The 57,671-nt window shown below is 66.5% G+C and carries 53 protein-coding genes, 2 tRNA genes and 1 riboswitch (1 of these 56 running past the window's edge); of the genes, 31 read left to right on the top strand and 24 right to left on the bottom strand.

Translation table 11 applies throughout. The annotated features are described in order from the left end of the window. The 3 genes from gltX to OG716_RS21340 all read left to right on the top strand — a co-directional run. Positions 1-5: the final stretch of a glutamate--tRNA ligase gene (gene gltX / locus OG716_RS21350; protein WP_405139252.1), read on the top strand. 1,468 nt of this gene lie to the left of the window's left edge; only the last 5 of its 1,473 coding nucleotides appear in the window; its start codon lies beyond the left edge, outside the window; the stop codon is at positions 3-5. A gap of 136 nt (positions 6-141) precedes the next feature. Beyond that, positions 142-213, top strand: a tRNA-Gln gene (locus OG716_RS21345). Between the two features lie 74 nt (positions 214-287). Continuing rightward, a tRNA-Glu gene (locus OG716_RS21340) sits at positions 288-360 on the top strand. 52 nt (positions 361-412) lie between these two features. Here the strand turns inward: OG716_RS21340 and OG716_RS21335 are convergent. Next, on the bottom strand, positions 413-913 hold the full coding sequence (locus OG716_RS21335; RefSeq protein ID WP_355123727.1) for a PPOX class F420-dependent oxidoreductase: 501 nt from the start codon (positions 911-913) through the stop codon (positions 413-415). A 191-nt stretch (positions 914-1,104) separates the two neighbouring features. Then, the gene (locus OG716_RS21330; protein WP_355123728.1) at positions 1,105-1,806 is read right to left on the bottom strand and encodes an IclR family transcriptional regulator; all 702 of its coding nucleotides are present in this window, start codon (positions 1,804-1,806) and stop codon (positions 1,105-1,107) included. 135 nt (positions 1,807-1,941) lie between these two features. Here OG716_RS21330 and leuC point away from each other — a divergent pair, with 135 nt between their 5' ends. The 3 genes from leuC to OG716_RS21315 all read left to right on the top strand — a co-directional run bounded on the left by leuC (position 1,942) and on the right by OG716_RS21315 (position 4,819). Beyond that, positions 1,942-3,366 (top strand): 3-isopropylmalate dehydratase large subunit, encoded by a 1,425-nt coding sequence (gene leuC / locus OG716_RS21325; protein WP_405139250.1) that lies wholly within the window; start codon positions 1,942-1,944, stop codon positions 3,364-3,366. A 40-nt stretch (positions 3,367-3,406) separates the two neighbouring features. Further along, positions 3,407-4,015 carry a 3-isopropylmalate dehydratase small subunit gene (leuD, locus tag OG716_RS21320; protein ID WP_327144724.1) on the top strand — a complete coding sequence of 203 codons (609 nt, stop codon included), beginning with the start codon at positions 3,407-3,409 and terminating at the stop codon, positions 4,013-4,015. A 156-nt stretch (positions 4,016-4,171) separates the two neighbouring features. Then, positions 4,172-4,819 carry an HU family DNA-binding protein gene (locus OG716_RS21315; protein WP_327144725.1) on the top strand — a complete coding sequence of 216 codons (648 nt, stop codon included), beginning with the start codon at positions 4,172-4,174 and terminating at the stop codon, positions 4,817-4,819. A gap of 255 nt (positions 4,820-5,074) precedes the next feature. Here the strand turns inward: OG716_RS21315 and OG716_RS21310 are convergent, their stop codons facing one another. The 3 genes from OG716_RS21310 to cofC form a co-directional block, all read right to left on the bottom strand. Then, positions 5,075-6,037, bottom strand: coding sequence for an NUDIX domain-containing protein (locus OG716_RS21310; protein WP_405139247.1), 963 nt, complete (start codon positions 6,035-6,037; stop codon positions 5,075-5,077). Beyond that, positions 6,034-8,229: an RNA degradosome polyphosphate kinase gene (locus tag OG716_RS21305; RefSeq protein WP_327144727.1), complete on the bottom strand. Its 2,196-nt coding sequence runs from the start codon at positions 8,227-8,229 to the stop codon at positions 6,034-6,036. Before OG716_RS21305 ends, OG716_RS21310 begins: the two co-directional genes overlap by 4 nt. 62 nt (positions 8,230-8,291) lie before the next feature. Further along, entirely contained in the window at positions 8,292-8,960 is a 669-nt protein-coding gene (gene cofC, locus OG716_RS21300; RefSeq protein ID WP_405139244.1) for a 2-phospho-L-lactate guanylyltransferase, read from the bottom strand. 423 nt (positions 8,961-9,383) lie between these two features. On the opposite strand from cofC, the gene OG716_RS21295 reads away from it, so the two are divergent. The 3 genes from OG716_RS21295 (at position 9,384) to OG716_RS21285 (ending at position 11,959) form a co-directional block, all read left to right on the top strand. After that, positions 9,384-10,379, top strand: a complete 996-nt coding sequence (locus OG716_RS21295) for an NAD(P)H-dependent glycerol-3-phosphate dehydrogenase (protein ID WP_405139242.1) — start codon at positions 9,384-9,386, stop codon at positions 10,377-10,379. Between the two features lie 43 nt (positions 10,380-10,422). Then, the gene (locus OG716_RS21290; RefSeq protein ID WP_405139240.1) at positions 10,423-11,523 is read left to right on the top strand and encodes a D-alanine--D-alanine ligase family protein; all 1,101 of its coding nucleotides are present in this window, start codon (positions 10,423-10,425) and stop codon (positions 11,521-11,523) included. Positions 11,524-11,662: 139 nt separating this feature from the next. Beyond that, a complete protein-coding gene (locus OG716_RS21285) occupies positions 11,663-11,959 on the top strand; it encodes a DUF6191 domain-containing protein (RefSeq protein ID WP_405139238.1) in 297 nt (98 codons plus the stop codon). An 81-nt stretch (positions 11,960-12,040) separates the two neighbouring features. Here OG716_RS21285 and OG716_RS21280 read toward each other — a convergent pair whose 3' ends face one another. Continuing rightward, complete coding sequence (locus OG716_RS21280) at positions 12,041-12,934, bottom strand: DUF3515 domain-containing protein (RefSeq protein ID WP_405139236.1); 894 nt, start codon at positions 12,932-12,934, stop codon at positions 12,041-12,043. A 201-nt stretch (positions 12,935-13,135) separates the two neighbouring features. On the opposite strand from OG716_RS21280, the gene OG716_RS21275 reads away from it, so the two are divergent. The 3 genes from OG716_RS21275 to OG716_RS21265 are packed head-to-tail and all read left to right on the top strand — an operon-like array spanning position 13,136 to position 15,071. Next, on the top strand, positions 13,136-14,047 hold the full coding sequence (locus tag OG716_RS21275; RefSeq protein ID WP_405139818.1) for a thiamine-phosphate kinase: 912 nt from the start codon (positions 13,136-13,138) through the stop codon (positions 14,045-14,047). 47 nt (positions 14,048-14,094) lie between these two features. Continuing rightward, the gene (locus OG716_RS21270; RefSeq protein ID WP_355123747.1) at positions 14,095-14,772 is read left to right on the top strand and encodes a uracil-DNA glycosylase; all 678 of its coding nucleotides are present in this window, start codon (positions 14,095-14,097) and stop codon (positions 14,770-14,772) included. 35 nt (positions 14,773-14,807) lie between these two features. Further along, entirely contained in the window at positions 14,808-15,071 is a 264-nt protein-coding gene (locus OG716_RS21265; RefSeq protein WP_355123749.1) for a hypothetical protein, read from the top strand. Position 15,072: 1 nt separating this feature from the next. Here the strand turns inward: OG716_RS21265 and OG716_RS21260 are convergent, their stop codons facing one another. Next, positions 15,073-15,570: a GNAT family N-acetyltransferase gene (locus OG716_RS21260; RefSeq protein ID WP_405139234.1), complete on the bottom strand. Its 498-nt coding sequence runs from the start codon at positions 15,568-15,570 to the stop codon at positions 15,073-15,075. 103 nt (positions 15,571-15,673) lie between these two features. Continuing rightward, complete coding sequence (rpmB, locus tag OG716_RS21255) at positions 15,674-15,862, bottom strand: 50S ribosomal protein L28 (protein WP_209889521.1); 189 nt, start codon at positions 15,860-15,862, stop codon at positions 15,674-15,676. Between the two features lie 307 nt (positions 15,863-16,169). Between rpmB and OG716_RS21250 the strand changes: the two genes are divergently transcribed. Together OG716_RS21250 and recG are read left to right on the top strand one after the other, a co-directional pair. Then, on the top strand, positions 16,170-18,167 hold the full coding sequence (locus tag OG716_RS21250) for a DAK2 domain-containing protein (RefSeq protein WP_405139232.1): 1,998 nt from the start codon (positions 16,170-16,172) through the stop codon (positions 18,165-18,167). Further along, complete coding sequence (gene recG, locus OG716_RS21245; protein WP_405139230.1) at positions 18,168-20,438, top strand: ATP-dependent DNA helicase RecG; 2,271 nt, start codon at positions 18,168-18,170, stop codon at positions 20,436-20,438. Positions 20,439-20,701: 263 nt separating this feature from the next. Here the strand turns inward: recG and OG716_RS21240 are convergent, their stop codons facing one another. Both OG716_RS21240 and OG716_RS21235 read right to left on the bottom strand, forming a co-directional pair. Next, complete coding sequence (locus OG716_RS21240) at positions 20,702-22,123, bottom strand: short-chain fatty acyl-CoA regulator family protein (protein ID WP_405139228.1); 1,422 nt, start codon at positions 22,121-22,123, stop codon at positions 20,702-20,704. Positions 22,124-22,339: 216 nt separating this feature from the next. Beyond that, complete coding sequence (locus OG716_RS21235; RefSeq protein ID WP_405139226.1) at positions 22,340-23,554, bottom strand: DUF445 family protein; 1,215 nt, start codon at positions 23,552-23,554, stop codon at positions 22,340-22,342. Between the two features lie 76 nt (positions 23,555-23,630). Here OG716_RS21235 and OG716_RS21230 point away from each other — a divergent pair, with 76 nt between their 5' ends. Then, complete coding sequence (locus tag OG716_RS21230) at positions 23,631-24,530, top strand: helix-turn-helix domain-containing protein (protein WP_405139224.1); 900 nt, start codon at positions 23,631-23,633, stop codon at positions 24,528-24,530. A 3-nt stretch (positions 24,531-24,533) separates the two neighbouring features. On the opposite strand, the gene OG716_RS21225 is transcribed toward OG716_RS21230, so the two are convergent. Together OG716_RS21225 and metE are read right to left on the bottom strand one after the other, a co-directional pair. Then, a complete protein-coding gene (locus tag OG716_RS21225; RefSeq protein ID WP_405139222.1) occupies positions 24,534-25,784 on the bottom strand; it encodes an MFS transporter in 1,251 nt (416 codons plus the stop codon). A 214-nt stretch (positions 25,785-25,998) separates the two neighbouring features. After that, positions 25,999-28,260, bottom strand: a complete 2,262-nt coding sequence (gene metE / locus OG716_RS21220; RefSeq protein WP_405139220.1) for a 5-methyltetrahydropteroyltriglutamate--homocysteine S-methyltransferase — start codon at positions 28,258-28,260, stop codon at positions 25,999-26,001. Between the two features lie 141 nt (positions 28,261-28,401). After that, a riboswitch (cobalamin riboswitch) is annotated at positions 28,402-28,597 on the bottom strand. Between the two features lie 327 nt (positions 28,598-28,924). On the opposite strand from metE, the gene OG716_RS21215 reads away from it, so the two are divergent. The 3 genes from OG716_RS21215 to coaD all read left to right on the top strand — a co-directional run bounded on the left by OG716_RS21215 (position 28,925) and on the right by coaD (position 33,610). Next, on the top strand, positions 28,925-32,329 hold the full coding sequence (locus OG716_RS21215; RefSeq protein ID WP_405139218.1) for a pyruvate carboxylase: 3,405 nt from the start codon (positions 28,925-28,927) through the stop codon (positions 32,327-32,329). Continuing rightward, positions 32,326-32,910, top strand: a complete 585-nt coding sequence (gene rsmD, locus OG716_RS21210) for a 16S rRNA (guanine(966)-N(2))-methyltransferase RsmD (protein ID WP_405139216.1) — start codon at positions 32,326-32,328, stop codon at positions 32,908-32,910. Before OG716_RS21215 ends, rsmD begins: the two co-directional genes overlap by 4 nt. A gap of 214 nt (positions 32,911-33,124) precedes the next feature. Continuing rightward, positions 33,125-33,610 carry a pantetheine-phosphate adenylyltransferase gene (gene coaD / locus OG716_RS21205; RefSeq protein WP_405139214.1) on the top strand — a complete coding sequence of 162 codons (486 nt, stop codon included), beginning with the start codon at positions 33,125-33,127 and terminating at the stop codon, positions 33,608-33,610. 214 nt (positions 33,611-33,824) lie between these two features. Here coaD and OG716_RS21200 read toward each other — a convergent pair whose 3' ends face one another. Together OG716_RS21200 and OG716_RS21195 are read right to left on the bottom strand one after the other, a co-directional pair. Further along, positions 33,825-34,787: a hypothetical protein gene (locus OG716_RS21200; protein ID WP_405139212.1), complete on the bottom strand. Its 963-nt coding sequence runs from the start codon at positions 34,785-34,787 to the stop codon at positions 33,825-33,827. 295 nt (positions 34,788-35,082) lie between these two features. Continuing rightward, positions 35,083-35,640: a GtrA family protein gene (locus OG716_RS21195; protein WP_405139210.1), complete on the bottom strand. Its 558-nt coding sequence runs from the start codon at positions 35,638-35,640 to the stop codon at positions 35,083-35,085. A gap of 226 nt (positions 35,641-35,866) precedes the next feature. Here OG716_RS21195 and OG716_RS21190 point away from each other — a divergent pair, with 226 nt between their 5' ends. The 6 genes from OG716_RS21190 to OG716_RS21165 all read left to right on the top strand — a co-directional run bounded on the left by OG716_RS21190 (position 35,867) and on the right by OG716_RS21165 (position 39,943). Further along, positions 35,867-36,613, top strand: coding sequence for a DivIVA domain-containing protein (locus OG716_RS21190; RefSeq protein ID WP_405139208.1), 747 nt, complete (start codon positions 35,867-35,869; stop codon positions 36,611-36,613). Positions 36,614-36,690: 77 nt separating this feature from the next. Further along, entirely contained in the window at positions 36,691-37,389 is a 699-nt protein-coding gene (locus tag OG716_RS21185) for a YceD family protein (protein WP_405139816.1), read from the top strand. A 2-nt stretch (positions 37,390-37,391) separates the two neighbouring features. After that, complete coding sequence (rpmF, locus tag OG716_RS21180) at positions 37,392-37,574, top strand: 50S ribosomal protein L32 (RefSeq protein ID WP_297611186.1); 183 nt, start codon at positions 37,392-37,394, stop codon at positions 37,572-37,574. Between the two features lie 19 nt (positions 37,575-37,593). Continuing rightward, complete coding sequence (gene rnc / locus OG716_RS21175; RefSeq protein ID WP_355123781.1) at positions 37,594-38,355, top strand: ribonuclease III; 762 nt, start codon at positions 37,594-37,596, stop codon at positions 38,353-38,355. A gap of 6 nt (positions 38,356-38,361) precedes the next feature. Next, positions 38,362-39,219 (top strand): bifunctional DNA-formamidopyrimidine glycosylase/DNA-(apurinic or apyrimidinic site) lyase, encoded by an 858-nt coding sequence (gene mutM, locus OG716_RS21170; protein ID WP_405139205.1) that lies wholly within the window; start codon positions 38,362-38,364, stop codon positions 39,217-39,219. A gap of 139 nt (positions 39,220-39,358) precedes the next feature. Further along, on the top strand, positions 39,359-39,943 hold the full coding sequence (locus tag OG716_RS21165) for a dihydrofolate reductase family protein (protein WP_355123785.1): 585 nt from the start codon (positions 39,359-39,361) through the stop codon (positions 39,941-39,943). Here OG716_RS21165 and OG716_RS21160 read toward each other — a convergent pair. From OG716_RS21160 to OG716_RS21135, 6 genes are all read right to left on the bottom strand, one after another. Then, positions 39,940-40,389 carry a DUF350 domain-containing protein gene (locus OG716_RS21160; protein WP_355123865.1) on the bottom strand — a complete coding sequence of 150 codons (450 nt, stop codon included), beginning with the start codon at positions 40,387-40,389 and terminating at the stop codon, positions 39,940-39,942. The two genes, OG716_RS21165 and OG716_RS21160, sit on opposite strands and share 4 nt — an antisense overlap. A 49-nt stretch (positions 40,390-40,438) precedes the next feature. After that, positions 40,439-41,605, bottom strand: coding sequence for a glutathionylspermidine synthase family protein (locus OG716_RS21155; RefSeq protein WP_405139203.1), 1,167 nt, complete (start codon positions 41,603-41,605; stop codon positions 40,439-40,441). Then, entirely contained in the window at positions 41,605-42,474 is an 870-nt protein-coding gene (locus tag OG716_RS21150) for a hypothetical protein (RefSeq protein WP_405139201.1), read from the bottom strand. The genes OG716_RS21155 and OG716_RS21150 overlap by 1 nt, the downstream gene beginning before the upstream one ends. A gap of 93 nt (positions 42,475-42,567) precedes the next feature. Beyond that, complete coding sequence (locus OG716_RS21145) at positions 42,568-42,849, bottom strand: acylphosphatase (RefSeq protein WP_355123791.1); 282 nt, start codon at positions 42,847-42,849, stop codon at positions 42,568-42,570. Next, on the bottom strand, positions 42,846-43,310 hold the full coding sequence (locus tag OG716_RS21140) for an OsmC family protein (RefSeq protein ID WP_327144755.1): 465 nt from the start codon (positions 43,308-43,310) through the stop codon (positions 42,846-42,848). The genes OG716_RS21145 and OG716_RS21140 overlap by 4 nt, the downstream gene beginning before the upstream one ends. A 59-nt stretch (positions 43,311-43,369) precedes the next feature. Next, complete coding sequence (locus tag OG716_RS21135) at positions 43,370-44,050, bottom strand: HAD family hydrolase (protein ID WP_405139198.1); 681 nt, start codon at positions 44,048-44,050, stop codon at positions 43,370-43,372. Between the two features lie 228 nt (positions 44,051-44,278). Between OG716_RS21135 and OG716_RS21130 the strand changes: the two genes are divergently transcribed. The 3 genes from OG716_RS21130 (at position 44,279) to OG716_RS21120 (ending at position 48,189) form a co-directional block, all read left to right on the top strand. Then, positions 44,279-45,793, top strand: a complete 1,515-nt coding sequence (locus tag OG716_RS21130; RefSeq protein WP_405139196.1) for a DUF222 domain-containing protein — start codon at positions 44,279-44,281, stop codon at positions 45,791-45,793. A gap of 41 nt (positions 45,794-45,834) precedes the next feature. Further along, the gene (locus OG716_RS21125) at positions 45,835-46,200 is read left to right on the top strand and encodes a hypothetical protein (RefSeq protein WP_405139194.1); all 366 of its coding nucleotides are present in this window, start codon (positions 45,835-45,837) and stop codon (positions 46,198-46,200) included. Positions 46,201-47,007: 807 nt separating this feature from the next. Next, complete coding sequence (locus OG716_RS21120) at positions 47,008-48,189, top strand: cytochrome P450 (RefSeq protein ID WP_405139193.1); 1,182 nt, start codon at positions 47,008-47,010, stop codon at positions 48,187-48,189. Position 48,190: 1 nt separating this feature from the next. Here the strand turns inward: OG716_RS21120 and OG716_RS21115 are convergent, their stop codons facing one another. From OG716_RS21115 to OG716_RS21100, 4 genes are all read right to left on the bottom strand, one after another. Continuing rightward, the gene (locus OG716_RS21115; RefSeq protein ID WP_355129999.1) at positions 48,191-48,892 is read right to left on the bottom strand and encodes a response regulator; all 702 of its coding nucleotides are present in this window, start codon (positions 48,890-48,892) and stop codon (positions 48,191-48,193) included. Then, complete coding sequence (locus OG716_RS21110; protein WP_405139192.1) at positions 48,889-51,405, bottom strand: ATP-binding protein; 2,517 nt, start codon at positions 51,403-51,405, stop codon at positions 48,889-48,891. Before OG716_RS21110 ends, OG716_RS21115 begins: the two co-directional genes overlap by 4 nt. Next, complete coding sequence (locus OG716_RS21105) at positions 51,402-51,554, bottom strand: hypothetical protein (RefSeq protein ID WP_405139191.1); 153 nt, start codon at positions 51,552-51,554, stop codon at positions 51,402-51,404. Before OG716_RS21105 ends, OG716_RS21110 begins: the two co-directional genes overlap by 4 nt. Before the next feature lie 162 nt (positions 51,555-51,716). Next, the gene (locus OG716_RS21100) at positions 51,717-52,403 is read right to left on the bottom strand and encodes a hypothetical protein (RefSeq protein ID WP_405139190.1); all 687 of its coding nucleotides are present in this window, start codon (positions 52,401-52,403) and stop codon (positions 51,717-51,719) included. A gap of 429 nt (positions 52,404-52,832) precedes the next feature. Between OG716_RS21100 and kdpF the strand changes: the two genes are divergently transcribed. Genes kdpF through OG716_RS21080 form a run of 4 tightly spaced genes read left to right on the top strand, consistent with a single transcriptional unit; the run spans position 52,833 to position 57,669 of the window. Beyond that, positions 52,833-52,919: a K(+)-transporting ATPase subunit F gene (gene kdpF, locus OG716_RS21095; RefSeq protein ID WP_405139813.1), complete on the top strand. Its 87-nt coding sequence runs from the start codon at positions 52,833-52,835 to the stop codon at positions 52,917-52,919. Next, the gene (gene kdpA / locus OG716_RS21090) at positions 52,920-54,596 is read left to right on the top strand and encodes a potassium-transporting ATPase subunit KdpA (protein ID WP_405139189.1); all 1,677 of its coding nucleotides are present in this window, start codon (positions 52,920-52,922) and stop codon (positions 54,594-54,596) included. Beyond that, a complete protein-coding gene (kdpB, locus tag OG716_RS21085; protein ID WP_405139188.1) occupies positions 54,593-56,743 on the top strand; it encodes a potassium-transporting ATPase subunit KdpB in 2,151 nt (716 codons plus the stop codon). The genes kdpA and kdpB overlap by 4 nt, the downstream gene beginning before the upstream one ends. Next, positions 56,743-57,669 carry a potassium-transporting ATPase subunit C gene (locus tag OG716_RS21080; protein ID WP_405139187.1) on the top strand — a complete coding sequence of 309 codons (927 nt, stop codon included), beginning with the start codon at positions 56,743-56,745 and terminating at the stop codon, positions 57,667-57,669. Before kdpB ends, OG716_RS21080 begins: the two co-directional genes overlap by 1 nt. The last annotated feature ends 2 nt before the right edge of the window (positions 57,670-57,671 follow it).

The raw sequence follows: 57,671 nt of genomic DNA, 5'->3' as shown, positions 1-57,671 counted from the left end.
CCTGAAGGTGGTTGCTAAGTGGCCGAAAAACGGTCTCTGACCAGCCGATTTGTATAAGACCCGCATCGGCCTGCTAATCTCTTCTCGGCTCGCAAAGCGGTCGGGAAGCTCCTCCGGGAGCAGGCCGAATGCCCGGGTCATTGGGGTATGGTGTAATTGGCAACACAGCTGTTTCTGGTACAGCCATTCTAGGTTCGAGTCCTGGTACCCCAGCCGAGAGAGCTTCACGGCTCTCTTTTAGTTGGAGATTCGGTGGCACTGCCACCACGCAATTCACCAACAATCCTGGTCCCGTCGTCTAGCGGCCTAGGACGCCGCCCTCTCAAGGCGGTAGCGCGGGTTCAAATCCCGTCGGGACTACGACGCGAAGGGCCCCAGCCGATATGGCTGGGGCCCTTCGCTTTTGTCGGTACTAGTCCAGCGCGCCGGCGGTGCTGCCGCCCAGCGGGATCGCGGGCATGCCGAGTTTCCGGTGGTCCCAGCTGCGTACACGCTCGGGCACGATGCGAATCGCGATGCGCTTGTTCAGCATCTGATCCACGAACGGCTTCATCTCTTCGCTGTAGGGCCCGGTGTAGCGCTCCCACACACTGATTCCCACCTGGAACAGCGCATCGGCGTCCTCGATGATCTCCGCGTGGCCCTCGATCGAGAGCCCGCGCAGCTGGTCGTAGGTATCGCCGGCCTCGACCAGCACGGTTACCCGCGGATCGCGGCGCAGATTCACGGCCTTCTGCGATTTGGCCTTGGTCTCGAACCAGATTTCGCCGTTGATCAGGCCGTACCACATGGCGGTCAGGTGCGGGGTGCCCGCGGGACCGAGGGTGGCGAGCGTGGCGATTCGACTGCGCTGCAGGAATTCCGCGATCTCCTGGTCGGACATCGTGATCTGAGCGCGTTGATTGACTCCCATCAGCCGACTGTAATTTACGGCGTATGAGCCGGGTCACAGCCCCTGTGTGCGGGGGCGGGCGATCCCACTGAGTGGTCACGCTGTAAGCCCTCGCTGTAACCCCTCGCTGTAACCCCTCGCTGTAACCCCTCAAAATGCCGACGCCCCCACCGGATTCCCGGCGGGGGCGTCAAAGCGGCTGTGCGAGGCCGTCAGAGGCGTTTGTGGAGGGCGTCCGCAGCCGCCACGAGGTCGGCGGCCCAGCGGGCGCCGGGCCGGCGGCCCATGCGGTCGATGGGTCCGGAGACCGAGACGGCCGCGATGACCGTGCCCCCGGCATCGCGCACCGGCGCGGACACACTGGCCACGCCCGCGGCGCGTTCGGCCGCGCTTTGCGCCCAGCCGCGGCGGCGCACCTCGGCGAGTGCGCGCTCGCCGAATACCGCCTCCGGCAGCACTGTCCGCTGCAATTCGGGATCGGCCCAGGCCAGCAGGACTTTGGCGGCCGAGCCGGCGGTCATCGGCATGCGCGCGCCGACCGGCACGGTGTCGCGCAGCCCGGACGCCGGTTCCATGGAGGCCACGCAGACGCGGGCATTGCCGTCCCGGCGATAGAGCTGCACGCTCTCACCGGTGATCTCGCGCAGGCGCGGCAGGATGGTGGCGGCCGCGTCCAGCAGCGGATCACTGGCGGTGGTAGCCAGTTCGGACAGGGCCGGGCCCGGCCGCCACAGGCCCTGGCTGTCGCGGGCCAGCATTCGATGCGTCTCCAGGCCCACGGCCAGGCGATGGGCGGTGGCGCGGGGCAGGCCGGTGCGGGCACACAGGTCATTGAGGCCGCAGGGTTGCTCGGCGACGGCGTGCAGGACCGCCATGGCTTTGTCCAGAACACCGATACCGCTATGCTGTCTCATAGAACGATATTAGCGTCTCGCATGCTGGGAATTGCAAATAGGCTCCCCGGTATCGGACCCTCCGGTCCAGCGCGGCGCGCTCCCCGCGTCAACAGCCCGGGCGCGGGTTATGTCCTATCGAGAGGTGATGGAGCTATGGCCGATCGGCCACGCACTATGGCGGAGAAGGTCTGGGAGCAGCACGTCGTCGTACAAGGCGACGGCGAAGGCGCGAACCGCGAACCGGACCTCATCTACATCGATCTGCATCTGGTGCACGAGGTGACCAGCCCGCAGGCCTTCGACGGCCTGCGCGCGGCCGGCCGCCCGGTGCGCCGCCCGGATCTCACCATCGCGACCGAGGACCACAATGTCCCGACCGTCGATATCGACAAGCCGATCGCCGACCCGATCTCGCGCCTGCAGGTGGAAACCCTGCGCCGCAACTGCGAGGAATTCGGTATCCGCCTGCACCCCATGGGCGATCTCGATCAGGGCATCGTGCACGTGGTCGGCCCGCAGCTGGGTCTGACCCAGCCGGGCACCACGGTGGTGTGCGGTGATTCGCACACCTCCACGCACGGCGCATTCGGCGCGCTCGCAATGGGTATCGGCACCAGCGAGGTGGAACACGTGCTGGCGACGCAGACTTTGTCGCTGCGCCCGTTCCGGACCATGGCCGTCAATATCGACGGCACGCTGCCGGACGGCGTCACCTCGAAGGACGTCATTCTCGCGGTCATCGCGCAGATCGGCACCGGCGGCGGCCAGGGCTATGTACTGGAGTACCGCGGCGAGGCCGTGCGCGCCATGTCCATGGAGGCGCGGATGACCATGTGCAACATGTCGATCGAGGCGGGCGCCCGGGCCGGCATGGTCGCGCCGGACGAGATCACCTACGAATTCCTGAAGGGCCGCCCGCACGCCCCCGAGGGCGCGGACTGGGATGCCGCAGTCGCGGCCTGGGAAGCCCTGAAGACCGATGAGGGCGCGACTTTCGATACCGAGGTGCATATCGACGCCTCCACGCTGACCCCCTTCGTGACCTGGGGTACCAACCCGGGACAGGGCCTGCCGCTGGGTGACTCGGTGCCGGACCCGGAGCTGATCAATGACGAGAACGAGCGTCAGGCTGCCGAGAAAGCACTGCAGTACATGGACCTGACGCCGGGTATGGCGCTGCGAGATGTCTCTGTGGACACCGTTTTCGTGGGTTCCTGCACAAATGGCCGCATCGAGGATTTGCGCGCCGTTGCCGACGTTCTGAAGGGCCGCAAGGTCGCCGAGAGCGTGCGCATGCTGATTGTGCCGGGCTCCATGCGCGTGCGTTTGCAGGCGGAAAGGGAAGGCCTGGGCGAGATTTTCACCGCGGCGGGCGCGGAATGGCGGCAAGCGGGTTGCTCCATGTGCCTGGGCATGAACCCCGATCAGCTTTCGCCCGGTCAGCGTTGCGCTTCCACCTCGAACCGGAACTTCGAAGGGCGACAGGGCAAGGGCGCGCGAACGCATCTGGTGTCGCCGCTGGTCGCGGCCGCCACCGCGGTACGCGGAACCCTGTCCTCACCGGCGGATCTGAACTGATTCAGCTCCCTACGGCCACATAGACATCAGGAGAATCACGATGGAAGCCTTCAAGGTCCACAAGGGGATCGGTGTCCCGTTTCGCCGGTCCAACGTCGATACCGATCAGATCATCCCCGCCGTCTACCTGAAGCGCGTTACCCGAACGGGTTTCGAGGACGGACTGTTCGCGGCATGGCGGTCGGATCCGAACTTCATTCTGAACGCTGAGCCCTACAACCGCGGCAGTGTGCTGGTCGCCGGTCCGGATTTCGGTACCGGTTCCTCACGCGAGCATGCCGTTTGGGCGCTGAAGGACTACGGCTTCCGGGTGGTGATCTCCTCGCGCTTCGCCGACATCTTCCGCGGAAACGCCGGTAAGGACGGGCTTCTGACCGCGCTGATGGCTCAGAGCGATGTGGAATTGCTCTGGAAGTTGCTCGAGGAACAGCCGGGTCTGGAATTGGAAACCGACCTCGAGGCGCGCACCGTCACGGCCGGAACCGTTGTGTTGCCGTTCAATATTGACGACTACACACGGTGGCGCCTGCTGGAAGGTCTGGACGACATCGGCCTCACTCTGCGGCGCCACGACGAGATCGACCAGTTCGAAAACGCAAGGCCGACTTGGAAACCCAGGACCATTCCGGCCCGTATTTCGCAGACGTAATCATTGGGGGGCGTTAGCTGAACGCCCCCAAACGCGGTAGCTGGTCGTGTGCCATCTCTCATCAAAATGGGTGTGGCAGATAGACTCTTGCCCAAAGAAGGTTTACCGTGGTACCTAGTCGGTCCGACGACGGGCCATTAGTCTGCGGAGGATTCAATGAACAAGGCGGAACTGATCGATGTTCTGACCGAGAAGTTGGGTACTGACAGGCGCACGGCAACTGCTGCAGTTGAGCAGATGGTCGACACGATCGTGCGTGCTGTGAACAAAGGTCAGAGTGTCACTATCACGGGATTCGGTGTCTTCGAACAGCGTAAGCGCGCCGCTCGCGTCGCTCGTAACCCGCGCACCGGTGAAACCGTCAAGGTGAAGCCGACTTCGGTGCCGGCCTTCCGTCCCGGTGCTCAGTTCAAGGCGATCATCGCCGGCAAGCAGAAGATCACCGCGAGCGGCCCGGCCGTGAAACGTGGTGTGGCTGCTCCGGTATCGGGTAAGCCCGGCGCCAAGAAGACCGCTGCCAAGAAGACGGCCAAGAAGGCCGCCACCAAGGCACCGGCGAAGACCACTGCGAAGAAGGCTGCCACCAAGGCTCCGGCCAAGAAGGCAACGGCCAAGAAGACAGTCGCAGCCAAGACGGTTGCGAAGAAGGCTCCGGCCAAGGTCACTGCGGCCAAGAAGGCTCCGGCCAAGAAGGCTGCCGTCAAGGCCAGCGCGGTCAAGAAGACCACCGCTGCCAAGAAGACGACCGCGAAGAAGGCTCCGGCCGCCAAGAAGACCGCGGCGAAGCGTACTGCCCGTCGCTGACGGGCTCGAACAGCCCGTCGCTGACGGGTTTTCGACGCAGCACCACATGTGAGACGGCCCGGCACTGCCGGGCCGTTTCGCATGAGCTGCCGTGTCGTTTCGCACGACAGCGCACGAAAAGGCCCTGAGGGCGGGAGAACCCGGCCCCCCAGGGCCTTTTTGCCGGCCGAAATAGGGCGCTGACGGGCCCGACATCAATTGCCGCACAGTTATAGTGCGAAATCCCCGTGGCGCTATTTACCCAGCCCCGTGGCGCTATTTACCCAGCGTCGAATGGTCGACCGGTGTCAGTGCCCGGTCGATATGATCGGCCGCGACCAGGCGGCCCCGGTGTACCGAAAGCACCCAGACGCTGCCCTTGCGATTGCGCGCCGATGGCAGGGTGACGCCGTCCTTGTCGGCCCACCACTGCAGCAGATCCGGAATCACCTTGCCCTGGCTGCAGATCACCGGCACCGACTGTGCGGACACCAGGTCGCGCAGGCGTTTGCGGGCCGCGTCCGGGGCAGCGGCATAACCGGATTCGGAGAACTGCGGCTCCAACTCGATGTCCACGCCCACGGCCTCCGCGAGCGGAGTAACGGTTTGGACACAGCGCAGCGGTGGGGCCGAATGGATTTCGTCGGCGCCGAAGGCGAGCAGATTCGCCGTCAGCGCGCGAGCCTGTGCGCGACCGGCCTTTTCGAGCGGCCGCTCGTCGTCCGCGGGATCGGAATGATCGTGCCGGCCCGCCTTGGCATGGCGCACCAGCAGCAGCGTGGCCGTATCCGCCGGTAGCCGAAGGAAATTGCGCACCATGTGGCGATCCATGGGGTAGGACAGCGCATCCATCAGCCCGTCGGTCCGATGCCACTGGAGCACATCGACTTCCGCATTGGACTCGAAGGAGCCGCCGAGAATCTGTGCGGCCCAGTAGTCGACGCGCTTGAGCTTGCGATGGCCGGTCACGGGATAGGTGACGTGCCCGAGGTAGCGGCCCAGGCGGGACCGGATCCCGGTCTCCTCGGCGACTTCCCGCACCGCGGCGACAAGCGAGGTCTCACCGGGATCGAGTTTTCCCTTGGGCAGCGACCAGTCGTCGTACTTGGGCCGGTGTACGAGGGCGATTTCGACGGCCCCGTCGTCCGCGTAGCGCCACAGCACCGCACCCGCTGCCGGGATGTTCGCTTTGACCCTGGGGTCCGGGAAATCGGCAGCGGGTGAATTCGTCTTACTCACGGGCGATCCGGACGTCGCAGTCGCATGAGGTAGTCCTGGTGATCGCGAATCTCTTCGCCGGCGATATCTCGATCGGGCTGGGCCTGCCAGCTGCCGTCGGGGCCGAGCACCCAGCAGCGGGTGGTGGCGTCCAGCGCCGAGTCGAACATCCCGCCCAGCCGGCCGGACAACTTCGGATCCTTCACCTGTGCCAGCACTTCCACGCGCCGGTCCAGATTGCGGTGCATCATATCGGCGCTGCCGATCCAGTACTCGTTCTGCGCCTGGAAGTGCAGGACCCGCGAATGTTCCAGGTAGCGGCCGAGAATCGAGCGCACCTCGATATTCTCGCTCATGCCGGGGACACCGGGGCGCAGTCCGCAGATGCCGCGGACCACGATCTGCACCGGCACACCGGCCTGGGAGGCGCGGTACAGCGCGTCGATGATCTCCTCGTCGACGATGGCATTGGCCTTCAGCCGGATTCGCGCCGCCTCGCCCGCGGCGGCCAGTTCGACCTCACGTTCGATGCGCTCGATGATTCCGGCGCGCACGCCGATCGGAGCCACCAGCAGGTTGCGGTAGTTGGCTTTTCGCGAATACCCGGTCAGCGAGTTGAACAGGTCGGTGAGATCCGCGCCGATCTCCGGTGCGGCGGTGAGCAATCCGACGTCCTCGTAGAGCCGCGCGGTCTTCGGATTGTAATTACCGGTGCCGATGTGGCAGTAGCGACGGATGGTGGCGCCTTCGCGCCGCACCACCAGGCAGGTCTTGCAGTGCGTCTTGAGTCCGACGAGGCCGTACACCACGTGCACGCCCGCCTGCTCCAGTGCGCGTGCCCATTTGATGTTGGCCTGCTCGTCGAAGCGGGCCTTGATCTCGACCAGCGCCACGACCTGTTTACCGGCCTCGGCGGCGTCGATGAGGGCATTGACGATGGGGGAGTCGCCGGAGGTGCGGTACAGCGTCTGCTTGATGGCGAGCACCTGCGGATCGGCGGCCGCCTGCTCGATGAAACGCTGCACGCTGGTGGAGAAGGAGTCGTACGGGTGGTGCACCAGCACATCGCCCTCGCGCAGCGCCGCGAAAACGTTTCGGGGCGTTTCCCGTTCGCCGAAGGCGGGCGGGGTGACGGGCACATAGGGCGCGTCCTTGAGGCCGGGCCGGTCCACGCCGTACACCTGCCACAGGCAGGACAGATCCAGCAGGCCGGGCACCTGGATGACATCGCCGGGATCGACATCCAGTTCGCGCAGCAGCAGATCGAGCATGTGCTCGGTCATATCGTCCGAGACTTCCAGCCGCACCGGGGATCCGAAGCGGCGGCGGGCGAGTTCGCGTTCCAGGGCCTGCAGCAGGTCCTCGTCGCGATCCTCCTCGACCTCCAGATCGGCATTTCGGGTGATGCGGAACGAATGATGTTCCACCACTTCCATTCCCGGAAACAGCTGATCGAGATGCGCGGCGATCAGTTCTTCCATCGGGAGGAAGGGCGCGAGCGTGGCGCCCTGTGCCGCACCGGAATCGCGGATGGCGGGGGAGCGGCGCACCCGGACGAAGCGGTCCACATTGTCGGGCACCTTGACGCGCGCGAAGTGCTCGCCACCGGTGACCGAATCCTTAACCGTCACGGCGAGATTCAGACTCAGGCCGCTGATGTACGGGAACGGATGCGCGGGATCGACGGCCAGCGGGGTCAGCACCGGGAAGACCTGATCCTGGAAATACCCGGAGAGCCGCTGCTTTTCGTCCTCGTCGAGGTCGTGCCAGCGCACGATGGCGATGTTCTCGGCGGTCAGCGCGGGCAGCACCTGATCCAGGAAGACCTGCGCGTGCCGGGCCGCGATCTCCTGTGTGCGGGCCGCGATCATCTCCAGCTGCTCGGTGGGCGAGAGGCCGTCGGCCGAGCGCACCGACAATCCGGTTTCCGCGCGACGTTTCAATCCGGCGACCCGGACCATATAGAACTCGTCGAGATTGGACGCGAAGATCGCGAGGAATTTAGCGCGCTCCAGCAGGGGCTGCGAAGTGTCCTCCGCGAGCGCCAGCACGCGGGCATTGAAGTCGAGCCAGCTCAGTTCCCGGTTCAGGTAGCGGTCCTGTGGCAAACGCGTAGTGGCCGAGGCCGTGGGCGGTGGGGTGGCCGCGGGCGGGGCCGCGGGTAGTAGCGGCGGTTGCTTGACGGTGTCCGTATCGCTCACTCTCACGATCATTCCTTATGTCGTGGGCGGGGTGCCGTTCTGACACCGTCCATTGCAGCGCAGATCACGCCCGGTCAGCACAGTGAGGAACTCGTCCGATGCGCTTGTTTCGCTTCCCGACACGCCCGAGATACGCCGATTTCATGCAGCAGCGTCCTGGTGGCCTCACCGACGCCGAGCGCGGCGGCTCGATCGAGGTCCTCGGCGGTGTCGACGTCCTGCCGCAGACCCGGCCAGTCGCCGAGCAACTCCACGGCACCCGCCGCGATATGGCGGCGGGCCGAATCCGGGCCGAACAGCGGATCGAGCGTCGCCGTGCGGTCGCGAACGAGCAGGGCGACGGTGCCGCTGCCGTCGTGATCGGTGACCACCGAGCGGGCGGGCCCGGCCGCGGTCAGCATGTCGGACAGTTCCTGTGCGCGTAGTGCGGGCAGATCCGCTTGCAGGGCAAGTAGATCGACCGCGCCGTGCCGGTGCCGGGCCGACGCGGCCCCGGCCGACAGCGCGGCATTCAGGCCACCGGCACCCTGCGGTTCCGGATGGACGTACGCGCCGAGGCTGCGCACCAGTTCGGTGACCACGGGATCCGGGGTCACCACGGTCACCGAGGCGATCTGCGCCGTCGAGACTGCCGCGCGCACCGTATCGGTGAGCATGGCCAGCACCAGCCGTGGCCGATCCTGCGGAGGCAGGCGATCGGCGAGCCGGCTCTTGGCCAGCTCGAGGTTCTTCACCGCAATCACGGCGTGAACAGTGTTTATTTTGCCCTCCGCGTCTATTTTGCCCTCCGCTTCGCTCCGGGCGGATTCGCGGCCCTGCAAGCTCGGTCTTCCCTCCTCCGCTCCTCCGCTGCGCTCCCCCGCTCCGTCAGTCCAGACCGAGCCGGGCCGCGAATCATGGGTGCCGATGCGCCAGGGCGTGCACATGTCCGAATCCTCCCACTAGAAAGTGACGGCCGTGTGAGCGGCCGCCGATGGAAGTCGATAACCCGCGCTCCCACCCATCGCTTCCCGCCTCCAGAGACCCCGCTGCAAGTTCGTGGCCCGGCCCCGTTCTGGACTGAGTGGAGCGGGGGAGCGAAGCGGAGGAGCGGAGGGAGGGAAGAACGGGGTAACAGGGCCACGAACCCGCCGGAGCGAAGCGGAGGCAAAAGATACAGTGGCAGGATGGCTAGGGCTGCAGTGCTGGGGGCGGGTTCTTGGGGGACCGCGTTCGCGAAGGTGTTGGCGGAGGCCGGAACCGAGGTCACCATGTGGGCTCGGCGGCCGGAGGTGGCGAAGGTGCTCGATAGTGAGCATCGCAATCCCTGGTATCTGCCGGGGATCGAACTGCCGCCGATCGCCGCGACCCATGATCACCGCGCCGCGCTGGCGGGGGCGGACATCGTGGTGCTGGCGGTGCCGTCGCAGTCGCTGCGCGCCAATCTCGCGGAGTGGCAGGGCGATATCCCCGGTGACGCCACGCTGCTGAGTCTGGCCAAGGGCATCGAGACCGGCACGCTGCTGCGCATGAGCCAGGTGATCGCCGAGGTCAGCGGCGCGGATCCGAGCCGGGTCGCGGTGCTGTCCGGGCCGAATCTGGCGCGGGAGATCGCCGATCGGCAACCGGCCGCGACCGTGGTCGCCTGCACCGATACCTCGCGGGCCGAGGCGGTGCAGCTCGCCAGTGCCACCGGATACTTCCGGCCGTACACCAATGCCGATGTGATCGGCTGCGAGATCGGCGGCGCCTGTAAGAACGTGATCGCGCTGGCCTGCGGTATCGCCTCCGGAATGGGATTGGGCGACAACTCGATTGCCAGTCTCATCACGCGCGGGCTGGCCGAGATCATTCGCCTCGGTGTCGCGGTGGGCGCGGAACCGGTCACCCTCGCCGGGCTGGCCGGGGTCGGCGATCTGGTCGCCACCTGCACCTCACCCCTGTCGCGCAATAGATCCTTCGGGCATGTGCTGGGCGCGGGCGGGACCATGGAATCCGCGCAGCAGGCCACTCATGGGCAGGTCGCCGAGGGAGTGAAGTCCTGCACATCGGTGCGGGCGCTCGCCGCCGCGCACGGTGTCGAGATGCCGCTGACCAATGCCATGCACCAGGTATGCCATGAGGGGCTGGCCACCTCCGAGGCGGTCGGGCAGTTGCTGGGGCGCCGGCTCAAACCGGAGTGACCACGTAACCGCGTCGGCATCCACGCCCGATAGGGTTCCGGGCATGACCAACAGGATCCGGGTGGCGGTGGTGTTCGGCGGGCGCAGTAACGAGCATGGCGTCTCGTGTGTGTCGGCCCGTACGGTATTGGCCAGCCTCGATCCCGAACGGTACGAGGCGGTTCCGATCGGCATCACCCGCGATGGCACCTGGGTGCTCAGCGCCGCCGATTCGCAGGCGCTGACCGCCGACGCGAGCCGGGAACTGCCCTCGGTGGACAGCCTCGGCACCTCACTGGCCCTGACCGCCGATCCCAGCCGTCCCGGCACCCTGGTCCAACTCGACGGCGTGGACGCCGTGCTCGGCCGGGTGGATGTGGTGTTTCCGGTGCTGCACGGCGCTTTCGGAGAGGACGGCACGCTGCAGGGGCTGCTCGAGCTCGCCGGAATCCCGTATGTCGGGCCGGGTGTGCTGGCCAGCGCGGCCGGTATGGACAAGGAGTTCACCAAGAAACTCCTTGCGGCCGAAGGACTTCCGATCGGGACGCAGGTGGTGCTGCGGCCGGGTGTCGCGACGCTGCCGGACGGCGACCGGGACCGGCTCGGCCTGCCGGTGTTCGTGAAGCCCGCGCGGGGCGGCTCCTCCATCGGTATCACCAAGGTCGATGACTGGTCCGAGCTGGAGGCCGCGATTACCGCTGCGCGCCAACATGATCCGAAGGTGATCATCGAGGCCGGCATTGTGGGTCGCGAAGTCGAGTGCGGTGTACTGGAATTCCCGGACGGTCGGGTGGAAGCCAGTGTGGTGGCGGAGATCCGGATGCCGGAGGAAACCCCCGAGGGGCCCGAGTTCTACGACTTCGACACCAAATACCTCGACGACGTCTGTGAATTCGATGTGCCGGCCAAGCTGGACGATGATGTGTCGCAACAGATTCGCGAGCTCGCCGTGGAGGCGTTCCGGGCGCTGGACTGCCAGGGGCTGGCGCGCGTGGACTTCTTCGTGACCGCGGACGGACCGGTCATCAATGAGATCAACACCATGCCCGGTTTCACCGCCATCTCCATGTACCCCAAGATGTGGGAGGCGTCCGGTCTCGATCGCAAGGATCTGGTGACCAATCTGGTGGAGACCGCCCTCTCCCGGGGGATCGGCCTGCGCTGAGTCGACGTGCCTCGAATGCCGGACCGTGCCTGCGGGGCGCGGTCCGGCGCGCGTTCATCCCCCTGTCGATGGAGGGCGGTGTGCGACCTCGGGGTGACGGCAGGCAACAGCGCTCCGGCGTAATCTCAGTGACGTGCTCATGGCTATGACAATCCCCGGCCTGGCCCTGCTGATCATTGTGGTGGCCTTTGCCGAGCTGGGCCATCGCAAGGTGACCGGCCGCGCCGGGCTGCCGTGGATGCGCGGCACCGAGGCGGAGGAGCGCAGTGCCGCCGCCATCGGATTCGAACAGTTCGGCTCGGTCTTCGAATCCGGGAAGAAGCACGAATTCGAGCAGCGGCAGTCGGTGCTCATGCATCGCGAGAATCCGGGCGATGGGGCCGACGGTCTGGAGATCGACCTCACCAAGGGCAAGGCGACGCTGCGCAAGCCTTGACAGGCGTCCTCGCCAGGGCAGTCGCAGATTCGAACAGCCGGGTGCCGTGGGTGCGGATCGGCCACGCGTGGCAGGCTCGGATCAGCCGGGCAGCGGGCCCGGATCCAGCGGCTTCTGCGGGATGACCTTCGTGATGGCGTCCGAAATCTCTTGCAGCGGAGTCGGTCCCGCATTGTCCGGCATGGTCAGCGCGATATAGGTGCCGCGATCGACCGCCCACCAGGTGCCGGAGGTCGCACCGCTGGTCTGGTCGCGCACATCGAACCAGCTGACATTGTTCACGACCTGCAGCGGCGAGGCCCGATTGAATTCCATCGGCCGATCCATCCCGCAGCGCAGCACAATCGCGTCCCCGCCCTCGGGCAATTGCCACGCCTTGGTCGCGACGGGCGCGGGCTGCACCAACTCGGAAGTGGTGTAGTCGCCGAGCTTGTCCGGGAGCGCGGGCAGCAGTGCCGAACACTCCGGCCCACCCGCCGCCGGCGCCTGCACCGACCCCAGCACGAGCGCCGACCGAGCCGGATGCCGATTGGCCATCACACCCATCACGAGCACACCCGCGACCAGCGCGATCGGCAGCGCGATCGCCGTGGCGATGAGCGCGGGCGACCGCCGCTCACCCAGCTCCCCGGCCACGGTGCCATCAGTGCCGTTCGTCGCAGAATCGCCCGATCCCTCGTCCGAGCCTGTGTCAGCGGCAGAATCGTTCGCGTCCCCGGTCGAACCTGCGCGGGAATCGCCTGCGGCCTCGGCAGAACCTGCGACGGCGGAATTCGCGGCGATCGTGGCTGCATCAGCGGCCGCCGTGCTGCCGACTTTGCCCGATTCACCGGAAGCGGTGGAGTCGGCCCGCGTATCGGTCGGCACAGGGCTGTTCGCGCTCGGCTCTGCGGTCGCCCGAGGTGCGGAGGCCGAGTCGCCGGTGGCGTCCGGGTGGGTGGATTCCGGTTCGCTGCCGCGAGTGTCGTTGCTCATCCGGTTGTCGGTCCCCGATCGTGCCGTGCCGGGCACAGCGGGTCCCGGCTGGTGGTCGTCGATTGCGTGTCCGAGGGTACCGTTCTCAGGTCCGCGATCCGCAGCCCACTCACCGCCGAGGAGACCGTCATCACCGCCAGCAGCAGTGCGCGCAGGCCGAAGACCGTGCGGGAGCTCGGGGAGTTCGGGCTGATCGCGCGGATGAATGCCGGGCGGATCCAGGCGCCGAATGTGCTGCTCGGGCCGGGGGACGATGCGGCCGTGGTGGCGGCACCGGCCGGTCGGTTCGTGGTGACCACCGACATGCTGGTGCAGGACCGGCACTTCCGGCTGGACTGGTCGAGCGCGCACGATATCGGGCGCAAGGCCATCGCCCAGAATGCCGCGGATGTGGTGGCCATGGGCGCCACGCCGAGCGCCTTCGTGGTGTCGTTCGGCTGCCCCTCGGACACGCCCGTCGACTTCGTCACCGAACTCGCGGACGGGATGTGGGCCGAGGCGGAGCGGGCGGGTGCGTCGATCGCCGGCGGCGATGTGGTGCGCAGCCCGCTGCTGGTGATTTCGGTGACCGCCTTCGGTGATCCGGGGGAGCGCGAGCCGATTCTCAAGTCCGGCGCCCGGCCCGGTGATATCGCGGCGGTGTCCGGACTGCTGGGATGGTCGGGTGCGGGTTATGCGGTGCTCGCCGCGGGCCACTCCGCCGCGGATTCCGCGTCCTTCGCGGATGTGGTTGCCGTGCACCGGGTTCCGCAGCCGCCGTACGCGGCCGTCCTGGACCTGCCGCAGTCGGCGGTCATCACCGCCCTCACCGATGTCTCCGACGGCCTGCTCGCCGATATGGGACATATCGCCGAATCTTCCGGTGTAGCCATCGATCTCGACTCCGCCGCTCTGCACGATCCGGTGCTGGAGTCGATTGCCGCCACGCTCGGCGCGGAGGCGCTCGACTGGGTTCTGGCGGGCGGCGAGGATCATGCGTTCGCCGCGACTTTCGCCGCCTCCGGCGATGTGCCCGCAGGTTGGCGGCCTGTCGGACGAGTTGTTGCCGGGTCCGGAGTGACCGTCGACGGCATCGCCCGAAACGGACCTACCGGTTGGGAATCCTTCGCATAGGTGGGCGGGGTTCCGCCCGGAATCGGGTCACGATAAGTTTTCCCGACATGGGCGCCAAACCACTGTCGGAGGTCATGGATTCGGGCTGGGCCGAGGCCCTCGAACCAGTGACCGATCGCATCGCCGAGATGGGCGAATTCCTTCGAATCGAAAACGCCGAGGGGCGTGGCTATCTCCCCAAGGGGGAGAACGTGCTGCGCGCATTCCAGCGGCCGTTCGACAAAGTGCGGGTGCTGGTCGTCGGCCAGGATCCGTATCCGACCCCGGGCCATGCCATGGGATTGAGTTTCTCGGTGGCGCCGGATGTTTCGCCGGTGCCGCGCAGTCTCGGCAATATCTTCTCCGAGTACACCAAGGATCTGGAATACCCGACGCCGTCCTGCGGTGATCTGTCGCCGTGGTCGGATCAGGGTGTGCTCATGCTGAACCGAGTGCTGACCGTGCAGCCGGGTCAGGCGGCCTCGCATCGCGGTAAAGGCTGGGAAGCGGTGACCGAGCAGGCGATTCGCGCATTGGTCGCCCGTGACCAGCCGCTCGTCGCGATTCTGTGGGGCCGGGACGCCTCTACTTTGAAGCCGATGCTGGGGTCTACTCCGTTCATCGAATCCGCCCATCCGTCACCGCTGTCCGCCTCGCGCGGATTCTTCGGATCGAGGCCGTTCTCACGAACCAACGAATTGCTGGGTACATTGGGTGCCGCGCCGGTGGACTGGCGTCTGCCCTAAGCGCGAATCCGTTGATCCGATTCAGGAGCATGTGTATGCAGAAGAAGACTGCCCGTGGCGTTTTCGCCGTTCTCGCCGCGGGCGCCGCGCTGGCCGCTCCGGCGGTCGCGAATGCCGAGCCGCTGACGCTGGAACCGGCTCCGGCCGCAACCACCACGACGACGACCAATTCGACGCCGGTGGCCAGCCTGTTCGATACCAATAGCGCCACCTCGATGTCGTCTCAGGTGACCTCGCAGACGGCATGCATGTTCCAGTCGATCAGCCAGCAGGTGGATTGCTTCACCGGCAATCGCTGATTCAGCTCGACCGCCCGCGGCGCACCATGCGCACTTCGATTGCGGGCGTGAAGGCTTCGACTCGGCGGGTGCCGTCGAGTTCGAAGCCGTATTTGCGGTAGAAGGCCCGGGCACGCGGATTCTCCTCGAACACCCAGAGGGAGGTATCGGCGTCCTGGGCCAGTACCTTCTCCATCAGTTCGTGCGCCACGCCCGTGCCGTACCAGGCGGCGCGCACGTACATGGCGCTGAGTTCCCGCTCGGCGGTGGGTGATTCATCCCTGTTCGGGCCGCTGCTGGCGAATCCGACCACAGCGTTGTCCGCGACCGCGACCACGATTGTCCCCGCGTATTCGACGCGGATCCGTTCCCACTGCTGCGCCCGGCGGTCGACGTCGAAGGCGGCGTGCACGTGTGCGGGGACCAGATCCTGGTACGCCTCTCGCCAGCAGGCGATATGGCATTCGGCCATGCTGTAGGTGTGTTCGGGTCCCAGCGGAACCACCTGCCACTCAGCCATTTCAGCCCTTCCCGCCTACCCGGTCGCCGGATGCCCCGTGCACAGCAAAAACCCCGGACGACCCATTCTGGGTGCCGGGGCTTTTGTTCGAAAGCTGTTTAAATCAGCGCGTGACCTTGCCGGCCTTGAGGCAGGAGGTGCACACGTTCATACGCCGGGTGTTGCCGGGGGCAACCTGGGCGCGGACGGTCTGGATGTTCGGATTCCAACGACGGTTGGTGCGCCGGTGCGAATGCGAAACCGACTTACCGAAGCCGGGGCCCTTGGCGCAGACGTCGCAGACGGCAGCCATAGTCGCGAGCTCCTTCATGTCATGTTCGGACGCTGCTCGAATAAACAGCGAGTCCGGAAACGTAATGTCTGGGGACGTGCCTGCCAGCGAATCGCTAGCGAACGCGTTTCTGATACCTGATAAGGATCAGTGCCCGCGTCGGGCAACCGCACAAGAGTAACCGCCCCCCAACTGCCATGTCCAATTGCCCCCCGTTCGGCGCTGGGTGAACACGGGCGAACGGCAGGTGACGGCGGGGTGTCGGTGTTCCCGACTAGGCTGGCGGCCGGATCGTAAGGTCGGGAAATGCGGCGGAAGGACGGTGACGGTGCCCGCGGTTGGGGACGTGCTCGACGGTGCTGCGCTGCTGCGCTGGGGGCAGGGCTGCCTACACGCCCTGGAACGCCACCGTGACGAGATCAACGCGCTGAACGTATTCCCGGTCGCCGACTCCGACACCGGCACCAATCTCTTCAGCACCATGCGCGCCGCCGTGCGCGCGGCCGAATCCCTCGCCGCCGACCGGTCCCGCGGCGGCGACCGGTCAGCGGCCGACCAGGCTGTGGGCGAGACCACGTCAGTTGTGGCAGGTCGGCGCGCCGAACGGGATTCCGGCGTCGTGAGTGCACCGAATTCGGATGCCGAGAGCGCTGAGCAGGTCAGGTCCGCCGATGCGGTACTGAATGCGCGGTTGTCGGCGCAGGAGGTTGCCGGAGCCATGGCTCGGGCGGCGACGATCGGGGCGCGAGGCAATTCGGGAATCATCTTGTCGCAGGTGCTGCGTGGCGTGGCCGAGGCGGTGTGTGACGGGCCGCTCGATGAACAGACATTGCGGGAAGGGCTGCGGCGAGCGGCGCTGCTGGTGCGGGAGGCGCTGAGTTCTCCGGTCGAGGGGACCATGCTCACCGTGCTCGATTGTGCGGCCGAGCGCGCTGCCGACTGCTCGGAGCGCACGCTGGTCGCGGTGGCGCTGGCGGCGGCTGACGGTGCGGCCAAGGCGCTCGGGGAGACGCCGGGGCAGCTCGGAGTATTGCGGCAGGCCGGGGTTGTGGACGCGGGCGCGCGGGGACTGCTGGTCCTCTTGGACGAGTTGGTGACCACGACCGGTGGGCAGCCGGTGGCCCGGCCCGCATATGTGAGGAATGGCGAGCGCGGGGCGCGCCCCGGGGATGGCATGAGTGGGATGGTCGCCGACTCGACCCGTGCAACGACCACGAATGCGGACGGTGGTGCCGCCGGCGCGACCTGGAGCGTGGGGACAGCGGCCGGTGCGAGTGCCGCGACGGCAGGTGCGGCGGCCGCGCATGCGCAGAATGCCGGTGGGGCGATGGGGGCCCCGAATGCGTTGGGGCCGAGCGGGATCGGGGTGCGGGGCGGCGGTCCCGGAGGTGGCGAGCATGAGACGGTGGAGGGGTTCGGTGGGGGGTATGCGCCGCAGTATGAGGTGATGTATCTGCTGAGTGGGACCGATGAGCAGCGGGTTGCCCGGTTGCGGGAACAGCTTGACGGGCTGGGGGATTCGGTTGTCGTCGTGGGGGACGGGGGCGGGATCTGGTCGGCGCATGTGCACTGTGCGGATGCGGGGGCGGCGGTGGAGGCCGGGCTGGCGGCGGGGTGGGTGAGCGGGATTCGGATCGAGACGCTGGCGGTGTCGGCGCATGCGCCGGGCGGGCCGGGCGAGCGGGGAATTCTCGCGGTGGCCTCGGGGGCGGGGGCGGTGCGCCTGTTCGAGGATGCGGGGGCCGAGGTGCTCGAGGGGGAGGTGACGGCCCAGGCGCTGCTGGCCGGGATTCGGCGACTGCCCCATCGTGAGGTGCTGGTGCTGCCGAACGGCGCCCTGCCCGCACACGAGTTGATGGCGGTGAGTGTGGCCGCGCGCGACGGGAATCGCGATGTGCTCATGCTGCCGAGCGCCTCGATGGTGCAGGGGCTGGCGGCGCTGTCCATGCACGACGGTGGGCGGATCGCGGCCGACGATGTCTTCGCCATGTCCGAGGCGGCCGCCGGAACCCGCTGGGGCGCTTTGCGAATCGCGCCGGAGCGCGCGCTCACGATTGTCGGCACCTGCGAGGCGGGTGACGGGCTGGGGCTCGTCGGGCACGATGTCGTGGTCATCGATTCGGATGTGGCCTCCGCGGGATGCACCCTGCTGGACCGAATGCTCGGTCTCGGTGGGGAATTGGTGACCATGCTCATCGGTGCGGAAGCGCCGCAGGGACTTTCGGAAGAATTGGCCGAGCACGTCGGCGCCACGTTCCCGGGTGTCGAGGTGGTGGTGTATCCCGGTGGTCAGGCCGGTGATCTGGTGCAGATCGGGGTGGAATAGGTGGCGACACTGGGTGATCGGCTCGACCATGTGCTCGGCGTGAAGGCCGCCGAACCGCTGGCCGAGGCGTTCGATATGAGCACCGTCGAGGACCTGCTACGGCACTATCCGCTGCGCTATGCCACGCAGGGGCAGCCGCTCACCGAGGAGGCGCCGGAGGAGGGCCAGCACATCACGGTCATGGGCCGGGTCACCAAAACCGACCTGCGCCCCATGAAGAATCGGCGCGGCAGCCTGCTGAAGGTGAGCCTGGACACCGGCTCCGCGAAGCCGATCGAGGTCACCTTCTTCAATGGCGACAAGGTCCGCCACCTCGTGAAGGAGGGGGTGCGCGCCATGATGTCCGGCACCGTGCACTGGTGGCGCCCGGACCGCTGGAACCTCTCGCATCCGGACTATCTGATCCTGCCCGACAAGGGCGACGGCTCGGTCGAGAGCCTCACCTCGGTGCGCGGCGGCGGCGCCCTGCGCGGCCTGGCGCAGAGCGCGAAAGGCGCCGGGGGCGTGGATATCTCGTTCTTCGAGCGGGAGTTCATCCCGGTGTACCCGGCCACCGCCAAGGTGCAGAGCTGGGATCTGCTGCGCTGTGTGCGGCAGGTGCTCGATCAGCTCGACCCCATAGAGGATCCGCTGCCCGAGGACCTGCGCGCCGAACATGGACTGGTGCCGGTCTCCGACGCGCTGCGGCTCATCCACCTACCCGAGAGCAAGTCCGATATCGAAGAGGCCAGGGGCCGGCTGCGTTTCGACGAAGCCCTGGCCCTGCAACTGGTGCTGGCCGAGCGCCGGCATCAGGCGGAGGGTCGCACCGCGAAGGCGAGCCTGCCGCGCACCGACGGCATTGCCGCGGCCTTCGACAAGCGACTGCCGTTCGAGCTGACCGAGGGTCAGCAGACCGTCATCGAGGAGATCTCCGCCGATCTGTCGCGCACCCATCCCATGCACCGGCTGCTGCAGGGCGAGGTGGGTTCCGGCAAGACCATCGTCTCCCTGCTCGCCATGCTGCAGGTGGTCGACAACGGTCAGCAGTGCGCGCTGCTCGCTCCGACGGAAGTCCTTGCCTCCCAGCACTATCGGTCGCTGAAGAATATGCTCGGTGATCTCGGCAATGCCGGTGAACTGGGTGCGTCCGATATCGCCACCAAGGTGGTGCTGGTGACCGGCTCCATGTCGGTGGGCCAGAAGCGGGCCGCGCTGCTGGACGCCGTCACCGGTGAGGCGGGCATCCTCATCGGCACGCACGCCCTCATCCAGGATTCGGTGGAGTTCTTCGACCTCGGCATGGTGGTGGTCGACGAACAGCACCGCTTCGGCGTGGAACAGCGAGATGCCCTGCGCGCCAAGGCCAAGAACGGCATCAGTCCGCATCTGCTGGTCATGACCGCCACCCCCATTCCGCGCACCATCGCCATGACCACCCTCGGCGACCTGGAGACCTCCACCCTCACCCAGCTGCCGAGCGGCCGCTCACCCATCACCTCGAAGGTGGTGCCCGCCAAGGCGAAACCGTCCTGGGTGGATCGCGCGTGGGAGCGCATCCACGAGGAGGTGCAGGCGGGCCGCCAGGCGTACGTGGTGTGCTCCCGCATCGGTGACGAGGAGGAGAACGGCAAGACCAAGGGCCGCAAGGCGAAATCCGAGGAAGAGAAGGAAGGCCCCACCACCCACTCCGCCGTCGACATCTACGAGATGCTCAGCACCGGCGCGCTGAAGGATCTGCGCATCGGCCTGCTGCACGGCCGTCTCCCCTCGGACGAGAAGGACCGCGTCATGCGGGCTTTCAACGATGCCGAGATCGATGTGCTGGTCTGCACCACCGTCGTCGAAGTCGGCGTGGACGTCCCGAACGCGACCGTCATGGTGATCGTGGACGCCGACCGCTTCGGCGTGAGTCAGCTGCATCAGCTCCGCGGCCGTGTCGGCCGCGGCAAACATCCGGGCCTCTGCCTGCTCATTACCGAATCCGGCCCCGTGGGAACGGCAATGGCCCGCCTGGAAGCGGTGGCCGGCACCACCGACGGCTTCGAACTGGCAGTCCTGGACCTGCGCCAGCGCCGCGAAGGCGACGTCCTCGGCTCCGCCCAATCCGGCACCGCCCGCAGCCTCCGCCTCCTGTCGCTCCTGGACGACCTCGAAGTAATCACCGCCGCACAGCAATTGGCCCGCGAGGTAGTCACCGCCGACCCCGGCCTGCAAAAACACCCCGGCCTGGCCAGCATGATGACCGCCGCCGTAGACGGCGAACGCCTGGAGTATCTGGCCAAGTCCTAACCCGCCGCAGTTGGTGCCGACTGCGCCTGCCGACCGGCAGGACGCTGCGGCGAGTGGGCCCTCATGGTGGCGACACGCCGGAAACGCCACCGCGAGCGCCCACTCGGCGAGAGGCAGGCGACGTGCCCGGCGCGGCGTCTTTTCGCACTTCCCTCTACGGAACAGGCTGTCTCTCAGCCGAACAGCGCTTAGAAGTGTTGTTCGATCTGGAGGCCGGCTGTTCGGTGTAGGGGCGGGCTGTGCGATTGTCGTGGTGCGGCGGACTACTGGGGGAGGCGGGGGTAGGGGAGGTCGCTGCTGGTGTTTTCGGTGATGGCCAGGGGGCGGCCTATTTGGGGGAAGGCGCGCTGGGAGCAGCTGGGGCGTTCGCAGACCTTGCAGCCGGCGCCGATGGGGATGGCCGTGGTGGGGTCTTCGAGTTGCAGGCCGCGGGAGTAGGCGAGGCGGTCGGCGTATTCGATATCGCAGCCCAGGCCGATGGCGAATTCTTTTCCGGCGGTGCCGAATCCGGTCGGGGTGGGGGTGGTGGTGCGGGCGATCCACAGGTAGCGGCGGCCGTCGGGCATGGCGGCGACCTGGGTCAGCATGCGGCCGGGGTGGGCGAAGGCCTCGTGCACCACCCAGAGCGGGCAGCTGCCGCCGACTCTGGAGAAATGGAATGCGGTGGCGGACTGGCGTTTCGAGATGTTTCCGGCGCGGTCGGTGCGGACCAGAAAGAAGGGCACCCCGCGCTGGCCCTGCCGCTGAAGAGTGCTGAGCCGATGGCAGATGGTTTCGAAGCCGACCTCGAAACGCAGGCTGAGCAGGTCGATATCGTAATGTAGCTCTTCGGCCGAACGCAGGAATTTGCTGTACGGCAGCACCAGTGCGCCGGCGAAGTAGTTGGCCAGCCCGACACGAGCGAGGGTGCGGGATTCTCCTGCGAGCGAAGGGGTTTCGTCCAGCACCTCGTCGAGCAGATTGCCGTGCAACAGGAATGCGAGGGTGGACGCGATCTGGAAGGCGCGCTGCCCCGGCCGGAGTCTTCGGGCGAGCGTGAGCGTGCGGGTTTCCGGTTCGTAGTGGCGTTTGGGCACATTCGGGTCGGCCCCGTCGCCACGCACCAGGACGGTGACGCCCGCGCGCTCCTCGGCCACCCGCGCCAGCTGCCGGTCCAGCGAGCCGATGGTGAGCCCGCAGTCGTCGAACAATCGCTCGGCCGCGAGGTCCAGCTGGGCAATGTGATTGTGATGGTCGTAGAAGAAGTCGCGCACGTCCTCGTACGGCATCGGCACGCCCGGAGCGCCGGTCGGCGTGGCGACCTTGGCGGAGAGCAGATCCAGTTGATCGGTGGCCGCCCGTAGTCGGCGGTGCATGGCCACAACGATTTTCGAGACCTCCGGCATGCGGGTCGCCAAATCCTCGACCTCGGCGACCGGCGCGGCATTGCCGCCCGCGGCCTCCACCAGAATCTCGTGTAGGTCCGAGACGAGGCGGGCATCGGAATCCGCGGCGAAGAACTGCACATCCAGATCGAAGGTGGAGTTCAGTTTGAGCAGCACCGGAATGGTCAGTGGCCGCTGATCTCGCTCGAGCTGGTTGAGGTAGCTGGGCGAGAGATCCAGGGATTTGGCCAAGGCCGCCTGGGTCATCCGCCGTTCCTCGCGCAACCGTCGTAGTCGGGCACCCGCATACATCTTGCGCACAATGCGAGATGCTACCGATCAGGCTTTGCAATCATCGCAATATGGAGGTACTTGTCCGCATTTCTTATTGCTGCATGGGATTTCGCGGTCGCGCTCCGACTGCGTAGCATGCGAATTCGGCAATTCGGGCCGTTGTCCACCGCGGCCTCATCGTACGCGGGCCCCGCGTTCGCCGCGGCTGAACCGCAGGCCGATGCGGTAGCGCGAGCGGCCGTTTCAGGTCAGCAACACGTGAACCTGAAGTTCGCCGACGAGGAAGCCGAGCGCCGCGCCGATAGCCACCAGTTTCCACTCGTCCTGTTTGAACGCGGGGCGCAGCAGGCCCTCGTACTCGTCGTCGCTGAGTTGCTCGGTCTTCTCGATGACCAGGCTGCGCACGTCCAGGGCCTCGATGGCATGCCGGTCGAAGCCCGAATTCGCCGCGGCCCGCACGTGATCGAGTACGAAGGTCACGGCATCGCGCTGCAGGGCGGTGTAGCTCTCGCGCGCGACCATGAGCATGAGCGGTTTGGCCGGGCCGGTTTGCAGGTCGAGGAATTCGGTGATGTGATGATCGAGGATCGAAGCCAACCGGTCGGCCCGCTCTCCGTTGAGCACCGCCTCCAGAATGCGTGCGGGGGTGAGGATTTCGGTTGCGATGAGATCGCCGTAGTCAGTGCAGACCTCGTCGCGGCGCTTGTGGAACAGGCCCTGCCAGCGCAGCGGTCCGATACCGACCGGACGGATCGGCCGGAAGATCATCTGCAGGGCCAGCCAGTCGGTGACCAATCCGGTGAAACCGCCGAAAGCGGGCATGAGCCAGGAGGAATGGGTGAACGCCCAGGTGATCATCTGCACAAAACCGAGCACCGTGCCGAAGATCAGCCCCGAGCGCACGATGAACCGCAGTTCATTGCGGCCGACCCGGCGCACCATCTCCACCAGCAGCGACTTATCGTCCACCAGCGCGCTGATGGCCATCCCGCGCAGATCCATCACCTGATCGAGATTGGTGCGCAGATCGACGACGATATCCGCGATGAGCTGCGGCAGATCCCGTTGTGCGCGTTCGATGATGGCGCGCCGGCCCGCCTCCGGCATGTTCACCCACAGCCGTGGCTGATACTTCATCATCATCTCGCGCACCATGTAGTCCACGCCCGCGTTCAGGGGTTCGCGCAGGCGGGTGGTCAGTTCGGCGATATCGATGCGGGCGATGATGTCCTGTGGATCGATGAGCTTGCCGAACATGAGGTCGACCGCGATGGTCGCCATGCGCGGCGCGGAGCGCGGAATGACGCCCTGCCAGCCCAACCACGGTGGGATGCCGCGGAATTCGAGCGGATACATGAGCATCTGCACGGCGACGATTTTGGTCACCCAGCCGATGAGCGCGGCGACGAGCGGAATCGAACAGTACAGCAGCCAGTGGTCGGCGAAATCCGCGATCACGACGGTTCAGACTCCTCGGTGCGACTATTCGAATAGAATGATTCGGTTATTCGTATCGAGAGGCTAGGAGACGCACGTGCCCGCTGGCAAGACGGAGAGCTCGCCGCCTACCCAGCGCGTCATCTCCATCGTGGAACTGCTCGCGGCACAGCAGCACACCCTCACCTCCGCCGAAATCGCCGACAGTCTCGATCTCAACCGTTCCACCGCCGGGGCGATTCTGTCCGCGCTCGCCGAACGCGGGTGGGTGCGGCGGCTGCCCGATCTGACCTACCAACTCGGCCCGGCCGTCGCCGCGCTCGGCCGGCGGGTCGCCGATTCCCGTGGTGATCGGATCTGGCTGAACGAAGAATTGGAGCGACTGGCCGCGCGGGTCGACTGCGGCGCCGCGCTGACCGCTGTCGCCGGTGAACGCATCGAGTTCGTCGCGGTGACCCGTGATCGGCTCACCGTGGGTATCGAAGCCGGTGCGCGCATCCCCCTGCGGGCGCCCGCGGGCGCGGCGATCATCGCCCACTCCAGCGCTGCGCGCCAACAGGATTGGCTGCAGACTCGCGGACCCGAACGCCGCGAGGAATACCGGGACGTGCTGTCCACCCTGCGCACCACCGGCAATTGCGCCTGGCGGCTGGAACCCGACAGCATGCCCACCGTCCGGGTGCTCTCCGAGGTCGCCGATCACCTCGCCGATCACCCCGCGAGCAAGGATCTGCGCGGCCGGGTGCTCGCCCAGCTCGGCACCATTATCGGCAGCGCCTACGACCAGGCGACGCTCGACGCGGAGATCCCGCTGCCGATCAGCTATATGAGCGCACCGGTATTCGGCGGCGGCGGCCGTGCGGTCATGGAACTCCAGATCGGCCCGCTCCGAATGGATGTCACCCGCGACGAGCGCCGCCGCTACCTCGCCGAACTGGCCACCGCCGCCCGCCGCATCGGCGACGGTGTCAACAGTAAGAACCACGCCGGCACCTGATCGCTAGGTCGGAGCGGCCACGCCGAATCGGATTCCCCTGGCCTCCTTGCCTATCGAGGTGAGGAAGATGACGGCCACCAGGACCGGGATGATGGTCGCGGCGAGGGCGAAGGGGTAGCCGTGTGATTCGGCGAGGCGTTCCTGGATGGGCAGATTCAGCGAGGCCAGCAGGTTGCCGAGCTGGTAGGTGACGCCGGGGTAGAAACCGCGGATCGCGTCGGGTGACATCTCGGTGAGATGGGCGGGGATGACGCCCCAGGCGCCCTGCACCATGAGCTGCATCAGGAACGCACCGAGGCAGAGCATGGCCGCGGTGTGCGAGTAGGCCCACAGCGGCACGATCGGCAATCCGAGCAGAGCGCAGAAAATGATGGTGTAGCGGCGGCCGTACCGCTGCGACAACGTGCCGAAGACCAGGCCGCCGATGATCGCGCCGATGTTGTAGATCACCGCGATCCATTTGGCGGTGACGGTCGAGAGCCCCGCACCGCCGTGCTGGGTGGCCGAGAGGAAGGTCGGATACACGTCCTGGGTGCCGTGGCTCATCCAGTTGAACGCTGTCATGAGCAGCACCAGATAGATGAAGCGGCGCACGATGACCGGGTTGGTCACGATGTCGCGGAACGAGGTCGTGGTGACGCGCAGCTTCTCCTGCGCGGCCTCCCACACCTCGGACTCACGCACCCGGGTGCGCAGAATCAGGATGATGAGCGCGGGAATGATCGACAGCGCGAACAGCCAGCGCCACGACAGGCCGAGCCAATTCGACACCAGCAGTGAGGCGAGCGAGGCCAGCAGGTACCCGAACGAGTAGCCCTCCTGCAGCAATCCGGAGAAGAACCCGCGCCGCTCCGCCGGAATCTTCTCCATGGCCAGCGCCGCGCCGAGACCCCACTCACCGCCCATGCCGATCCCGTAGAGCATGCGCAGAATCACCAGCACGGTGAAGTTCGGCGCGAATGCGCAGAGGAAGCCGACCACCGAGTACACGGCCACATTCACCATGAGGGGAACGCGCCGCCCGATCCGGTCGGCCCACAATCCGAAGAGCAGCGCCCCCACCGGACGCATGATGAGCGTGGCCGTGGTGATGAAGGCGACCTCACCCTTGGACTTGCCGAAACTCGTGGCGATATCGGCGTAGACGAAGATCACGATGAAGTAGTCGAAGGCGTCCATGGTCCAGCCGAGCTGGGCGGCGATGAACGAATTACGTTGGTCCGCAGTGAGTTTTGTCCTCGGTACCGTCGTCATGATTCCCCTTGTCATCCGCCGACCACGCCTCGGCGACAAGAACCCGACCGGTTCGGAAATCACCCGAGACAGCAAGCGCATCCATACTGGCCCGTTCCCGCCGATCTTGTCGGACCTTCGCCGACATTCCAGGTCAGCACGGTGTGCCCGCGGCGAAAAGAGCCCGCAGCCGGATGACTGCGGGCCCTTTTCGGTGGGTCGGACTATGGGCGAATCAGCGCACCGCGCGGGCCGCTTCGACCAGATTGCGGAGTGAGGCTTCGACCTCGGCGGGGCCGCGGGTCTTGAGACCGCAGTCCGGGTTCACCCAGAGGCGTTCCGCGGGAACCGCTTTCAGGGCCTCGCGCAGGGAGGTGGTGATTTCATCGACCTCCGGGACGCGCGGGGAATGGATGTCGTAGACGCCGGGGCCGACACCGAGGGCGAAGCCGGCGGCATTGAGATCGTCGAGAACCTCCATATGCGAGCGGGCCGCCTCGATGGAGGTGACGTCGGCGTCGAGCGCGGCGATGGCCCCGATGACCTCGCCGAACTCGGAATAGCAGAGGTGCGTGTGGATCTGGGTGGCATCCGAGACGCCGGAGGTGGCGAGCCGGAAGGCGGCGACCGCCCACGCCAGATACTGCTGCTTGGCATCGGCGCGCAGCGGCAGCAGCTCGCGCAGGGCGGGCTCGTCGACCTGGATGACCCGGATGCCCGCCGCCTGCAGATCCACCGTCTCGTCACGAATCGCGAGCGCCACCTGGCGGGCGGTGTCCTCGATCGGCTGGTCGTCGCGCACGAACGACCACGCGAGAATGGTCACCGGACCGGTCAGCATGCCCTTGACCGGCTTATCGGTGAGCGACTGCGCGTATTCGATCCACTCGACCGTCATCGGATTCGGGCGTGTCACATCGCCGTACAGGATCGGCGGGCGCACGCAGCGGGTGCCGTAGGACTGCACCCAGGCGTTCGCGGTGGCGTGGAAGCCTGTCAACTGTTCGGCGAAGTACTGCACCATGTCATTGCGCTCCGGCTCGCCGTGCACCAGCACGTCCAGGCCCAGCTTCTCCTGTAGCGCAATGACATCGGCGATCTCGGCGCGCATGCGATCGCGGTACTGTTCGGCCGTGATCGTGCCCTTGGTGAAGGCGGCGCGGTCCTTGCGGATCGCGGTCGTCTGCGGATAGGAGCCGATCGTGGTGGTCGGCAGCAGCGGCAGATGCAGCCGTTCCTGCTGCAGCACACGGCGATCCGCGGCCGGAGCGCGGTGGGTGGCGGACTCGCCGAGCGCGCTGAGGCGGGCTCGCACGGTGTCATTGCGCAATCGGGGGTCGGTGGCGCGGGCGGCGAGAGCCGCACGGGCAGCGGCCAATTCGCCGGACACGGCCTCGGTGCCCTCGTGCAGTGCGGTGGCCAGCAGGCGCACCTCGGCGACCTTCTCGGCGCCGAATGCGAGCCACGAGCGCAGCGCCGCATCGATATCGGTTTCCGCCGCAAGCGAATACGGCACATGCAGCAGCGAGCACGAGGTCGACACCACCAGCGCGCCGGTGCTGCCGAGCAGCGTGCCCAGCACGGCGAGCGCGCGATCGGCATCGGTGCGCCACACATTGCGGCCGTCCACCACACCGGCCACGACCAGCTTGCCCGCGAGCGCCGGGATCGCCGCAATGGCATCCACGGTGGCCCCGGTGGTGAGATCCAGGGCTATGCCTTCGACCCCGGTCGCCGCCAGCACCCGCAGAGCCGTACCGGGACGGCCGAAGTAGGTGGCCACCAGCACGGCGGGCCGATCGGCGAGCGCCGACAGCTCCTCGTACACCCGGCTCGCGACGGCGAGCTCGGCCTCGGTCAGATCGGTGACCAGCACCGGCTCATCGAGCTGCACCCACTGCGCGCCCGCCGCGGCGAGCGCGCCCAGCAGCTCGGCGTACAGCGGCAGCAGGGCGTCGATGCGCCGCAGCGGATCGCCCTCGGCATCCTTGGCCAGCTTCAGGAAGGTGAGCGGTCCGATGACCACCGGACGGGCGGGCACACCGAGCTCCTGCGCCTCGCGCAGCTCGGCGAGGATCTTCGCCGCGTTCAGCGTGAACTCGGTGTGCGCGCCGAACTCCGGCACCAGGTAGTGGTAGTTGGTGTCGAACCACTTGGTCATTTCCAGGGGTTCGACCGAATCATTGCCGCGTGCGGCCGCGAAGTAGCGATCCAGCGGATCGGCGATACCGGCGACCCGCGGCGGCAGTGCGCCGAACATGGCCGCGGTATCCAGCATCTGGTCGTAATAGGAGAAGGTGCCGACCGGAATCGAATCCAGTCCGGCCGCGACGAGCTCGGTGAGCTGGGCCCGGCGCAGTTCCGCGGCGACCGCGTGCAGTTCGTCCGCGCCGCTGCGCCCGGCCCAGTAGGACTCGGTCGCGCGCTTGAGCTCACGGTTCGGCCCGATCCGGGGCAGGCCGAGAACTGTTGCGGTGAAAGGGGAATTGTTGGTCACGGCTGTGCTCCAAGTGTTCCATTGCCACTGGTCGACGCCACAGGTGAGCACGAACGCTGGAGTCCCCGAGGGCGCCGTCGACGCGGCGTGCGGGAAATCCGGTCCGTCCACCCAGTCCACGAGGCGGAGACCGCCGGATACGGCGTATCCGGCGCATTCGGCAGGTCTTCGGACTCGCAGGCACCGGCCTCTCGGCCGACCTAGTGGCCGTCGCTTCCCAGGGATGAACCCAGTGCTTCTGACGGCGGTCGTTCCTGCATACCGCTGCGGGACAGTGCCGGATTCTCACCAGCTTCCCTCTCACCTCTCCACTCGAATCGAGTGGAGCGGCTTCGACGCGCGGCGCGAGGGGCGGAGGCTTCCGGCACCTGCACCGGGCGAACCGATTGCACTGTGAGCATATCGGCTCTGTCGAGCCGCCCGGCGCGGGGCGACGGTCCGCTGTTACCGGTGGGTAAATCGATGCGGCTCTGCGGGGCGGCTCTTCACTGCCTTCGGTTAGCAAGGAAGCGAACCCGGACGGCTCTGACCCGTGGACCTCACAGAAACGCATGTTGCCAGGTGATGAACACAAATTCGCAACCGACCGGTCTGTGACTGTGAAGATTGCTGCGAAGATGACTTCGATGCCCGCCGGGCATACCGGGGCAGGTACCTTAGGCGAATGTTCTCCAAAGTCCTGGTCGCCAACCGCGGCGAGATCGCCATTCGCGCATTCCGCGCGGCCTACGAACTCGGCATCGGCACTGTCGCGGTGTTTCCGCACGAGGACCGCAACTCGGTCCATCGTTTGAAGGCCGACGAGGCGTACCAGATCGGGGAGCCCGGACATCCGGTACGGGCGTACCTGTCCATTGCGGAGATCATCAGTGCGGCCAAGTCCGCCGGCGCCGATGCCATCTATCCCGGTTACGGATTTCTTTCCGAGAACCCGGATTTGGCGGCAGCCTGTGCGGCGGAGGGCATCACCTTCGTCGGGCCGTCGGCGCATGTGCTCGAGTTGACCGGTAACAAGGCGCGGGCGATCGCCGCCGCCAAGGCTGCCGGACTGCCGGTGCTCGCCTCCAGTGAGCCGTCCTCGGATGTGGACGAATTGGTCGCCGCTGCCGAGAGCATGCACTTCCCGCTCTTCGTGAAGGCTGTCGCCGGTGGTGGCGGGCGCGGTATGCGCCGGGTCGCCGACAAGGCGCAGTTGCGTGAGGCCATCGAAGCCGCCGCACGTGAGGCGGAGTCGGCGTTCGGCGATGCGACGGTGTTCCTCGAGCAAGCGGTGATCAATCCCCGCCATATCGAGGTGCAGATCCTCGCCGACCAGCAGGGCAATGTCATCCATCTGTACGAGCGGGACTGCTCGTTGCAGCGGCGGCATCAGAAGGTGATCGAGATGGCGCCCGCGCCGAATCTGGATCCCGCACTGCGGGCACGGATTTGCGCCGACGCGGTGGCGTTCGCCAAGGAGATCGACTACAGCTGCGCGGGCACTGTGGAGTTCCTTCTCGATGAGCGTGGCAATCATGTTTTCATCGAGATGAATCCGCGTATTCAGGTGGAGCACACGGTGACCGAAGAGATCACCGATGTGGATCTGGTGCAGTCGCAGATGCGGATCGCGGCGGGGGAGACCCTGGAAGATCTTGGGCTGAGCCAGGATTCGATCGTCATCCGCGGCGCGGCCCTGCAGTGCCGCATCACCACCGAGGACCCGGCCAACGGGTTCCGTCCCGATACCGGCCGTATTACCGGATACCGCAGCCCCGGTGGCGCGGGCGTCCGCCTGGACGGCGGTACCAATGTCGGCGCCGAGGTCGGTGCGTACTTCGACTCCATGCTGGTGAAGCTCACCTGCCGTGGCCGCGACTTCCAGACCGCCATGGCCCGCGCCCGGCGTTCGGTGGCCGAGTTCCGTATTCGTGGCGTCACGACCAATATTCCGTTCCTGCTGGCGGTGCTCGACGACCCGGACTTCCGGGCCGGACGCGTCACCACCTCGTTCATCGATGAGCGCCCGCAGCTGCTGACGCTGAAGAGCTCCGCCGACCGCGGCACCAAGATCCTGAACTACCTGGCCGACGTCACGGTGAACAAGCCGCACGGCACCCGGCCGACCAAGCTGTACCCGCACGACAAACTGCCCCCCATCGACACCACCGTGCCGCCGCCGGCCGGATCCCGGCAGCGACTGCTGGAACTGGGGCCGGAAGGGTTCGCCCGGGCACTGCGTGCGCAGCAGGGGGTGGCGGTCACCGATACCACCTTCCGTGACGCGCACCAGTCGCTGCTGGCCACCCGGGTGCGGACCAATGGCCTGCTGGATGTAGCGGGGCATGTCGCGCGCTTGACGCCGGAGCTGCTGTCCATCGAATGCTGGGGTGGCGCAACCTATGACGTGGCGCTGCGGTTCCTGTACGAGGACCCGTGGGAGCGTCTCGCCGCATTGCGTGAGGCCGTCCCCAATATCAATCTGCAGATGCTGCTGCGCGGTCGTAATACCGTCGGCTACACGCCGTACCCCGAAAAGGTCACGCGCGCTTTCGTTTCCGAAGCCACCGCGACGGGCATCGACATCTTCCGCATCTTCGACGCGCTCAACAATGTCGATCAGATGCGCCCGGCGATCGACGCGGTATGCGAAACCGGCACTGCCGTAGCGGAAGTCGCCATGAGCTACACCGGCGACCTGTCCGATCCGAACGAGAACCTCTACACCCTCGACTACTATCTCAAGCTCGCCGAGCAGATCGTCGAGGCCGGGGCGCACATCATCGGTATCAAGGACATGGCGGGCCTGCTGCGTGCACCGGCCGCCGCGACCCTGGTGACCGCGCTGCGGCGGGAATTCGACCTGCCGGTCCATGTGCACACCCACGACACCCCGGGCGGCCAGCTGGCCACCTATCTGTCGGCCTGGCAGGCCGGAGCGGACGCTGTCGACGGTGCGAGTGCGCCGATGGCCGGTACGACCAGTCAGCCCGCGCTGTCGGCAATCGTTGCGGCAGCGGCGAATTCACCGCACGACACCGGGTTGAGCCTGCAGAACGTGTGCGATCTCGAGCCGTACTGGGAGTCGCTGCGCAAGGTGTACGGGCCGTTCGAATCCGGACTGCCGGGCCCGACGGGCCGCGTGTACACCCACGAGATTCCGGGCGGTCAGCTGTCGAACCTGCGGCAGCAGGCCATCGCATTGGGTCTGGGCGATCAATTCGAGGAGGTCGAAGCCAAATACGCTGCGGCCGACCGTCTTCTGGGCCGTCTGGTGAAGGTCACCCCGTCTTCGAAGGTCGTCGGCGATCTGGCCCTCGCCCTGGTCGGCAGCGGCGTCGATGTCGAGGACTTCGCTTCCGATCCGGGCCGCTACGACATTCCGGATTCGGTAATCGGTTTCCTGCGTGGTGAACTCGGCACTCCGGCCGGTGGCTGGCCCGAGCCGTTCCGCACCCGCGCGCTCGCGGGCCGTGGCCCGGCCAAGCCGGAAACCCAGCTCACCGCTGCCGACGAAGCGGGCCTCGCCGGCAGCTCCGAAGAGCGGCGCGGGACGCTGAACCGGCTGCTGTTCCCCGCCCCGACCGCCGAATTCCTCGCGCACCGTGAGAAGTTCGGCGACACCACCGGCCTGTCCGCCAACCAGTTCTTCTACGGCCTCCGCCACGACGAAGAACATCGCGTCCAGCTGGACAAGGGCGTCACCCTGCTCATCGGCCTCGAAGCCATCTCCGAGCCCGACGAGCGCGGTATGCGTACGGTCATGTGCATCCTCAACGGCCAGCTCCGGCCGATCACCGTGCGGGACCGCTCCATCGCCAGTGAGGTCCCGACCGCCGAGAAGGCCGACAAGAACAATGCCGGTCATATCGCCGCGCCGTTCGCCGGCGTGGTCACCCTCGCTGTCTCCGAAGGTGATTCGGTCACGGCGGGCGACACCATCGGCACCATCGAGGCCATGAAGATGGAAGCCGCCATCACCGCCCCGCGGGCCGGCACGGTGCGCCGGGTCGCCATCAGCAAGGTCCAGCAGGTCGAAGGCGGGGATCTGCTGGTGGACGTGAACATCACCGAGACAGCGGCCGAATGACCCGGATCATCGGAGGCACCGCGGGCGGACGCCGACTACGCGTCCCGCCCGCGGGCACCCGCCCCACCTCGGACCGCGTCCGCGAGGCGCTCTTCAATGTGCTCGTGTCCCGCATGGATTTCGACGACATCCGCGTCCTGGACCTGTACGCCGGCTCCGGCGCGCTCGGACTGGAAGCCCTGTCCCGTGGCGCATCCCACGCCCTGCTGGTCGAAGCCGACCGCAAGGCCGCCACCGTGATTCGCGGCAATATGACCGACCTCGGTCTCCCCGGCGCGGACCTGCGCGCCAATACGGTCGCCGCCCTGCTCGGTCGCAGCGCAGTGGGCGTCGGCGCATCCTCACCGGCAGGCGGCCCCTACGACCTGGTCTTCTCCGACCCGCCCTACGACCTCGACGTCGCCGAGGTGGAGGACGACCTGCGCGCCCTCGTGGAAGGCGGCTGGCTGCATCCCGAAGCCCTCGTCGTCGTGGAACGCTCCACCCGTTCCCCCGAATTGAAATGGCCTGAGGGCTTCACACCCCTGAAATCCCGCACCTATGGCGAAACCCGCCTGGATCTCGCCGAATACGAGCCGTAAACAAGATCACCAGGAATTGACGGCGGCATTGCGTGAGTAGCCGCCGCGTCAGTTCCTGGTCGACGGCCATCACCGGCTCCGATCAGCCATGACGGACATGTCGTTTTTGGCGGGCGCTCGTAGTGGCGTTTCGCGGGTGTCAGCCGGTGCGGGCGCCTACTCCGGCGGCGAGTCCGCAGGGGTGGGGACGGGCGCGCTGCGGTAGCGTGCGGCCATGGCTGGAGCACTCTGCCCGGGGTCGTTCGACCCGGTGACCAATGGACATCTCGATGTGATCACGCGAGCGGCCGCGCAGTTCGATGAAGTTGTCGTGACAGTGACGATCAACCCGAACAAGAAGGGCATGTTCACCGTCGAGGAGCGGATGGAGATGATCCGGGAGGTCACCTCCGAACTGCCCAATGTGCGGGTGGAATCGTGGCAGGGCCTGACGGTGGATTTCGCTCGGGCACAGGGGATCACCGCGATCGTGAAGGGTCTGCGCGACGCCACCGACTTCGGGTACGAGATGCAGATGGCGCAGATGAACCGGAAGCTGTCGGGGGTCGACACCTTCTTCATCATCACCAACCCGCAGTACGGCTTCGTCTCCAGCTCGCTGGTGAAGGAGGTCGCCTCCTACGGCGGCGATATCGCGGATCTGCTGCCGCCGGCCGTGCACAAGCGGCTGCTCGAGCGTATTGGCGAACGCCGCGGCTGAACCGCACGGGCGTCCCCATCGCCCGCGCGGTCCTACTGCGTCGTGGCCCGCTGGAACTGGCTGTGCGGTATGTGCCCGACCAATTACGCGTGCGGGCCCGAACCGCCGTTCACGGTGACGCGCGCGAACCGAATGGCGTGATCTGCTTTCGCCCCGTCGTGCTCGTTCACGACGGGGCGAACCAGTAGCGATGGACGCGTCCACACCCAGTGCCTCACAGCGGGCGTACCAGGGCCTGGCGCGGTTCCGGGGCGGGTGCGGGTTCGATGCGGCCGTCGGCGCGCACCGAGCGCCCGCGGGCCAGGGCGGCGCGCAGGCGGCGGCCCGCCGCATCACCCTGCAGCTCGTTCCAGGTCCAGCGGACCACCTGGAAACCCAAGGCGCGCAGATAGTTCTCGCGGATCTGCTCGCGGCGGACGACATCGGCAGCGGTCTGACCGTGCCGCAGTAGTCGGCCGTACCGGATCGGCCCGTCGAATTCGCAGAGCACGCCCGCGCCCTCGTAGTAGAAGTCGACGCGGCCCACGAACCGGCCGTCGGGGGTCAGCACATTGCCCTGCGAGCGCGGGACGGGCAGACGCATACGGTGCAGCATCACCCGGCTCAGCGATTCGCCGATGCTCTGACTGCGCCCGTCCACCAGGGCGACCACCTCTTTGGCCTGCATGATGCCGTGCCGGCATTTGGCCTGCGCCAGTTCGGCTGTCAGCTCGGATGCGGTGATTCCGAAGGCTCCGGTGAGGGCGTCGCAGGCGACCACGGCCGCATCGAACGGCAGCGTGAGCGCCAGATCGACCACGGTGCGGGCGGGCGTGGTGACCAGCAGGCCGTCCACCTCCACCGCCGAATCTATGGGGGAGCCATACACTTTCGCGTACGGCCGAACGCGGCCGCCGCCACGGCGATTGCGGGTCACGCAGACTCGGTCCAGGGGTGTGCGCCAGAGGGTGGTGCCGTACAGGACGGCCGCCGACTGATGGCTCACCACAGTTGCTTCGGCCATCTCCGGCAGCACCGCTTCGATCAGCAGCCGATGCCGGTCCCGCCAGTTGCGCATCGCCGCGCCGGGCGCGGGCGCACCGCACCCCTCGAGCAGTCTGCGCGCCAATCTTTGCGGCGCACACTGGCGTCGGGAGCCGGCCTCCACTGCCTCACCACTCTGTCGATCAGGAGTCACTCGCCCTCCTTACGTGGACGCCCCCGCCGCCAACTGTGCTGAACACATGATCTGTCGACCCGGCCCAGCGGACGTTGCACACCGGGCCCGCGCGTATCCCGCCGTCCCCCAAGGCATCCATGCGATCGCCGCATCTTCGGAACCCCTTTCATTCGGTCGATGCTTGCTTTGACGCAGACACGCCCGAAGCGGTTCCCTACCTCCGGAAACAGCGAATCCTCGCACCCCCCGCCGGATTTCGGCCCGGTCGGCGAATGCGAGGATTCGGAAAGCTGGAATCAGAACACGCGGGAAATCAGAACACCCAGAGACGCAGCGTCAGGAAGCGGAAGGTGCCCACCGCCGCCGTGATCGCCAGTACCGCGGCGGCTTCCGCGAATCCGCCGAGCCCCGGTGCGGTATTGGTCAGGATCGCGAGCCCGCCCGAGGTGATGGCCAGACCCGCCAGTGCCAGCCCGCCGCCCTCGATCTGCGCGGTATGCCAGCGCACCCGCCCGGCCGCGTGGAAGGTCAGCCGCCGATGCAGTTCATTGGCTATCGCGGTGCTCACGATCGAGCCGGTCAGATTGGCAAGCTGTGGTCCCTCGCCGTAGAAGGCCAGGAACAGCAGCAGGTAGCCGACATTGCTGAGTCCGCCGACGAGTGCGAATCGAATGAGCTGGGCGAGGGCGTGGTCGCTGCGCAACCAGTCGCCGAGCTGTGCGGTCCAGCGTACGCCGGCTGTCCGGACGGCCTCGGTACCGGTGGCCACGGCTTCGGTCCCGTACGCGATCGCCTCGGTTCCGTATGAGTATGCGTCGGTGAGACCGGGGACGGGTGTCGCGCCCCGCTGCGGGATGTCCAGCACAGCCATGGTCTTTTCCCTCGAACACGTCGGGGTGCTCCGTTGCCCCGACCCAACACTTTTCTGCTACCTGAATTTAACATCAACTGGAGGGGTTTCCTCCACTTCTTTTCCGATGTGTGAAACAGCTCTCCGACACGCCGCGAACGAACCTTGTCCCCTGCGCGCAGGAGGGCAGACTTATACAAACGGAGGAGTCTCGCCGTTTAGTCCAGGCAGGAGAGTGGGGTAGCACATGTACCGCGTATTCGAAGCACTCGACGAACTCGTGGCCATCATCGAGGAGGCACGGGGTATCCCGCCGACTCGGAACTGCATCGTGCCGCGTGGTGAGGTGCTCGAACTACTCGACGATGTGCGTGAGGCGCTGCCCGGCGAGCTCGACGACGCCCAGGATGTGCTCGATCACCGCGACAAGATCGTCACCGACGCCCGCAATTCCGCCGATACCACCGTGACCGGCGCGAACGAGCAGGCGCACCTGACCGTCACCGGCGCCCGCGACGAAGCCGATCGCATCCTCTCCGAGGCCAAGGCGCATGCCGATCGCATGGTCGCCGAGGCCCGCGCGCACGCCGAACACCTCGTCGGTTCGGCGGAGGCGGAGGCCGAGCGGGTGGTCACCGAAGGCAATAACGAGTACGAGGCGGTCACCGGCCGGGCTCGTTCCGAAGCCGATCGCATGGTCGCCTCCGGTCAAGCCTCCTACGACCGTTCGGTCGCCGAAGGCAAGGCCGAGCAGGAGCGACTGGTGTCTGCGACCGAGGTGGTGCGGGCCGCGCACGCCGAATCCGCCCGTCTCATCGACGGCGCTACGGCGGACTCCGACCGCCTGCGCACCGAATGTGACGAGTACGTCGACGGCAAGCTGGCCGACTTCGAGGAGACCCTGCACAGCACGCTGCGCATTATCGGCCGCGGCCGCCACCAGGTGCGTTCCGGTACGCCCGTGCAGGATTATGCGGGGGAGTTCCGCCGGTAGGCGGTTTGGGCTGATCGGGAGCGCTTCGGTATTGTTGGGTGGTTGCCCATTCCATACCGAGCGTGAGTGAGTCCCTGATGTCCGCCGAATCCGGTTCCAAGCCGCGTCATCGTCTTACGACGTCCGACGACGTCGGCTTCATGCTGGACACGCGCAGCCTCGGGCGCAAGCCCGGCTCGATGCGTGAGCTGACGCGGACGGTGATCACCGACGAGAAGATCGGCCTCGAAATGGTCGGCATTCCCGCAGGTGCGCAGGTCGAGCTCGATCTCACCATGCAGTCGGTGTCCGAGGGCGTGCTGATCATCGGCACGGTGTCGGCGCCCGTCGAAGGCGAATGCTCGCGCTGCCTGGAACCGTTCACGGACCAGGTCGAGCTGTACCTCACCGAGCTGTTCGCCTACCCGGACAGCAATACCGAGAAGACCACCGAGGAAGACGAGATCCATCGTCTGGTGGACGACATGATCGAACTCGAGCCGGTGGTCATCGACTCCGTCGGGTTGGAACTGTCGCTGCAGCCGGTATGCGAGCCGGACTGTGCGGGATTGTGCCCGGAATGCGGTGTACGGATGGCGATTGCGGGTTCCGGTCATGGTCATGACATACTTGACCCTCGCTGGGCCGGGCTCGCGAATTTGACCGTCGCCGACGACGCAGTCGTCAGTGATACAGCCCCCGGAAGCGGCGCCTCTGGCGCTGCGCCGGACCCATCAACAGATTCTGAACTCACGGGGCACAGTGGCGCCGTGAGTCCGAGGACAGAGGAGAAGTAGTCGTGGCCGTTCCGAAGCGCCGGATGTCCCGTTCCAACACCCACTCGCGCCGGAGCCAGTGGAAGGCCAGTGCGCCTACCCTGATCACCTGCCCGAACCGGGCCTGCGGCCAGGCGACCCTGCCGCACATCGCGTGCCCGTCCTGCGGCACGTACAAGGGCCGCCAGGTCACCGCTGCGGTTTGATTCTCTGATCCAGCCGACCGTGACCGCCAGCAAGGACGCGGCGGAGGTGCCCGCCGTGGGTGACTCCGCCGACCATTCCAGCCTGCTCGAAGCGCTCGGCGTCGGCCTGCGTCCGGACCTGTTGCGCCTCGCGCTCACCCACCGGTCGTATGCCTACGAGAACGGCGGGCTGCCGACCAATGAGCGCCTGGAATTTCTGGGCGACTCCGTGCTCGGCCTGAGCATTACCGAACGTCTATACCTCGAGCATCCCGAAAAATCCGAAGGCGAGTTGGCGAAGCTGCGCGCGAGCGTAGTGAATATGCACGCCCTCGCCGAGGTGGCCCGGGTGCTTGGTCCGGGCGGACTCGGTGTGCACCTGCTGCTCGGTAAGGGCGAAGAGCTCACCGGCGGCCGGGACAAGCCGAGCATCCTTGCCGATGGCATGGAATCACTGCTCGGAGCCGTGCATCTCGAGCACGGCATCGATGTGGCACGCACTGTGGTGCTGACGCTGTTCGCGGCGTTGCTCGAGCGTGGCCCCCGCATGGGCGCCGGGCTCGACTGGAAGACCAGCCTGCAGGAGCTGACCGCCGAACGCGGAATCGGCGTGCCCAGTTACGAAATCACCTCCACCGGGCCCGACCACGACAAGGAGTTCACCGCCACCGCGGTGATCGGTGGGAAGGCGTACGGCCAGGGGGTGGGCCGTTCCAAGAAGGAAGCGGAGCAGAAGGCCGCGGGCGCTGCCTACCAGCAGCTGAACGCCGTCGAGAAGCCTGCCGAAGGTTCGGCGCAGTAAACGCCGATGCCCGAACTTCCCGAAGTCGAAGTCGTCCGACGCGGTCTCACCGAACATGTGGTGGGCCGCGTCGTTCGCGCTGTCACCGTCGCGCATCCGCGCTCGGTGCGACGGCACGAGCCCGGCGGCGCGGATCTCGCCGCCCGCCTCACCGGCCTGCGGGTCGAATCCGCGCAGCGGCGCGGCAAATTCCTGTGGCTCACCTTCGATGAGCCCGATACCTCACTCGTGGTGCACCTGGGTATGAGCGGGCAGATGCTGGTGCAGCCTGCCGACGCTCCCCGGGAGAAGCACGCGCACATCATCGCGACCCTCGATTCCGGGCAGGAATTGCGCTTCATCGATCAGCGGACCTTCGGCGGCTGGCAGTTGGCCGATCTGGTCGAGGTCGAGGGGACGCTGCTGCCGGAACCGGTGGCGCATATCGGCCGCGATCCACTGGATCCGCTGTTCGACGCGGATCGGGTGGTGAAGGCATTGCGCGCCAAGCAGTCCGAGATCAAGCGGGTACTGCTGGATCAGACCATTGTGTCCGGAGTCGGCAATATCTATGCCGACGAGGCGCTGTGGCGGGCCGGAATTCACGGGGAGCGGGTGGCGGCCAAGCTGACTCGCCCCGCCCTGCACGGACTGCTCACCGAGGCCGGGACGGTCATGAGCGAGGCGCTGCGGGCGGGCGGGACCTCGTTCGATGCTCTCTATGTGAACGTGAACGGCCAGTCCGGCTACTTCGAGCGTTCCCTCAACGCCTACGGCCGTGAGCACGAGCCGTGCCGGCGCTGCGGTGCCCCGATGGTGCGGGAGAAGTTCATGAACCGCTCGTCCTTCTCCTGCCCGCGCTGCCAGCCGCGCCCGCGTAGCTGACCGATCGTGCCGCGCAACCTGACAGGCCGCGCCGTCCGTGTGATTCATACCTCCCGCTCTTCGGTCTTGGCTCCCTATGGAACGGTCTGAAGCGCTACCTTTTTGGGAGCGGCACGTGTGGTGCCGGCTGGAGGGACCAATGCGCAAACTGACCTATTACGTCGCGGCCACCATCGACGGGTTCATCGCCACCGAGAACGGTTCGGTGGACTTCTTCCCGGTGGGAGGTGATCACGGTCCCGCGATCGTCGCGCAGTATCCGGAGACCCTGCCCACCAAGGTGCGGGAATCGCTGGGTGTGGACACCAAGCCGAGCATGACCTTCGACACCGTGATCATGGGCCGCAAGACACATGATTTCGGCGTGCGGACCGGCACCTCCAGCCCGTATTCGCATCTGCGGCAGTACGTGGTGTCGCAGACGCTACCGGAGGCCCCCGATCCGGATGTGCAGCTCATCGCCGAGGATCCGCTGGCGCGGGTGCGCGAGCTCAAGCGCGAGAAGGGGCTCGGCATCTGGTTGTGCGGCGGCGGTGAGCTGGCCCAGACCCTGCTGCCGGAGATCGATCAGATCTTCCTGAAGGTCTATCCCATCGTGCTGGGCACGGGCCGCCCGCTGTTCGGTGCGGGCGCCCGGCTGCCCGAGGCCACCCGCTTCCGGGTGCTCACCAGCCGCATCTTCGAGGACGGCGTGGCCTTCCTCAAGTACAGCCGGGTGCGCTAGAGGATCGCGACGGCGACGACCAGGCCGAGGGCGAAGTGGGCGGCGGCCACGATCAGGGAATCGGTGCTGAACTCGGGAGCCTTGAGGACGGCGCCGATATCGATGCCGAGGGCGTATTCGATGACGCGCACCGAGATCACCTGGGCGACAATGCCGACCAGGCCGTAGATGAGGGCCGCGATGAGGCCCTCGGACAGCTTTCCGGCCTGCGCGTAGATGGCCAGCACCACGATGAAGGCCATGCTGAGCATGCCTGCCGAGCTGACGACCACGGCATTGGGCAGGCCCTTGGCGACCATGGCGCGCAGGCTGCCGGGGGTGGTCAGGTCTACCGCGTAGAAGCCGATGAGCATGAGGCCCAGGCCGACCAGGGCGTAGAGGACGATGGCGCCTACGCCTCGGCCCACTGAGCTCCAATATCCCGCTTCGAGCGCCACGGTGGTGATCATCGGGTGGTCCTCCGGAGTTGTCGGGTCAGAACTGCGGAATGCTCTGTCAGGACTGCGGAATACGGTGCGGTACGAAGGTAGAAGTATCGTCGGTGATCAGGCCGACCGTCTCGCGAATGCCGAGTCCGGCGGAGGTGTCGCCGACGATCCAAGCGCCCAGCACCGGCCGCATACCGTCGAATTCCGGTAGCGGGTCCAGCATCTGGTAGACGAAGCCTTCCTCGCCGTAGACGCCGCCGGTGGCGGTTTCCATGCCCGGGCCGACGATGGTCATGTTCGCGCCCTCGCGGCCGAGTTTCGGCTTGCGGATGTATTCGGTGAGCTCGTGCGGGTCATCGAGGTAGGCGGGCAACAGGTTCGGGTGGCCGGGGTACATCTCCCAGAGCACCGCGAGCAGCGCTTTGTTGGAAAGCATTGTCTTCCACAGTGGTTCGATCCACATGGTGCTCGGCAGTGACTGTGTGATGCGCTTGCCGAAGTCGTCGTCGAGCGCCCACTCCCACGGGTACAGCTTGAAGATGGATTCGATGGGCGCCTCCGCCAGATCGACGAAACGTTCCAGCTCCGTATCGAATCCGACCTCCTCGATGGGCAGGGCGATGGTGTCGAAGCCGGCCTCGGCGGCGGTCTCCTGCATATAGGCGGTGGTGACATTGTCCTCACCGCTGCCGTCCGCGCCCGACCAGGTGAAGTGCAGCTGGGTGCTGGGCAGGACGTCGCGCATTTCGCCCCAGCGCTCGACCAGCTTCTCGTGCAGGGAGTTCCACTGATCGTCGTCCGGGTGCAGGTCGGTCAGCCAGTGCCACTGCACAATTGACGCCTCCAGCAGGGAGGTCGGCGTATCGGCGTTGTACTCCAGCAGTTTTGCCGGACCGCGGCCGTCGTAGCGGAGATCGAAGCGGCCGTAGATATGCGGGTCCGAGCGCTTCCAGGAGTTGGTGATGTGCTCCCAACTCCATTGCGGCAGACCGAAATCGGCGAGTCGCTCGGTGAGGATGATGTTGTCGATGGCGTGCAGGCACATGGTGTGCAGGACTTCGACCTGGGCCTCGAGCGCGAGGATCTCGTCCATATCGAACTCGTAGTGCACCGATTCGTCCCAGTAGGGCCGCGGCCGGCCGTTGGTATCGACGCCGGGGGAGCCGTATACCAGCCCCTGGCTCTCGATGATCTGCTTCCAGCCCGGGCGCGGGGCGCTGCGCACACGGCGCACTAGGAACCTCCTCCGTGCAGCTTGGAACCGAGGCCGCCGCGCTGAATCGTGGTGCCGCTCTTGGTCTTTACGTTCGCGCCCTTGGGTATCGTGGTGCTGCCGCCGGTGGGTGCGTAGCCGATCGTCTGGCTGGGGCCGCCGTAGTAGTAGCGGTACTGGTGGCCGGCCAGGAAGAAAAGGCCCGCGGTGCCGAGCCCGCTGCCGCCGCGGCTGGGATCCTGCGCGTCCTGGCAGTACTGATCGGGGACGACGATTTCCTGATTGTCCTGGGTGGCGGTGATCGTCTGGTTCGGGCCGATGGGCACGGTCTCGCCGTTCTTGGCGACCACCGTGCAGGACGCTGTCACATCAGGGGTGGTGATGGCGTCGTAGGCCAGGTACCCGCCGCCCACGAGCGCCGCGACACCGACCACGGCCGCGCCGCCGAGCAGTACCTTCTTGCGCCTCTTGAGTTTGCCTTCGGCGGCGTCGATCTCCGCCTGGGCCTGTTCCTCGGCGCGTTTGCGGGCCTTATCGCGGGCCCGGGCCTCGGCTACCGTCGGCGGTCGCGGCTGGGTGATTCCGGCTTCCTGCGACTGCATGGTGCCGTGCCGGGGTGCCTCGGAGGCGCCCGGAAGCTGGGACGCGTCGAATTCGACTGTCGGGCCCGGGAGATCGAGCGTCGGGTTCGAGACCGGTGGCGGGTAGACCGGCACGCCGGGAAGCGGGTAGTTGCCCCACTGCGGATCCGGCCCCGGCGGAATCTCGGAACCCGGCACGGCGGTGCCGGATTCGCCGGGTATCGGCTCGGTGGGGTGCGAATCACCCGAGGGCGGGCTGGGGCGGTGGTCGGGGTCCTCAGGGGTGCCGCCGAGACGTTCAATGGCCAACGATGGACTCCTCGGACTCGCCGAACTCTGTTCGCCTCAGCGACTCTATGCACCGCCACGACTCGGTGCTGGTCAATAGCGACCGGGTGCGCGTCAACGCTCTTCGAATCCGATTATGCCTCCCAGCGCGGGCCCCCAGTCCTCTACGACGAGGTTGACCCGGCCCGGTGTGTCGCCGGAGCGCAGCAGGGTGAGCAGCGTGTCGCAATTCTCGCGCGGTCCCTCGGCGATCACGTGCACGCGGCCGTCCCGATGATTGCGGGCGTACCCGGTCAGGCCCAGTTCCAGGGCGCGTGACCGAGTCCACCAGCGGAACCCGACACCTTGCACCTGGCCGTGCACCCAGGCGCTGAGCCGGACCGGGGTTGCCGTCATTCGTCTACGCGGAAGGTCAGATTGACGGTGGTGCCCGCCTTGAGCGTGCGGCCGACGGTGCAGACCTTGTCGATGGCGCGCTGCGCGGCGACCAGCATGCGCTGCCGGGTCTCCTCGTCGAGTTCGCTGAGGTCCAGCTCGAAGGACTCGTTGAGCTCCGGATAGGTCTCGTTCTCGCGATCGGCGTCGCCGGAGACGCGCACGGTCGAATCGAAGTTGTCGCCGAGCTTGCGCGAGAGGGTGAAATCGGCGCTCAAACCAGTGCATCCGGCGAGCGCGATCTTCAGCAGCTCGCCCGGGGTGAAGGCGCCGGGCACTCCCGCAGAGGCGATGAGCACTTCGCCGCCACGATTATTGCGACCGGTGTAGGCCCGGGTCCCGGTGCGCTCGGCCCACAGTTCGACCGGTTCGGCGGCCTGGGCGGGTGCGGCGGTCTGCGGTGCGGCGGTCTGTTCGGACATGCCTAGATCCTCGCATTCGTTCTCGGTTCACTACCGTTCGGTTCGGAACGCCCGGGAGGTCAGCGGAATTCCGACACCGGTTCCAGGCTCGCCGCGAGCTCCGGTGTGACGGATCTCAATCCGCCGTCGGCAATGTATGAGGCCAGCGCGAGGGCGTCCGGTGCGGGTGGGTAGCGCGGGTGCGGGACGGCGATGACCGTCATGCCCGCCGCGTAGGCCGCGCGTAGGCCGTTGCTGGAATCCTCGATGGCCACGCACTGCCCGGGCGGTATGCCGAGCCCGGCTGCGGCCGCGAGGTAACCGTCGGGTGCGGGCTTGCCACGCTCGACCTCCTCGGTCGAGACGGTGGTGCGGAACAGATCGGCCACGCCCATATGGTCCAGGACCACATCGATCAGCCGGCGCGGCGAGGAACTGGCCAGGCCGAGCGTGAACTGTCCGGCAAAGCGGCGCACGGTCTCCGCGGCATCGGGCATCAGCGGCAGATGATCGGCATAGCGGGCAGCCATCCGCGAGATGACATCCTCGGCCACCTGCTCTGGCGTGCGCCGCCCGTCGAGCAGGTCCTCGCTGGTGTAAATCGACCACTCAGAGGTGCTCATCCCCATGAACCGATCTTGGGTATCGGCCAGCCAGCGACCGTCCATCTCCCCGATGTACTCACGCCGCACCTCCTCCCAAATGGGTTCGGTGTCGATGAGTACGCCATCCATATCGAAAATGACTGCCTTGGTGGACATGGTCTACATGGTCATCCATGGGCGATCGGGAGGCTGCTCCGGGCCTGATGTTCGGGGCCGGGGCATGAGGGGGAAGGGACAGAGACAAAGAGGCCTGGACAAGAAGAACGAAAACGAAAAGCGACAGAACGGAAAGCGGCGAAATGTGAAGACCGTATATTCTGAATAGCCTTATATCACAATGGAATTCGCCTTTCCGGGTCTGTTTTCCGGGAGTAGAATAGAGGCATGGAATCAGGGGGAGAATCCGCAATCGCGACCGGTGCAGCCGCACTGGCCGCTGCGGTCGAATCTCTCACTGCTCTGCCGTTGATTCCGTTGCCGGACACCGACATTGTGGCGTTGATGCAGCAGATCGAGACCTGCACTCGCCGGTTGGCGTCGGTGCAACGGGATCTGATCGTGCAAGCCTGCGCGCGGTCGTTGCCCGCTCTCAACGGTTCGGGTAGCCCGGCGTTGTATTTGCAATCGGTGCTGCATATTTCGCACGGGGATGCGATCAACCGGTGGCGTGCCGCGGAGGATCTCGCGGTGTGGCATCGCGTCGGTGACGACGCGGACGCGGATCCGGTGCCGGTCCTGCCGAACGCGGCCCAAGCCTTGGACGAGGGGGCGATCTCCCTCGATCACGTGCGGGTCATCCGGCAGGTCATGAACCGGTTGCCCGGCAAGGTTCCTGCTGAGGCTCGCGCCTACGCCGAACAACAACTCGCCCGGCAGGCTCGTGCTCTGGACCCGACACACCTGCCGCGTATCGGGGAGATGATCCTCGGTTTCCTGGACCCGGACGGCAAACTCACCGAGGACGCCGACCGGCAGAACCAGCGCAGTGCGGTTCTGAGCCCGCAACGCTACGACCTGATGTCCACCCTCACCGTCGAGCTCACCCCCGATGCCCGTGCGGCATTCGATGCTGTCATGGCCAAGCTGGCCCGTCCCGGTATGTGCAACCCGGCGGACAAGGAAAGCCCGTGGGCCGAGGATGAGGACAACCCGGTGCCCCGGGATGTGCTGGAGGCGTGCGCGGCCCGTGACGAGCGCAGCAAGGCCCAACGCCAGCACGATGCGTTGCTGGCGGTGTTGCACCCGGATTTCAACCCCGCCAAGCTGGGATCGCATCGTGGGTTGCCGGTCGCGACGATCATGACCATGAGCATCGAGGATGTCGAACACGCTGCGGGGGTGGCGACTTTGGCCACCGGTGGGCAGGTCCCGGTCGAGAACGCCCTTCGGTTGATGGCCCGCCACTGCAAGACGTTCGTGCTCGTGAAGGACAAGAACGGGATGCCGTTGCATATCGGGGAAATCCGGTTGGCGAACCCGGCGCAACGGTTGGCGTTGATCGCCACCGAACGCGGGTGCACCCGCCCGGGGTGCTCGGCTCCGGCGAGTATGGCCGCGGCCCATCATGTGACCGAGTTCAGCAAGGGCGGCCCGACCGATATCGAGAACCTGACCTTGGCGTGTGATCAGTGCCACGGCCTGGTCAAAGACGGGCCACGCGGGTGGAAAACGATCAAACTCGGTGCGGATTCGGACTTTCCGGGCCGGACCGCGTGGATCGCCCCGGCGCATGTGGACCCGACCCGAACTCCGCAGGTCAATCACCTGCATCACCCGGGGGAGTTGTTGACCGAGGTTCCGCCGTCGGTGCGGCCTCGCAGGGTGTGTCGTGCCTCGGGATTGTCGCCGGTGCGGTACCGGGTGCTCGGCCGGGCCGTCACACCCCTACCGCGACAATAGGTTCCCCCGCCTCTGGTGTCACCGGCAGGTTGTTCCTGTCGGTGCTGGAGGTCGTTGCCGCATCGGCTTTCGGGCCGGTTCGCTCGCCGAACAATGACAACCCCACCGCGACAACAGGTTTCCCCGCCCCGGACGGGTACCCGCAGGGCGGCAACACCACCGAGGGCCACCACCGAATCTGCCCGCCCACCACGCCACCACGCCACCACGCCAGACCGCGAGTCTTCCCTGCCCCTGCCCCTGCCCCTGCCCCTGCCCCTGCCCCTGCCCGCTGCCCCTGCCGCTGCCGCTGCCCGCTGCCGCTGCCCGCTGCCGCTGCCCGCTGCCGCTGCCCGCTGCCGCTGCCGCTGCCGCTGCCGCTGCCGCTGCCGCTGCCGCTGCCGCTGCCGCTGCCGCTGTCGGCCTGATCCCGCTCCTGCTGTAGGCCGTTGCCCGGCGTGGCCTTCCGGGTTCTGTTCTTCGATCCCTTGTTTCCAGGCGTCCTTGTCTTTCGGCTCTTGTCTTTTCGTGTTGTGTCTGTGAAACCGGACCACAGCCAGTCGACCCCGCTGGTACCGCAGGTATCTCCTCGGCCCGGAAGGTCAACCGGGTACCCCACCCCGGCGTCACCAGCACGGCCATCTCGGGCCCTGCCCGCACCCAGAAACCCACCACCGCCCCTCGGCGCAAGCAACCCAGGTGCACCGGCCTACCTCGGCCTCGAATCCCCCCGAAGCAGGCACTGCACAGGCCCTCTCTCCGACCGCACAGCAGGTGCCTACGCGGCATAGACCTGATAACCGTTGTGCCGCTGAGAGACCCGCCGTTCCGTCCATGGCGGCCGATGGTTTCTATGCCGAAACCGTCGGTGCACCTGGGTTTCTTGCCTCTCGGGCAGGGTTGGTCAGCAGGGGGTGCGGGCAAAGCCCGAGATGGCCGTGCCGGGCACGTAGGCAGGGGTACCCGGTTGACCTCCCGCAGTTAGGACGAGTACCTGCGGTACCGGCCGGGTCGACCGGCTGTGGTCCCGTTCTCGAGAACAAAACACAAAAGAGCAAGACTCGGAGTCCGGGGAGGTGAAGGTGAAGGCTCGGAGGTCGGGGGAAGGGGCTGAGGGGTGGGGGTGTCCACTGAATGGGATTGGTGGTGGGTATGGGCTCGGGGTGGGTGGGGGCGAGTTAGCGTCCGAAGGGAAGTCGGATACTTGCCAGTGAATGCCGAGGTGTGCTGTGGGCGTGGATATCTACGATCCGGAGCTGTATGTGGGTGGGCCTATCCACGAGCTGTTTGCGAAGTTGCGGGGGACGCAGCCGGTGTACTGGCAGGAGATGCCGGGGGAGCCTGGGTATTGGGCGGTGCTCAAGCATGCGGATGTTGCTTATGTGGCGCGGAATCCGCAGTTGTTCTCGGCTGAGGTCGGGGGTGTGATTCTGGAGGATCAGCCTGCTGAGCGGCTGGAGCAGACTCGGAATATGTTGCTGATGATGGATCCGCCGCGGCATACCGAGTACCGCAGGCCGCTGGCCGAGCATTTCAAGGCGCGGGTGATCGGGGAGCTGGAGGGGCGGGTTCGGGAGTTGACTCGGCAACTGCTCGAAAGTGTCGACGGGGACGTCGAATTCGTACACGACGTGGCGGGGGTGCTGCCCAGTCAGGTGGTCGGCGGGCTGTTCGGGATTCCTGCTGCCGACTGGCCGGATATCCGGCACTGGGCGGAACAGTCCACCAGTCAGCAGGATCCGGAGCTCGTGGGTGATTTCGATGTCACGGCCGAGCTGACCAAGATGGCCATCTACGCCATCCAGTTCTCCATGGCACGGCGTGAGCAGGAACCGAAGGAGGATCTGACCTCGCTCATTCTGGCGGGTGAGTTCGGCGGAAAAGCTATGTCGGACATCGAGTTCGGCAGCTTCTTCACGCAGCTGGTCACCGCGGGCAATGACACCACCAAGACCATGCTGTCGGCGGGATTGCAACTGCTGCTGGAGCATCCGGAGCAGTTGCGGGCGCTGCGCGAGGATCCGGCGCTGATTCCCGGTGCGGTGGAGGAGATCCTGCGCTATGCCAATCCGCTGCACTACTTCCGGCGCACCGCCACCGCCGATACCGAGATCCGGGGCGTTCCGATCAAGGCCGGGGACAAGGTGGCCATGTGGTACACCTCGGCCAATCGTGACGAGGAAGTGTTCGCCGATTCCCAGCGGTTCGATATTCGCCGGAATCCGAACCCGCACTTATCCTTCGGGCTCGCCCAGCACTTCTGCCTCGGTGTGCATCTGGCGCGGATGGAAGGCCGGGTGTTCTTCGAGGAACTGCTCGCCCGCTTCCCGGATATCGAGCAGATCGGCCCGGCGCGGCGGATCCGCTCCAACCTCAACAATGGCCTGAAGTCGTTGCCGATCCGCCTGTCGCGCTGACTCAGACCTGGAAGCGGTACCCCATACCGGCCTCGGTGAGCAGGTGTTTGGGCTGTGACGGGTCATCCTCGAGCTTGCGCCGCAATTGCGCGAGATACACTCGCAGGTAATGGGTTTCGGTCGCGTAGGACGGTCCCCATACCTCGCGCAGCAGTTCGCGGCGGCCGACGAGTTTGCCCTTGTTGCGCACCAGCATTTCCAGCATGCCCCACTCGGTGGGGGTGAGGTGCACGTCGTGGCCGTGCTTGGTGACCTTCTTGGCGCTCAGATCGACTGTGAACGAAGAGGTTTCGATCACCGGCTCGGAAGTGTCCGCGGTGGAGGACGAGCGGCGCACCGCGGCGCGCAACCGGGCCAGCAGCTCGTCCATGCCGAACGGCTTGGTGACGTAATCGTCCGCGCCCGCGTCCAGGGCTTCGACCTTGTCCGAGGAATCGGTGCGGGCCGACAGCACGATCACCGGCGCGGTCGACCACCCGCGCAGTCCGGCCAGCACCTCGATGCCGTCCATATCGGGCAGGCCGAGGTCGAGCACAACCACATCCGGGTGTTTCTCGGCGGCCGCGCGCAGGGCCGCGGCCCCGGTGGACGCGGTGGTCACCTCATAGCCTCGGACCGACAGGTTGATGCGCAGGGCGCGCAGAATCTGTGGTTCGTCATCGACCACCAGGACTTTGGTCGGCGCCGGTGCCGGCTTCGTCACCCGATCTCCTGTTCCTCGCAAGGCTGCGACTCGTCGCACGCTTGTAGTTCGATCACCATTGTCAGCCCGCCGCCGGGGGTGGCTTCGGCGTGCACGGTGCCGCCCATGGCATCCACGAAGCCGCGGACCACCGACAGCCCGAGTCCGACGCCGGTGGAATTATCGCGGTCGCCGAGCCGCTGGAACGGCTCGAACAGCTGATCCTCCATACCGGTCGGCACACCGGGACCGGCATCGACGACCGTGACGGCGACGCGCTTACCGGTCGGCTCGGCCGTCACGCGCACGGGCGTGTCGCTGGGGGAGTACCGCACCGCATTGTCGATCAGATTGGCGAGCACGCGTTCCAGCAGTCCGGTGTCGGCCAGCACCGAGACCGTGCCCACCTCCACCTTCACCCGGTTCATGGCGGTGCGCCGCAGGCCGCGGGTGCCCATGCTCATGAGTGCGTGGTGCACCACCTCGTCGAGGTAGACGCGGCGCATCTGGGGCTTGATCACCCCGACCGCGAGCCGTGAGGAGTCGAGCAGATTGCCGACGAGCGCGGTGAGCTGATCCACCGATTCCTCGATGGTCTCCAGCAATTCGGCGGTGTCCTCGGGGGAGAACTCCACATCATTGCTGCGCAGGCTGGACACCGACGCCTTGGCCGCCGCCAACGGGGTGCGCAGATCGTGGCTCACCGCGGACAGCAGCGCGCGGCGCAGCTTATCGGTCTCCACCACCGCCTGCGCGGAGCTCGCCTCCTCCTGCAGCTGCTTCTGATGCACCAGTCCCGCAGCCTGATTGGCGACGGCGCCGAGCACCAGGCGGTCGCCGGCGGTCACCGAGCGGCCACTGAGCAGCAGCCAGTGCATGTCATCGCCCGCCTCCAGCGCGGTTTCGGCATCGATGACCCGTAGCGGCGGATTCTCGCCCACCGAGGAGACCACGCCGTCATCGGTGACGAGGCTGACCGCGTCCTGGTTGTAGGTCTCGCGCGCTCGCTCCAGCAGATCCTGCAGATCCGCGCCGCTGAGCACCGAGCCCGCGAACAGGGCGAGCAGCTCGGCCTGCCGGGATGCCTTGCGCGCCTCGCGCGTTCGTTTGGCCGCCACATCCACCAGGGCCGCCACCGCGACCGCCACCAGCAGCATCACCACGATGGTGAGGAAATTGTCGAGCTCGGCAATGGTGAGGCTGTAGCGGGGCGCGGTGAAATACCAGTTGAGCAGCAGGCCGCCCAGCAGCGCCGACAGCGCCGCCGGAGCCACACCACCGAACAGGGCGACGGCGATGACGCCGATGAAGAACAGCGCGCTCTCGCCGCCGAGGTCCAGCCAGCGATCGAGCCAGAAGTACGTCACCGTGCAGATCAGCGACGGCACCAGCACCGCGGCGGCCCAGGAGCCGAGACTGCGTTCCCGGCGCGTCAGCGACGACCAGCGGAAGCCGCGATTGGATTCCTCGTGAGTGACCATGTGCACGTCGATCTTTCCCGACTGCTGCACCACATTGGCGCCGATGCCCTCATCGAGCATGCGGGCCCAGCGGGAGCGCCGCGAGGTGCCCAGCACCAGCTGGGTCGCGTTCACCTGTCGTGCGAAATCCAGGAGCGCCGTGGGCACATCCTCTCCGGTAACGGTGTGCAGGCTGGCGCCCAGACCGGTCGCCAGCTCACGTAGTCGCGTCAATCGCTGTGCCGATACCCCGGCCAGGCCGTCACCGCGCACGACGTGCACCACGATCAGCTCGGCGCTGGATTTGGCGGCGATGCGGCTGGCGCGGCGCAGGATGGTCTCCGATTCGGCGCCACCGGTGACGGCCACCACCAGGCGTTCGCGCGCCTCCCAGGTGGCCGTGATCTTGTGGTCCGCACGGTATTTCGCGAGCGCGGAGTCCACCTGGTCGGCCAGCCACAGCAGCGCCAGTTCGCGCAGCGCGGTCAGATTGCCGGGCCGGAAGTAATTGCGCAGTGCGGCATCCACTTTTTCGGCGGCGTAGACATTGCCGTGAGACATCCTGCGGCGCAGTGCTTCCGGCGTGATGTCCACCAGCTCGACCTGATCCGCGGAGCGAACGACCCAGTCCGGCACGGTTTCTCGCTGCACGATCCCGGTGATCTGCTCGACCACGTCGTTGAGACTCTCCAGATGCTGCACATTGACCGTCGAGACCACATCGATCCCGGCCTCGAGCAGTTCCTGCACATCCTGCCAGCGCTTCTCGTTCTTGCTTCCGGTCACATTGGTGTGCGCCAGCTCGTCCACGAGCACCACGGCCGGGCGGCGTCGCAGCACCGCTTCGACATCCAGTTCCGGCATGGTGGTCCCGCGATACTCGATCATCCGGGGTGGGATGCGCTCGATACCGGCCAGCATTTCCGCGGTCTTGGATCGTCCGTGCGTCTCGACGACGGCCGCGACGACATCGCGCCCGCGTTCGAGCCTGCGGTGCGCCTCCGACAGCATGGCGAAGGTCTTGCCGACGCCAGGGGCTGCACCCAGATAGATCCGTAGTTGGCCGCGTTTCACTCGTTCATCATTGCGTGCCGCGCGCGTAGCTCGGGCTCGCCCGCGCGGACGGGAGTGCGAGCGGGCACGGAATTGGCGAGCACCCGCAGGCACAGCGCGGCACCCAGGAACCCGAATATCACCATCAGGCTCACGGCGAGATGCGGCACGGTCGTCTCCTTGTTCAGGCGGATCGGTGGTCCCGCCGAACAGCCGGTCGGGTCCCTTTTGTTTACCGCTGACCTGGTTCGATAGCTCGGTACTGACGGTTTCTTTACGGATCCCCAGCCGATGTTGACGGCATGTGAGCGCCCGGTTCCGGAATGCTGCGCCTAGACCGAAGTGGATGCGGGGATTTCCGCTTTCCGGTCGGCCCAATTCTCGGGTGCGGTACCGAATGTGTTGTGCGCGTTGGTGATCACAGTCTTACCCAGCGCGTGGTTGCCGACACCACCGATGACCGCGCCGATTCCGGCGGGCAGCGTCTTACCGAACATGAGGACACCGCGCTTGACGATGAACCCGCCGATGAACCGTTTCGCCATGGCATTGTCGATATTGCGGACGACGGGAAGTTTGTCGGCCACCACGGTGGCCCAGTCCCGGGCCGATTGGCTGGCGCTCTTGCCGAGCATTTCCGAACCCGCCTCGCCGAGAACGACACCGGCGATGAGCGTGCGCCGCTGCTTCGGCGGCAGCGACTCCATACCGTGCACCGCGCTCATCGACGCCGCGTACAGCGCGGACGCCTCCAGGAAGAACACCGATTCGACGCCGCTGACCGCCAATCCGATCAGCGTGCCCACGCCGGGAACCGCGGCGCTCAGACCCGCGACCGTGCCGCTGACGGTGACGATGGTCAGGTATCGCCATTCCAGGCCGTGCGTAATGTCCTCGGGCGAACGGCCGGGGTGCTTGCGCCGCAGCCTGCCCACATACTTCGCCGCCAGCGGGGCCTGTATGCCCGTCCCACCGCGGATCACCATTTCCACGGACTTCTGCAGCGCACGTTCGAACATTGTGGCATCCCCTTCTTGTCGGCCTGCCCGAGATTACGGACGGCGTGCAGCGGTTCGGCGGTCCGACACGAGGATTCGCCGACCCGTTACGCCGGATACCCCGGCTGCCGTATCTGAACCCGTCACCTGGATCAACTAGGTAATGCCTGGCCCTGACGCCTTCTTTACGGCATTGCGGCGGATGTTGACGGAGCGCGTTCGATACTCCGGGAACCTCTGTAAGCGGAACGTCAATGCGTCGGTTTGCGACGCTAAGAGAGCGTAAAGGCCCTCGAAATCGAACCGAACGAGCGTTTGACTCACTCCCGTCGCATCTGAGGTGCGGCGTGTAGAGAGAGGTTTCGAAGAGATGTCCGTCGTCGTTTTCACAGTGCTGACCGTGGCGATTTTCGCCCTGTTCGGCTTGATCCAACGCGGGGTGGAACGGCTGTGACTCAGAACATCATCGGTCTGGTGCTGGCCATCGCTATCGCCATCTATCTGGTTGCGGCGCTGCTTTGCCCGGAGAGGTTCTAGGTGAGTACGACTACAGCGGGGATCATCTTCGTCATATCCCTGATTGTCGCGCTGGCCCTGGTTCATGTCCCCCTGGGCGACTACATGTACCGGGTTTACAGCAGCGAGAAGAATTCCAAGGTCGAACGCGGCATCTACAAGCTGATCGGCGTCAAGCCGGGCGTGGAGATGACCTGGGCGGTCTACGCACGCAGTGTGCTGGCCTTCTCGGCCGTCAGCGTGCTGTTCCTCTTCTTCATGCAGCTGCTGCAGGGCAAATTGCCGCTGCACCAGAATAATCCGGGCACCAAGATGACCCCGGATCTGGCATGGAACACCGCGATCAGCTTCGTTACCAATACCAACTGGCAGAACTACGCCGGTGAGTCGACGATGGGTCACCTCGTGCAGGCCATGGGCCTCGGGGTGCAGAACTTCGTCTCCGCCGCCGTGGGCATGGCGGTCGCGATCGCGCTGGTGCGTGGTTTCGCGCGCCGGCACACCGGCGAACTCGGCAACTTCTGGGTGGATCTGGTGAGGGGAACCACCCGCATTCTGCTGCCGTTCGCGATTCTTTTCGCGATCGTGCTCGTCGCGGGTGGTGTGATCCAGAATCTGCACATGTACGACCAGGTCGCGACGACGGTCGGCAACACCGGTTCACAAACCCTGCCGGGTGGACTCGTTGCCAGCCAGGAGACGATCAAGGAACTCGGCACCAATGGTGGCGGCTTCTACAACGTCAACTCCGCGCACCCGTTCGAGAACCCGACCGCGTGGACCAACTGGCTGGAAATCTTCCTGCTGCTGGTCATCAGCTTCTCGCTGCCGCGCACCTTCGGCCGCATGGTCGGTTCCAAGAAGCAGGGCGTCGCCATCGCCGCCGTCATGGGCGTGCTGGCGATCCTGAGTGTCACGGTCATGAACCTGTTCCAGCTGCAGCACCACGGCACCGTGCCGAGTGCGATCGGCGCCTCCATGGAGGGCGTGGAAACCCGCTTCGGCGTATCGAATTCGGCGACCTTCGCGGATGCGACCACGCTGACCTCGACCGGTGCGGTGGACTCCGCGCACGATTCGATGACCAGTCTCGGCGGCATGATGACGATGTTCGACATGCAGCTCGGGGAGGTCGCGCCCGGTGGTACCGGCTCCGGCCTGTACGGCATGCTGATTCTCGCCGTGATCACGGTCTTCGTCGCCGGCCTGATGGTCGGTCGCACCCCGGAATACCTGGGCAAGAAGATCAACCCACGCGAAATCAAGCTGGCCGCTTCGTATTTCCTCGTCACGCCGCTGATCGCCTTGACCGGCACGGCCATTGCGATGGCACTGCCGGGCGAACGAGCCGGTATGGCCAACAGCGGTGCACACGGTTTGTCGGAAGTGCTCTACGCGTTCACCTCCGCGGCCAACAACAACGGTTCCGCGTTCGCCGGTCTGTCCGGAAACACCCAATGGTGGAACACGGCACTGGGTTTGGCCATGGTGTTCGGCCGCTTCGTCCCCATGATCTTCGTGCTGGCTCTGGCCGGTTCGCTGGCGAAGCAGGGCTTCACCCCGGAATCCGAGGGCACCCTGCCGACGCATCGGCCGCAGTTCGTCGGCATGGTCGCGGGTGTGACGGTCATTCTCGTCGCGCTCACCTTCCTGCCCATGCTTGCGCTCGGGCCGCTCGCTGAAGGAATCCACTCATGACCACTCCCACTATCGATTCCGCACCTGTGACGGAACCGGAAACCGCCTCGAAGGGGCGCGTCGCGAGCGGGGCGTTCGATCCGAGGATGCTCGTGAAGGCGCTTCCGGACGCGTGCAGGAAGCTGGATCCGCGCACCATGTGGCGCAATCCGGTCATGCTGATCGTCGAGATCGGCGCCGTCTGGTCCACCATCCTGGCGATCACGCACCCGACCTTCTTCGCCTGGGCGATCGTCGTATGGCTCTGGCTCACAGTGATTTTCGCCAATCTGGCCGAAGCCGTCGCCGAGGGGCGCGGTAAGGCGCAGGCCGACGCACTGCGAAAGGCCAAGACCGACACCATCGCTCGTCGCCTGGCGAATTGGTCGCCCGGCGCCCGCGTGGTGGAGGAAAAGGTTCCGGCGCCGGAACTGCAGCGTGGCGACTACGTCGTCGTCGAAGCCGGACAGGTCATCCCCGGTGACGGTGATGTCGTGGAAGGCATTGCCTCCGTGGACGAATCGGCCATCACCGGTGAATCCGCGCCGGTGATCCGCGAGTCCGGCGGTGACCGTTCGGCCGTCACCGGCGGCACCACGGTGCTGTCGGACCGGGTGGTCGTCAAGATCACCCAGGAGCCCGGCGGCTCGTTCATCGACAAGATGATCGCGCTCGTCGAGGGCGCGAGCCGGCAGAAGACGCCGAATGAGATCGCGCTGAACATCCTGCTCGCCGCGCTGACGATCATCTTCGTCTTCGCGGTGGCGACCCTGCAGCCGCTGGCCATCTTCTCGAAGATCGGCAACCCGGGTGTGCCGGACAATCAGGCGCTCGATATCAACGGCGTCACCGGCATAGTCATGGTCTCGCTGCTGGTCTGCCTGATTCCGACCACCATCGGCGCGCTGCTGTCCGCCATCGGCATCGCCGGTATGGACCGTCTGGTGCAGCGCAATGTGCTGGCCATGTCCGGTCGTGCCGTCGAGGCCGCCGGCGACGTCAACACCCTGCTGCTGGACAAGACCGGCACCATCACCCTCGGTAACCGCCAGGCCGCGGACTTCGTGCCCGTGCCCGGCGTCACCGCGGACGAATTGGCCGATGCCGCACAGCTTTCCAGCCTCGCGGACGAGACGCCCGAGGGTCGCTCCATCGTGGTGTACGCCAAGACGGCGTACAACAAGCGCGAGCGCACCGCCGGGGAACTGACCGGCGCGACCTGGGTGGAGTTCACCGCTCAGACCCGAATGTCCGGTGTGGACCTGTCCGATGGTCACCAGCTGCGCAAGGGCGCCGCCAGCGCCGTCACCGAATGGGTGCGGGCGCAGGGCGGTCAGGTTCCGGACGCGCTCGGCGCGGCCGTGGACGGCATCTCCGCATCCGGTGGTACGCCGCTGGTCGTCGGTGAGGTCGTCAAGGGCAAGCCCCGCGTGCTCGGCGTCATTCACCTCAAGGATGTCGTCAAGCAGGGCATGCGCGAGCGCTTCGACGAGATGCGCAAGATGGGCATCCGCACGGTCATGATCACCGGCGACAATCCGCTGACCGCCAAGGCGATCGCGGACGAGGCCGGAGTCGACGACTTCCTCGCCGAGGCCACTCCCGAGGACAAGCTGGCGCTGATCCGCAAGGAGCAGCAGGGTGGCCGCATGGTCGCCATGACCGGTGACGGCACCAATGACGCTCCCGCGCTGGCCCAGGCGGATGTCGGTGTCGCCATGAACACCGGTACGTCGGCGGCCAAGGAAGCCGGCAATATGGTCGATCTGGATTCGGATCCGACCAAGCTCATCGAGATCGTGGAGATCGGCAAGCAGTTGCTGATCACCCGTGGCGCGCTCACCACGTTCTCGATCGCCAATGACATCGCCAAGTACTTCGCGATCATTCCCGCGATGTTCGTGGTGCTGTTCCCGGGCCTGGACGTGCTGAACATCATGCGCCTGCACAGCCCGCAGTCGGCGATCCTGTCCGCGGTCATCTTCAACGCCCTCGTCATCGTGGGCTTGATTCCGCTGGCGCTGCGAGGAGTCAACTACACGCCCTCGAGTGCGTCGAAGCTGTTGAGCCGCAATCTCCTCATCTACGGCATCGGCGGCATCGTCGCGCCGTTCATCGGGATCAAGGCCATCGACCTTGTCATCCAATTCTTCCCGGGGATGTCCTAATGCGTATGTCAACCTGGATCCGGCAACACATCGCGGCGCTGCGCGCGCTGCTGGTGCTCACCGTCATTACCGGAATCATCTATCCCGCAGTGGTTCTCGGTGCCGGTCAGCTGCCCGGTCTGAAGGACAAGGCAGAAGGGTCCCTGCTGAAGCGGGACGGCAAGCTCGTCGGCAGCAGCCTGATCGGTCAGGCCTACACCGACGGCAAGGGCACGGCGCTGAACCAGTACTTCCAGACCCGCCCGTCCAACTCCGCGCCGGCCGACGGCAGCATTCCCGACGGCTACGATCCGACGAACTCCGCGTTCGGCAATATGGGCCCGGAGTCCGTGGTGGATTCGCTGGACGCGAGCGACCCGAAGAAGGACAAGGCCAGCCTGCTCACCACGGTGTGCTCGCGCAGCGCCGCGGTCGCCACGCTCGAGGGTGTGGACGGCAGCCGGCCTTTCTGCACCTCCGGCGGCGTCGGCTCGGTGCTGTCGGTCATGGGACCGCGGGACTCGCACGGCAATGTCACGCATCCGGCGCAGGTGATCAGCGTCAACGAGGCCTGCGCGACCAGCGGACCGGCGACCAAGCCGTTCCAGGACGCCTATGAGGGCGTCAAGGTCGAATGCGCCAAGCGCGGTGAGGATTACTCGGCCGGCCAGATCGTGCCGATCCGGGGCGACGCCTCGGTCGATACGGCGGTTCCGTCCGATGCGGTCACCGCCTCGGCCTCGGGGCTGGATCCGGATATCTCGCCGGAGTACGCGGCCATTCAGGTCGCCCGGGTGGCCAAGACCCGCGGTATCTCCGCGGATCAGGTGCGGGCGCTGGTGGATTCGAATACGCACGGCCGGGCCCTCGGGTTCATGGGTGAGAAGCGGGTGAACGTGGTCGAGCTCAATCTGAATCTGGACGGCAAGTACCCGTTCAAGGGCTGATG

The sequence above is a fragment of the Nocardia sp. NBC_01388 genome, assembly GCF_045040085.1.
Taxonomy (GTDB): Bacteria; Actinomycetota; Actinomycetes; order Mycobacteriales; family Mycobacteriaceae; genus Nocardia.
This window is presented reverse-complemented; position numbering and strand designations above follow the sequence as displayed.

Coding starts and splice junctions, on each gene's coding strand:
- OG716_RS21335 (WP_355123727.1), bottom strand. CDS start 913: ATGGGAGTCAATCAACGCGCTCAGATCACGATGTCCGACCAGGAGATC.
- OG716_RS21330 (WP_355123728.1), bottom strand. CDS start 1,806: ATGAGACAGCATAGCGGTATCGGTGTTCTGGACAAAGCCATGGCGGTC.
- leuC (WP_405139250.1), top strand. CDS start 1,942: ATGGCCGATCGGCCACGCACTATGGCGGAGAAGGTCTGGGAGCAGCAC.
- leuD (WP_327144724.1), top strand. CDS start 3,407: ATGGAAGCCTTCAAGGTCCACAAGGGGATCGGTGTCCCGTTTCGCCGG.
- OG716_RS21315 (WP_327144725.1), top strand. CDS start 4,172: ATGAACAAGGCGGAACTGATCGATGTTCTGACCGAGAAGTTGGGTACT.
- OG716_RS21305 (WP_327144727.1), bottom strand. CDS start 8,229: ATGATCGTGAGAGTGAGCGATACGGACACCGTCAAGCAACCGCCGCTA.
- OG716_RS21295 (WP_405139242.1), top strand. CDS start 9,384: ATGGCTAGGGCTGCAGTGCTGGGGGCGGGTTCTTGGGGGACCGCGTTC.
- OG716_RS21290 (WP_405139240.1), top strand. CDS start 10,423: ATGACCAACAGGATCCGGGTGGCGGTGGTGTTCGGCGGGCGCAGTAAC.
- OG716_RS21285 (WP_405139238.1), top strand. CDS start 11,663: ATGGCTATGACAATCCCCGGCCTGGCCCTGCTGATCATTGTGGTGGCC.
- OG716_RS21280 (WP_405139236.1), bottom strand. CDS start 12,934: ATGAGCAACGACACTCGCGGCAGCGAACCGGAATCCACCCACCCGGAC.
- OG716_RS21275 (WP_405139818.1), top strand. CDS start 13,136: ATGAATGCCGGGCGGATCCAGGCGCCGAATGTGCTGCTCGGGCCGGGG.
- OG716_RS21270 (WP_355123747.1), top strand. CDS start 14,095: ATGGGCGCCAAACCACTGTCGGAGGTCATGGATTCGGGCTGGGCCGAG.
- OG716_RS21265 (WP_355123749.1), top strand. CDS start 14,808: ATGCAGAAGAAGACTGCCCGTGGCGTTTTCGCCGTTCTCGCCGCGGGC.
- OG716_RS21260 (WP_405139234.1), bottom strand. CDS start 15,570: ATGGCTGAGTGGCAGGTGGTTCCGCTGGGACCCGAACACACCTACAGC.
- rpmB (WP_209889521.1), bottom strand. CDS start 15,862: ATGGCTGCCGTCTGCGACGTCTGCGCCAAGGGCCCCGGCTTCGGTAAG.
- OG716_RS21225 (WP_405139222.1), bottom strand. CDS start 25,784: ATGACGACGGTACCGAGGACAAAACTCACTGCGGACCAACGTAATTCG.
- OG716_RS21215 (WP_405139218.1), top strand. CDS start 28,925: ATGTTCTCCAAAGTCCTGGTCGCCAACCGCGGCGAGATCGCCATTCGC.
- rsmD (WP_405139216.1), top strand. CDS start 32,326: ATGACCCGGATCATCGGAGGCACCGCGGGCGGACGCCGACTACGCGTC.
- coaD (WP_405139214.1), top strand. CDS start 33,125: ATGGCTGGAGCACTCTGCCCGGGGTCGTTCGACCCGGTGACCAATGGA.
- OG716_RS21195 (WP_405139210.1), bottom strand. CDS start 35,640: ATGGCTGTGCTGGACATCCCGCAGCGGGGCGCGACACCCGTCCCCGGT.
- OG716_RS21190 (WP_405139208.1), top strand. CDS start 35,867: ATGTACCGCGTATTCGAAGCACTCGACGAACTCGTGGCCATCATCGAG.
- OG716_RS21185 (WP_405139816.1), top strand. CDS start 36,691: ATGTCCGCCGAATCCGGTTCCAAGCCGCGTCATCGTCTTACGACGTCC.
- mutM (WP_405139205.1), top strand. CDS start 38,362: ATGCCCGAACTTCCCGAAGTCGAAGTCGTCCGACGCGGTCTCACCGAA.
- OG716_RS21165 (WP_355123785.1), top strand. CDS start 39,359: ATGCGCAAACTGACCTATTACGTCGCGGCCACCATCGACGGGTTCATC.
- OG716_RS21145 (WP_355123791.1), bottom strand. CDS start 42,849: ATGACGGCAACCCCGGTCCGGCTCAGCGCCTGGGTGCACGGCCAGGTG.
- OG716_RS21140 (WP_327144755.1), bottom strand. CDS start 43,310: ATGTCCGAACAGACCGCCGCACCGCAGACCGCCGCACCCGCCCAGGCC.
- OG716_RS21135 (WP_405139198.1), bottom strand. CDS start 44,050: ATGTCCACCAAGGCAGTCATTTTCGATATGGATGGCGTACTCATCGAC.
- OG716_RS21130 (WP_405139196.1), top strand. CDS start 44,279: ATGGAATCAGGGGGAGAATCCGCAATCGCGACCGGTGCAGCCGCACTG.
- OG716_RS21100 (WP_405139190.1), bottom strand. CDS start 52,403: ATGTTCGAACGTGCGCTGCAGAAGTCCGTGGAAATGGTGATCCGCGGT.
- kdpB (WP_405139188.1), top strand. CDS start 54,593: ATGACCACTCCCACTATCGATTCCGCACCTGTGACGGAACCGGAAACC.
- OG716_RS21080 (WP_405139187.1), top strand. CDS start 56,743: ATGCGTATGTCAACCTGGATCCGGCAACACATCGCGGCGCTGCGCGCG.